Below are 56052 nucleotides of genomic sequence, written 5' to 3' on the forward strand. Positions count from 1 at the left end.
GCGCGGGGGGTCCGCCCGCCGCGGTTCGGGTGCCGGTTCGGGTGCGGGCCGCGCGGGGGGGGGCGGGGGGGGCCTGGGGGCGGGGGGCGGGGGGGGCCGCGGCCGTGGCCGCGATCGTCCAGCGGAGTCTGTACCTGGTGCGCCTCATTGCGCCTCCTGGAAGTGGGGTTACCCACGGTTTTTACTGGCCGGTACGTGCAATGGGAATAGCCGGAACAAGACAAGTGCTCAACTTTGTATGGAGGTTGACGACATGACCGACACCAGCGGCGGCACAGCCGATACCAGCGGCGACAAGACCGGCGACTACCGGATCGAGCACGACTCGATGGGCGAGGTGCGCGTCCCCCGGCACGCCAAGTGGCGGGCGCAGACCCAGCGGGCGGTGGAGAACTTCCCCATCTCGGGGCAACGGCTCGAACGGGCCCATATCGAGGCGCTCGCCCGGATCAAGTCCGCCGCCGCCAAGGTCAACGCCGAGCTCGGGGTCGTCGACCAGGACCTCGCCACGGCCATCCAGGAGGCGGCGGCCGAGGTCGCCGAGGGCCGCTGGGACGAGCACTTCCCGGTCGACGTCTTCCAGACCGGCTCGGGCACCTCGTCCAACATGAACACCAACGAGGTCATCGCCACCCTCGCCACCGAGCGGCTGAGCGGGCTCCCCGCGGACCGTAGCGTCCACCCCAACGACCATGTGAACGCGTCCCAGTCCTCCAACGACGTCTTCCCCTCCTCGATCCACATCGCCGCAACGGCCGCCGTCACCCGCGATCTGATCCCGGCGCTCGATCACCTGGCCGAATCCCTGGAGCGGAAATCGGCCGAATTCGCGGACGTGGTGAAGTCGGGCCGCACGCATCTGATGGACGCCACGCCGGTGACACTCGGGCAGGAGTTCGGCGGCTACGCGGCCCAGGTCCGGTACGGGATCGAGCGGCTGCGCGCCTCGCTGCCCCGGCTCGCCGAACTCCCCCTCGGCGGTACGGCGGTGGGCACCGGCATCAACACGCCGCCCGGGTTCTCCGCCGCGGTCATCGCCGAGATCGCCGACGCCACCGGTCTGCCGCTCACCGAGGCCCGCGACCACTTCGAGGCGCAGGGCGCCCGGGACGGCCTGGTGGAGACGTCCGGGCAGCTCAGGACCATCGCCGTCGGCCTCACGAAGATCTCCAACGATCTGCGCTGGATGGCGAGCGGCCCGCGCACGGGCCTCGCCGAGATCAACCTCCCCGACCTCCAGCCCGGCTCGTCGATCATGCCGGGCAAGGTGAACCCGGTCGTCCCCGAGGCGGTCCTCATGGTCGCCGCGCAGGTGACCGGCAACGACACCACGGTGGCGGTCGCAGGCGCGGCCGGGAACTTCGAGCTCAACGTCATGCTCCCGGTGATCGCCAAGAACCTGCTGGAGTCCGTACGGCTCCTCGCCAACGCCTCCCGCCTCCTCGCGGACCGGACGGTCGACGGCATCACCGCCAATGTCGAGCGGGCCCGGGAGTACGCCGAGTCCTCGCCGTCCGTCGTCACCCCGCTGAACAAGTACATCGGCTACGAGGAGGCCGCGAAGGTGGCCAAGAAGTCCCTGGCGGAGCGGAGAACGATCCGGCAGGTGGTGCTCGAGTCCGGCTATGTGGAGCGGGGCGACCTCACAGTCGAACAACTCGACGAAGCGCTCGACGTGCTGCGCATGACTCATCCGTGACCTGTACCGCAGCGACGAAGGGGGCCCGCCCCTAAGATCTGCGCATGACAGGATCGGGCGGCCCTCAGCACTGGGCGCCGGGGGAGCACATCCTCTGGCGCTACCGCGGCAACGGATCCGGCGCGGTGCACATCTGCCGGCCGGTGACCGTCGTCCAGGACACCCCCGAGCTGCTCGCCGTCTGGATGGCCCCGGGCACCGAGTGCGTCAAGCCGGTGCTCGCCGACGGAACCCCCGTGCACGAGGAGCCGCTCGCCACCCGGTACACCGCCCCGCGCACCACCGCCCGCGCGCGCTGGTTCGGCACGGGGGTGCTGAAACTGGCGGGACCGGCGGATCCCTGGTCGGTCTGGCTGTTCTGGGATCGCGGCTGGCGCTTTCGCAGCTGGTACGTGAACCTCGAGGAGCCGCGCACCCGGTGGTCCGGAGGCATCGACTCCGAGGACCACTTCCTCGACATCTCTGTCTACCCCGACCGCAGCTGGCTGTGGCGGGACGAGGACGAGTTCGCGCAGGCCCAGCGGGCCGGTCTGATGGACGCGGCGCAGGCCGCGCGGGTGCGGGCGGCGGGCCGCGCCGCGGTCGAGGTGATCGGGGCGTGGGGCGCGCCGTTCTCCGACGGATGGGAGGACTGGCGGCCCGATCCCCGGTGGAGCGTGCCCGAGCTGCCCTCGGACTGGGATCGCACTCCGGCGCACACGGCACCGTGAGACCCTTGATGCGCCCCCGGGGTGCAAACGTAGGATCGTCCTCCGCAAGGCGGTGATCAACCGAACGAGGCGTCAACCACAGAGCACAGCGCAGGACCTGACCGTAAGTCATTCTGAGGGGGAGAGCAGTGCCGGACGTGTGCCCGGGTGTGCCGACCCCTGTCGTAGCCGCTGCTCGCGGGGCATGCACATCCACCGCGTGCCAGGGGTTTATCCCCGGTGAAGGCGCGGCATCGGCGAGAAGAGCGAGTGCATCGCACCACCGGCCCGGACGGACGGAATCCCACGCGTGACGGAGCATCCCACCTCCCACGAAGGCCGGCAGCCGCTGGCTGCCCGGTCGCACGAGCGCACCCGCCCCCGCCAGGAAGCGGCCGAGGCCCCTGTGCCCGCGCAGCCCGGCGCGGCCGGTCACCGGCCAGGCGCCGCGGACGGTCGCTCCGGCGACGCCGCGGGCTCGGGCCGCTCCGGTACGGGAGCCCCCGTGCCCGGTCAGGGGACGCCGCCCACGTCGGCCCCCGCCGGCGGCACACCGGCCGGGCATGGCGGCACGACGCCCGGCCATGGGGCCGCGCCGGCCGGTTCGGCGGGCGAATCGGCAGCGCATGGCGGCGGATCGGCCGGACACGGCGGCGGTTCCGCCGCGCAAGGAGCCGGGCAGGCCGGTGCCCCTGCCGCAGCGATGGCCGTGAACGTCGCCCCGGGAGCGGCGGCACCGCAGGATGTGCTGGCGGCGCGGCGCGAGGGCGACCGGCTGCGGTTCGTGGGCGCGGCGACCCGACGCATCGCGCGCGGGATAGACCTCGACGAGATCGTGCTCGGTCTGTGCCGGGCGACCGTGCCGACCTTCTCCGACGCGATCCTGGTCTATCTGCGCGACCCGCTTCCGGTGGGCGACGAGCGGCCGGTGGCGCCGTTCGTGCTGCGGCTGCGCCGCACCGACCGGCTCCGTTTAGCGGAGGTGGAGGGCGAGGAGCTGGCGCTCGTCCCCGACCCCGACCCGACCCCGGCCGCCGAGCTGTGCGAGGTCCGCTCCGGCGGTGCGCTCGCCGAGGTGCTGCGCGGGGTGCGCCCGGTCTTCGGCGACTCCGCCGCCGCCCGCGCCGCGCTGCCCGAACTGCTCGGGCCCGAGCACGTGCTGCCCGGTGGGCACCGGGCGATCCTCGCCCCGCTGCGGGGCCGCCGCCGGGTGATCGGCGCCGCGGTCTTCCTGCGCCGGCCCGAGCGGCCCGGCTTCGAGCCCAATGATCTCCTGGTCGCGGCGCAGCTGGCGACCCACACCGCACTCGGCATCGACAAGGCCGTGCTGTACGGCCGCGAGGCGTACATCGCCGACGAGCTCCAGCGCACGATGCTTCCGGACTCGCTGCCGCAGCCGACCGGTGTCCGGCTCGCCTCCCGCTATCTGCCGGCCGCCGAGACGGCCCGGGTCGGCGGTGACTGGTACGACGCGATCCCGCTGCCCGGCAGCCGGGTGGCGCTGGTCGTCGGCGACGTCATGGGCCACTCCATGACCTCCGCGGCGATCATGGGCCAGCTGCGGACGACGGCGCAGACCCTGGCCGGGCTCGACCTGCCGCCGCAGGAGGTGCTGCACCACCTGGACGAGCAGGCCCAGCGGCTCGGTCAGGACCGGATGGCGACCTGCATGTACGCGGTGTACGACCCGGTCTCGCACCGGATCACCATCGCCAACGCCGGCCATCCGCCGCCGATACTGCTCCACCTCGGCGGCCGCGCGGAGGTCCTGCGCGTACCGCCGGGGGCGCCGATCGGCGTGGGCGGGGTCGACTTCGAGGCGGTGGAGCTGGACGCCCCGGCGGGCGCCACGCTGCTGCTCTACACCGACGGCCTGGTGGAGTCCCGGCTGAGGGACGTGTGGACCGGGATAGAGCAGCTGCGGGAGCGCCTCGCGGCGACCGCCCAGCTGACCGGTCCGGACCACTCGCCGCCCCTCGAAGCCCTCTGCGACGACGTCCTCGACATGCTCGGCCCGGGCGACCGGGACGACGACATCGCGCTGCTCGCGGCCCGGTTCGACGGGATCGCTCCCAGTGACGTGGCGTACTGGTTCCTGGAACCGGAGGACGCGGCCCCGGGGCGCGCCCGGCGGCTCGCGCGGAGGGCGCTGGCCCGCTGGGACCTGGAGGAGCTGTCGGACTCGGTCGAGCTGCTGATCAGCGAGGTCGTGACGAACGCCGTGCGGTACGCGGAGCGGCCGGTGACCCTGCGGCTGCTGAAGACCGACGTCCTGCGCTGCGAGGTCGGCGACGACTCCCCGCAGCTGCCGCGGCAGCGGCGGGCGCGGGACACCGACGAGGGCGGGCGCGGTCTGTTCCTGGTGAACCGGCTGGCCCGGCGGTGGGGGGCGACGCGGCTCTCGGGCGGCAAGGTGGTCTGGTTCGAGCTGTCCACGCGGACGTAGGGCCGTACCCCCTCCACCCGTTCGCGGGCCGCGGAACCGTACGGCTCGATCACGGCGAAGGCCGGACCCTCAAGGGGTCCGGCCTTCGTCATGTCACCGTTCGGGGCGCTCGTCGCCGCCGAAGTCCGGCGGTTCGATCGTCGGACCGGTCGGGTCCGTCGTCCCGGTCGGCGGGGGCGGCACCGTGATCGTGTCCGTAGGCAGCGGCGGCGTGGTCGCCGTCGAGGTCGGCGGCGGCGTCGGGTCCGGGGAGCCGGTGGTGGGCGGCGGGGTCGACGTCGGGGCCTCGGTGGACTGGGTCGGCGTCGGGTTCGGCTCCTGGACCGCGGAGTCGTCGGTCTCCAGGTCGAAGCGGGCGTCCGAGCCGCCGCCGAGGGCGGCGGTGGTGTAGTCGCCCCAGATCTGGGCCGGGGTCCTGCCGCCGTTGGCGCGGCCCTTGTTGATCGTGTCGGTGAGGGTGACCTGGTTGCCCTTGGGGTCCTCGCCGAAGAGGCCGACGGCCGTGACCAGTTCGGGGGTGTAGCCGACGAACCAGGCGGAGCGGTTGTTCTCCGACGTACCCGTCTTGCCCGCCGCGGCGTAGTCGCCGGCCGCCCGGGTGCCGGAGCCGCTGGTGACGACGCCGGTCATGGCCTTGGTGACGGTGTCGGCGGTCTCGCGGCTGACGACCTGGTCGCCGATGGCCTTCACGGGATCGACCTTGCGGTCCTTGTGCTCGGCGGACTTCACGATGGTCGGGGTGACCTTCACACCGTGGTTGTCGAGCGTCGCGTAGGCGCCGGCCATGTCCCAGGTGGAGGCGCCCATGGTGCCGAGCGACATCGCGGGGCTCTCGCCGAAGTCCGGGCCGTCCTTCAGACCGAGGTCGAGGGCGGTCCTCTTCACGTGCCCCGGGCCGACGTCCACGATCATCTGGGCGAAGACCGAGTTGATCGAGCTGTTGGTGGCCTTCTGGACGGTGACGGGGCCGTAGTTCCTGTCGTCCTCGTTCTCCGGGGCGAAGGCGATGTCGCTGCCCACGACCGGTGTCTGGCTGTCGCCGTTGTAGATCGTGCCGAGGCCGATCTTCCGCTCGTCCTGGGTCGTGGCGTCGTTCTCGAGCGCGGAGGCGAGCACGATCGGCTTGAAGGTCGAGGCCGGCTGGTAGTCGCGGCGGGTGGCGTTCGACGTCCAGTGCTCGGTGGCGCCGATGCCGCCGTAGAGGGCGACGACCTTGCCGGTCTTCGGGTCGACGGAGGTGGCGCCGGCCTGGACGGTGGCGTCCTTCTTGTCGCCCTTGCGGTCGAGCTTCTCCTCCAGCTGCTGGTCGACCGCGGCGACGAGGGCCTTCTGCTTCTTCTCGTCGATGTTGAGCGTGATGGTCCAGCCGCCGGCCTTGATGTCCTCGGCGCTGATGCCCTGCCGGATCAACTCCTGGTTCGCGGCCTCGACGAGGTAGCCGCGCTGGCCCTCCATGCCGGGGGCGGCCTTCTCCTTCTGCGGGACGGGGAACTTCAGCGTGGCGCGCTCCGTCGCGTCGAGCCAGCCCTCCTCGACCATGTTGTCGAGGGTGTAGTTCCAGCGCTCCTCGACGAGCTTGCGGCCGGTCGGGCTGGCGGCGGTCCAGTCGTACTGGTTGGGGGCCTGGAGCAGCGAGGCGAGGTAGGCGCCCTGGGCGACGTTGAGCTTGGAGGCGTCGACGCCGTAGTACGACTGCGCCGCGGCCTGGATGCCGTAGGCGCTGCGGCCGTAGAAGCTCGTGTTCATGTACCCGGCGAGGATCTCGGGCTTCCCCATGCGCTGGTCGACCTTGAGCGCGATGACCATTTCCTTGAGCTTGCGCGTCGCGGTCTGGTCCTGGCTCAGGTAGAAGTTCTTGACGTACTGCTGGGTGATGGTCGAGCCACCCTGCTTGCCCTTGCCGGTGATCGTGGACCAGGCGGCGCGGGTGGTGCCCTTGATGTCGACGCCGTTGTCCTTGTAGAAGGACTTGTTCTCCGCGGCGACGAAGGCGTTCTGGACCGGTACCGGGATCTTCTCCAGGCCCACGATCTCGCGGTTGATCTCGCCGGTCCGGGCGAGGATCTTGCCGTCGGCGTACTTGTAGACGTTGCTCTGCATGGTCGCCTGGGCGTTGGCGATCGGCACCGGGACCATCAGGTAGACCGCGTAGAAGGCGCCCATCACGAGGAGGCAGCCGACGAAGAACGTGCCCAGGATCTTCTTCCAGGTGAAGAGTCGGCGTATCCGCCCGCCCTTCTTCCCCTGGCTTTTGTCCGCTCGGCCCATGTGCTTCGTCGCTCCGCTCGTCGTGGTCGCGGGTGTGGTGCCCGCGCCGGATCAGCTCAGCAAGCTAACACCGCTGATGCTGACAAAGTGCAATCGATCCGGTCTTTTCCGGACGTGACAATCAGCACCCGTCCCCGCTGGAACCGACGCTCCTGGGGCCGGGATGGTTGTGCGACGCCGCTCACATCACCCGTTATCGCTGGTCACATGGCCCGATTTCACCGTTCACGACGGCTATACATCGTGGGTATACACCGGGTGTAGAGTGACGGCATGTCAATCGGACACACCCTTCTCGGGCTCCTGGAGTCCGGTCCGCGCCATGGCTACGACCTCAAGCGCGCCTTCGACGAGAAATTCGGCCACGACCGGCCGCTGCACTACGGGCAGGTCTACTCGACGATGTCCCGGCTGCTGAAGAACGGCCTGGTCGAGGTCGACGGCATCGAGGCCGGCGGCGGCCCCGAGCGGAAGCGGTACGCCATCACCGAGGCCGGCGTCACCGATGTCGAGCAGTGGCTGCGGCGCCCCGAGAAGCCGGAGCCGTACCTCCAGTCCACGCTCTACACCAAGGTCGTCCTCGCGCTGCTCACCGGACGCGGGGCCGCCGAGCTGCTCGACGTCCAGCGCGCGGAGCATCTGCGGCTGATGCGCGAGCTGACCCGGCGCAAGAAGGACGGCGACCTCGCCGACCAGCTGATCTGCGACCACGCCCTCTTCCACCTCGAAGCCGATCTGCGCTGGCTGGAACTGACCGCCGCCCGGCTCGACCGGCTCGCCGAGGAGATCCGCCGATGACCGCCGGCCCCCTGCTCCGGGCGAGCGGACTGGACAAGGCGTACGGACCGACCCCGGCGCTCTCGGGCGCCGAGTTCGCCATCCGGGTCGGCGAGGTCGTCGCCGTGATGGGCCCCTCGGGCTCCGGGAAGTCCACCCTGCTGCACTGTCTCGCCGGGATCGTCCGGCCCGACGCCGGCACCATCACCTACGACGGGCGCGAGCTGAGCACGATGTCGGACGGCGAGCGCAGCGCCCTGCGCCGTTCCGACTTCGGCTTCGTCTTCCAGTTCGGACAGCTGGTGCCGGAGCTGACCTGCGTCGAGAACGTCGCCCTTCCACTGCGTTTGAACGGCGAGCGGCGCAAGAGCGCCGAACAGCGGGCGCGGGACTGGCTCTCGCGTCTGGAGGTCGACGACATCGCCGCCAAGCGGCCCGGTGAGATATCCGGCGGCCAGGGCCAGCGGGTCGCGGTCGCCCGCGCGCTCGTCAGCGCCCCGCGGGTGCTCTTCGCCGACGAACCCACCGGCGCGCTCGACTCCCTCAACGGCGAGCGGGTGATGGAGCTGCTCACGGACGCGGCCCGGGACACCGGCGCCGCCGTCGTCCTCGTCACCCACGAGGCCCGGGTCGCCGCCTACTCCGACCGCGAGGTCATCGTCCGCGACGGCGCCGTCCGGGACACGGAGTGGGCGGTATGAGACTCCGTACCTGGGCCCGCGACCTGACGCTCGGCGCGCGGTTCGCGGTCACCGGAGGCCGTCAGGGCTGGGTCCGTACGGTCCTGACCGCCGCCGGCATCGGGTTCGGCGTCGCCCTGCTGCTCGGGGCCGCCTCGCTGCCCGACATGCTCTTCCAGCGGGAGGTGCGCGAGGCGACCCGCACCGTCGACGGCAGCGAGCAGGAGACCGGCCCCCGCCCCGACACCTTTCTCCACCTCGGACAGACCACGCTCTACCGGGGCGACGCCGTCACCGGTCTCCTTCTGCGTCCCGAGGGCACCGAGACCCCTCTCCCGCCCGGCGCGGCGAAGCTGCCCGCGAACGGCGAGATGCTGGTCTCCCCCGCGCTCCGCGAGCTGCTCGACTCCCCCGACGGCGCCCTCCTCAAGGAACGGCTCCCCTACAGGGTCGCCGGGACGATCGGCGACGCCGGACTCATCGGCCCGGCCGAGCTGCGCTACATCGCCCAGGTCGACTTCCTCACCACCGACAACTACGACGGGCGCGGATCGCGCTACGGCTGGTCGGTGCCCGCGGAACCCTTCAACGCGTTCCTGATCCTCCTCGTCCTCGTCGCCTCCGTCGTCCTGCTGCTCCCGGTGCTCGTGTTCGTCGCGACCGCCGTCCGCTTCGGCGGCGAACAGCGCGACCGGCGGCTCGCCGCGCTCCGCCTCGTCGGCGCCGACACCGCGACGACCCGGCGGATCGCGGCCGGCGAGTCCCTCGCGGGCGCGCTCCTCGGACTCGCGGTCGGTGTCGGACTCTTCGCGGTGGCCCGCCGGTTCGCCGGTACGGTCACCATCTGGGACGTCAACGCCTTCCCGTCCGACGTCGTGCCGATGCCCGCCCTCGCCGCGCTCGTCCTCGTCGTGGTGCCGGTCGCCTCGGTCGTCGTCACGCTCTTCGCGCTGCGCGGCGTGGCGATCGAGCCGCTCGGCGTCGTCCGGTCCGCCACACCGCGCCGCCGCCGGCTGTGGTGGCGGGTGCTGCTCCTGGCGGCCGGCGTGGCCCTGCTCGTCCCGCTGTTCGGAACGGTGGAGGTGAACCAGACCGCCATCGACACCGTGGGGATCGGAGCCGGCGTCACCCTCGCCCTGATCGGCCTCACCACCCTGCTGCCGTGGCTCGTCGAGGCCGGCGTGAAGCGGCTGCACAGGGGGCCGGTGTCCTGGCAACTGGCCGTCCGCAGGCTCCAGCTGAGCAGCGGAACGGCGGCCCGCGCCGTCAGCGGCATCGTCGTCGCCGCGGCCGGTGCGATCGCGCTCCAGATGCTCTTCCAGGCGATGGAGAACGACTTCACCGAGTCCACGGGCGAGGACTCCACGCGGGCCCAGCTCGTGGCCGAGACCGAGGCGACGAGCGGCGACGAGGCCCGGGAGATGATCACCCGCTTCACGAAGACCCGGGGCGTCAGCGGAGTCTCCGGCACGATCACGTCGTACACGTGGCGGCCGGGCGCCCTGAAGGAACGTGAGGAGTTCTCCCCGCTCACCTCGATCAAGGTCGGCGACTGCGCCTCCCTCCGCGAATTCGCGAAGCTGCCCTCCTGCACGGACGGCGACGTCTTCATCGCCCTCGCGCACGGCGCCCAGGGAGCGCCGCCCGACAGCTGGGTCACGGAGACCGCGAAGCCGGGCAGGACGGTCGTCCTGCGGGACCCGGAGGAGCACAAGGGCACGCTCCCCCAGTGGCGGATCCCCACCACCACCCGGATCGTGGACTCCCGCCCCGACCCGACGGGGATGTACGAGTTCGGGATCCTCGCCACCCCGTCGGCGATCGACGCGGCCCGGCTCGACGATCCCGCCGCGCTCGCCATGGTCCGGCTCGACCCGGCCGTGCCGGACGCCGCCGAGTACGTACGGAACACGGCGGTGGCCCTCGACCCGACCTCGTGGGTCCGCACGCTGAAGAACACCGAGCGGAACGCGCAGTTCGCCAGCGTCCGCACCGGCATCCTCGTCGGCTCGACCCTCACGATGCTCCTCGTGGCGGCCTCGCTGCTGGTGACCACGCTCGAACAGCTCAGGGACCGCAAGCGGCTGCTGTCCTCGCTGGTCGCCTTCGGCACCCGGCGCACCACGCTGAGCTGGTCGGTGCTGTGGCAGACGGCGGTGCCGATCGTGCTCGGTCTCGTCCTCGCCGTGGCGGGCGGGCTCGGTCTCGGTGTCGTCCTGCTGAAGATGACGGGGCAACAGGTCCTGGACTGGTGGGTGTTCCTGCCCGTCACCGGGATCGGGGTCGCGCTGATCGCGGCCGTGACGCTGCTGAGCATGCCGGTGCTGTGGCGGCTGATGCGCGCGGACGGGCTGAGAACGGAATAGCCCGTCGAGCGTATGTATGACGTGTGGGCGCGGGTTCCTGAAGCCGGGGGGTCTCAGGAACCCGGGCCCACCACCCGTACCGGAAGGCGCTTCAGCGCGCCCCGCAGTGCCTCGGCCAGCTCCTCGAACTCGGCCTGCCGGGCGGCGCCCGTCCGCATGGCGAGGGCGACCTGCCGCGAGGGCGCGGGCTCGGCGAAGGAACCGGTGAACAGGGCCGTGTTGCGGGCGGTCTCGACCCTGACGGCCGTGCGCGGCAGCAGCGTGACACCGAGGCCGCCCGCCACCAGTTGGACCAGGGTGGAGAGCCCGGCCGCGGTCGTGGTGACCGGTGCTCCCTCGGTCCGGCCGGCCTCGCGGCAGATGTCGAGGGCCTGGTCGCGCAGACAGTGCCCCTCGTCCAGAAGCAGCAGGTTGAGCTCCTTCAGCGCCGCGCGCGGTATGTCCTCGCGGCCCGCCAGCGGATGACCCTCCGGGGCGACGAGCACGAAGTCCTCGTCGAAGAGGGGGAGTTCGCTCACTCCGGGGACCCCGAGCGGCACGGCGAGCAGCAGCAGGTCGAGCCGCCCGGCCGCGAGCCCCTCCAGGAGCGAGGAGGTCTGCTCCTCGTGGACCTGGAGGTCGAGCTCCGGGTAGCGCCGGTGGACCAGGCTCAGGACGGTGGGCAGCAGATACGGGGCGACGGTCGGGATCACGCCGAGCCGCAGCACCCCGGTGAACGGGGCCTGTGCCGCCTCCGCCTCCTCCATCAGCTCCGCCACGGCGTCCAGGACGGCCTTCGCCCGCACCGCGAGCCGCTCGCCGGCGGGCGAGAGCAGCACCCGGCGCGTCGTACGCTCGAGGAGCTGGACACCGAGTGCCTCTTCGAGAGCCGAAACCGCGCCCGAGAGCGCCGGCTGGCTCATGCCGATCGCCGCGGCGGCATCACGGAAGTGCAGCTGCTCGGCGACCGCCACGAACGCTCTGAGCTGGGAAAGACTGGGCTGCTTGCCACGCATCGGGCCGGCGTACGGGCTGTACGGAGATCCCACTGATAACCACCTTCGATCAACACGAGGCAGTCTAGCTATTTCACTGATCAATGCACTCCGTGCCAGGATGAGCCCACGTCCAACCCCCCTCGGAAGGCCCCAAAAGGGACTTCCTTCTGTGCAAGGAGAGCGCGTGCTCACTGTCGGTGACCAGTTCCCCACCTACGACCTGACCGCCTGCGTGTCGCTGGAGAGCGGCAAGGAGTTCGAGCAGATCGACCACAAGTCCTACGAGGGCAAGTGGCGTGTGGTGTTCTTCTGGCCCAAGGACTTCACTTTCGTCTGCCCGACCGAGATCGCCGCTTTCGGCAAGCTGAACGACGAGTTCGCGGACCGTGACGCCCAGATCCTCGGCGTCTCCGGCGACTCCGAGTTCGTGCACCACGCCTGGCGCAAGGACCACGCCGACCTGCGTGACCTGCCCTTCCCGATGCTCGCCGACTCCAAGCACGAGCTGATGAGCGACTGCGGTGTCGAGGGCGAGGACGGCTTCGCCCAGCGCGCCGTCTTCATCGTGGACCCGAACAACGAGATCCAGTTCACGATGGTGACCGCCGGCTCCGTGGGCCGTAACCCCAAGGAGGTCCTGCGGGTCCTGGACGCCCTGCAGACCGACGAGCTGTGCCCCTGCAACTGGAACAAGGGCGAGGGCACCCTCGACGCGGCCGCGCTCCTGTCGGGCGAGTGATCTGACATGGCTCTCGACGAACTGAAGTCCGCCATACCGGACTTCGCCAAGGACCTGAAGCTGAACCTCGGTTCGGTGATCGGCAACAGCGAGCTCCCGCAGCAGCAGCTCTGGGGCACGGTCCTGGCCTGCGCGATCGCCTCGCGATCGCCGAAGGTCCTGGCCGAGCTGGAGCCGGAGGCCAAGGCCAACCTCAAGCCCGAGGCGTACACGGCGGCCAAGTCCGCCGCCGCGATCATGGCGATGAACAACGTCTTCTACCGGACCCGGCACCTGCTGTCGGACCCGGAGTACGGGACGCTGCGCGCCGGTCTGCGGATGAACGTCATCGGGAACCCGGGCGTCGAGAAGGTCGACTTCGAGCTGTGGTCGCTGGCGGTCTCCGCGATCAACGGCTGCGGCCAGTGCCTGGACTCGCACGAGCAGGTCCTGCGCAAGGCCGGTGTCGACCGCGAGACGATCCAGGAGGCCGTCAAGATCGCCTCGGTGATCCAGGCGGTCGGCGTGACGCTGGACGCGGAAGCGCTCATCGCCGAGTGAGGCGTGTGACGTGACGAGAAGGGCCCCTGGGTACGAACCCCGGGGCCCTTCTCCGTCCCCGTCACTTCTTGAGCGCGGCCATCAGCGCCCGTGCGTCCTCGGCGAGGAAGTCCCCGATGCCCGACAGATCGGCGGAGGGCATCCGCCGCTCCATGGACTGCCCCGTCGCCGGATCCACCTCGTACTCCCCGATCGCCATGAGTTCGATCTTCACCTCTGCCTGGCCGTCCAGGACGTGGAGCCAGGCACCGGTGGAGGGTCCCTTCGGGGGCCTGTCCACCCATAGGAACGCCGTCTCACCCACCCCGGCGACCCGCTCGACGTCGTCCTCGTAGCCGGAGTCCTCGATCCGGGCCTCGAACTCCGGTCCCGGGTCGGTCTCCTTGTGCAGCGAGTAGGTGATCGCCACGTCGTAGCCGCTCTGGTTGCCCAGCGTCGCGTTGCACCGGGCGATGTCCAGCGCGGGATGATCCGTGGTCAGGCCGTTGGCGTCGGCCGACTTCTTGCCGAGGGCCGTGGACAGCGCCTTCAGCTCCGCCTGCTCGCAGAGGTTCGCGGTGGTCCGGTATCCGCCCAGGTCCGGTCCCCCGCCCTGGGTCCGCTCGTACGCGTAGAGTCCGCCGGCCCACAGCGCCGAGGCCACCACCACGCCGCCGAGCGCCCACAGCCAGGGGCGGCGAGGGCGCGGCGGGCGCCGATCCGGCTCGATCCGTACGGTCTCCGCCACCGGGAACTCCGTCCCGCCGGCCAGCTCCGGTTCGGAGATCACGCGTCGCTCCGCTCCGCCGAACCGGGCGCCGGGGTCGGCGCCACCTCGAACGCCGTCGCTCCGTGCGGACCGGGTGTGCTGAGCATGGCCTGTTCCTGACTGTACGCGCGGAGATATCCGACCACGGTGTTGGTGACCGCGACGAGCGGCACGGCCACCACCGCGCCGCCGATACCGGCGGTCAGACCGCCGGCCGCGACCGCGAGGACGACGGCGAGCGGGTGGACCCGGACCGCGCGGCCCAGGATGAACGGCTGGAGCACATGGCCCTCGATCTGCTGCACGGCGAGGACCACGACGAGGACCATCAGGGCGGTGAACACCCCGTTGGTGACCAGGGCGACCACGACCGCGAGGGCGCCGGAGATGACGGCGCCGACCAGCGGGATGAAGGCGAAGAGGAAGATGAACACGGCCAGCGGGACGGCCATCGGGACGTCGAGGAAGTAGAGCCCGAGGCCGATGAAGACCGCGTCGATCAGGGCGACGAGCACCGTGCCCCGTACGTAGGCGGTCAGCGTCCGCCAGGCCCGGGGCCCCGCGCCCGCGACGCCGGGGCGGGCCTGCGCGGGCACCAGCTTCAGCGTCCACTGCCAGACCTTCTTGCCGTCGTACAGCAGGAAGAGCGTGGAGAACATCGCGAGCAGGATGCCGGTCAGCGCCTCGACGACGACGGTGACGCCCTGGAGTCCGGCGGAGGTGATCTGCTCGGTGTTGGCGCCGACGGTGTCGCTGAGGTTCTTGGCGATGTCGTTGATCTGCTTCTCGGTGACGTGGAAGGGACTGTCGAGCAGCCACTGCTTGAGCTCTTCGATGCCGTCCCTGACCCGGTCGGACAGGTTGTCGATGTTGTCCATGACCTGCCAGACCACGAACCAGCCGACCAAGCCCATGATCACGAAGCCGGAGACGGCGGTGACGGCCGTGGCAAGACCGCGCGGCAGCCCTGCCTGGCGCAGCCACTTCACCGTGGGCTGGAGCAGCGCGGTGACGAGCAGCGCGGCGACGAAGGCGAGGACGACCAGTTGGACGGAGCTGATCACCTTCATCAGCACCCAGACCGTGCCGGCGAGTACGAGCAGCCGCCAGCCGGCCTCGGCGGCGACCCTCATGCCCCACGGGATCGCGGCGACCGGGTCGGGCCGTGCGGCGACGGCGGGGGCGTAGGCCGGAGGGGCGGGTACGGAGACGGCGGTGCTGCCGGTCCACGGCGCACGTCGCCCGGGCCACCGCGCGGACTCGAACGCGGCCTTGGGGTGCGGGGCTCCGTCGGACGCCTCTTCGGCCGGTTCCGCGACGGGTCGGGTGCCGGGTGCGGTGGTCGCCTCGGCGCCGGGCTGCTGCACGGATGCGGGTGCGGACTCGGGCGCACTGCCCGCGTCGCCGCCGGGCGCGGGCGTCGCCCCGTCGCCCGGTGTGCCCGATTCGCCGGTTCCGTCCGGCTGTTCGGCATGCGCCCGGCGCTCGTCCAGGCGGTCGCCCATACGACTCAGGCCGTCGCCAAGCCGGTTCAGCCACCGTGGCAGTCTCGACATGATCTTCCCTCTTCCCCCCGCTCACTCCCCCCGGGAGCCGTGGACCAGAAACCTACACGCATGGAGCCCCCCACCGTAGGACGGTGAGGGGCTCCACAAGGTTGAGCTCGCCGGTCTAGTACCAGCGGTTGGCCTGCCAGAAGTTCCACGCGCCGCAGGGGCTGTCGTAGCGGTTGTTCATGTAGTTCAGGCCCCACTTGATCTGGGTGGCCGGGTTCGTCTGCCAGTCGGCGCCGGCCGACGACATCTTCGAACCCGGGAGGGCCTGGACGAGACCGTAGGCGCCCGAGGACGGGTTGGTCGCGCGGTAGTTCCAGCCGGACTCGTGGTCCACGATGTTGCTGAAGCACTGGAACTGCGAGGCCGGGATCATCTGCCGGGCGATGGCCTTGACCTCGGCGATGGAGTAGGAGCCCTGGGCGGAGAAGCTCGAAGCGTCACGGACCGAGGAGCGTTCGGCGCGCGCTTCGGCCTCCTTGCGCTCCTTCTCCGCCTTGTCGGCGGCCTTCTTCTTCGCTTCGGCGTCCTTGGCGGCCTGGATGCGGGCCGCTTCCTCCGCGGACTTCTTCAGGGCCGAGTCGGCCGCAGCGGCCTGGACGTCGGCCTGCTCCGAGAGCGAGGAGACCTGTACCTGGGCCTGCTCGCCCGCGGGGATGTCCGCGAGCAGCGTGGTGTCGGCCGCGGTGGCCTCGAAGTTGTCGTCCGAGGGCTGGGTGCTGCCCGAGGCAACACCCACGACGGCGCCGACGGTGGTGACCGCAGTGGCCGAAGCCACCGCGAATCCCCGGACCGAGATCCGGCTCACACGGTTTCCTTCCAGCATCGCCCACGCAGGTGACCAAGCGGGCGAAATCGTGCCCCTTGCGCTGGTCTCCGACGTACTGGGTCACAGAAGACACGGGCCCGTGGTGCTGTGGGCGGCATACGGCGAACGGTTGTTGAGTTGTGTGGTGCAGCACCTTTGAGGGTGCACGTGTGCCGTATGCGGGGCCTGACGGAAGCAAGACTCTGCCGGACGGCGACGCCGCAAGGCAATTCTGCGTTGCGTGTGAAAGCTCACACCTCGTAAGTCACAGGGGTTTTGGCTGATTCGGCGGACAGCACGACGCCGCCCGGCTAAGCTCCTGCGCTTTGCCGGGCGGCGCCAACTCCCGTACGGGTACGGGACGGTGCGAAACGGGTCAGATCTGGCCGTCCTCCAGCATCTCGGTCACGAGCGCGGCAATCTGCGAGCGCTCGGAGCGGGTCAGCGTCACGTGGGCGAAGAGCGGATGACCCTTCAGCTTCTCGACCACGGCGACCACTCCGTCGTACCGGCCGACCCGGAGGTTGTCGCGCTGCGCGACGTCATGGGTCAGCACTACACGGGAGTTCGCCCCAATACGGGACAGAACGGTCAGCAGGACGTTCCGCTCCAGGGACTGGGCCTCGTCCACGATGACGAACGCGTCGTGGAGGGAGCGACCCCGGATGTGGGTGAGCGGCAGAACTTCCAGCATCCCGCGGCCCAGCACCTCCTCGATGACCTCACGGCTCGCCACCGCCGAGAGCGTGTCGAAGACCGCCTGCGCCCAGGGGCTCATCTTCTCGGCCTCGCTGCCCGGCAGATAGCCGAGCTCCTGGCCGCCGACCGCGTACAGCGGACGGAACACCATCACCTTCTGGTGCTGCCGGCGCTCCAGGACCGCCTCCAGGCCCGCGCAGAGCGCCAGCGCGGACTTGCCCGTGCCGGCCCGGCCGCCCATCGAGATGATGCCGACGTCCGGGTCGAGGAGCAGATCGAGCGCGATCCGCTGCTCGGCGCTGCGGCCGCGGATGCCGAACGCCTCGCGGTCGCCCCGCACCAGCCGGACGTTGCCCTCCGCCGTGATCCGGCCGAGCGCCTTGCCCCGCTCGGACTGCAGGACCAGACCCGTGTGCACCGGCAGCTCGGCGGCCTCCGGGACGTACAGCGTGTCCTGGTCGTAGAGGATGTCCACCTGGTCGGCGGAGAGGGCCAGTTCGGACATTCCGGTCCAACCGGAGTCCGTGATGGCGAGCTCCGCGCGGTACTCCTCCGCGAGGAGACCGACCGAGGACGCCTTGATGCGCAGCGGCAGGTCCTTGGAGACGACCGTGACGTCGTACCCCTCGGCCTGGAGGTTCCGCGCGACCGCGAGGATCCGTGAGTCGTTGTCCCCCAACCGGTAGCCGGCCGGGAGCACGCCGGGGTCGGAATGGTTCAGCTCGACACGCAGGGTGCCTCCCAGGTCCCCGATGGGGAGCGGGGAGTCCAGGCGCCCGTACCTGACCCGGAAGTCGTCCAGGAGGCGCAGGGCCGCCCGGGCGAAGTAGCCGAGCTCGGGGTGGTGCCGCTTGGCCTCCAACTCGGTGACCACGACGATCGGGAGCACGACCTCGTGCTCGTCGAAGCGGGACACGGCGTTGGGGTCGGCCAGCAGGACGCTGGTGTCGAGAACATAGGTGCGCCTGTCGGACAAGCGGCGCTTAGTGCTGGTCACCACGGAAGGACAGACCCCCTTTGACGACCCTTGTGAGGTCGGGGCGCGACGGAAGCGGTGTCGCTGCGGGATGGGACCGGGCTCTGGCCACGATGCGCGGGCCGAGCTCCGGCCCTCCGCTCCGTCCGTACATGTCCTGCACGGTCGTCCTGGTGCAACGGGCCTCCCGGGTGGCGGTCTCCGTGCCGCTCACTCTGGAAGGGGTATGCCCTCGAACACCCGCCGCCATGCCATGGCATATGACGACGTGTTCATGAACGTCAGGTGACCCGCCCCGCGGCGGACTCCCGGCCTCTGTCGGTGCCGTGTCCGCCGGCTTCCGTCAGGTGCCGTAGCGGCGGTGCCGGGCCGCGTAGTCGCGCAGCGCGCGCAGGAAGTCGACCTTGCGGAAGGCCGGCCAGTGGACCTCGCAGAAGTAGTACTCCGAGTGGGCGCTCTGCCACAGCATGAATCCGGACAGACGCTGTTCACCACTCGTACGGATCACCAGGTCCGGGTCGGGCTGACCGCGCGTGTAGAGGTGCTCGGAGATGTGCTCGACGTCGACGATCTCCGCGAGCTCCTCGAAGCTCGTCCCCTTGTCCGCGTGCTCCAGGAGCAGCGAGCGGACCGCGTCCGCGATCTCCTGGCGGCCGCCGTAGCCCACGGCGACGTTGACGAGTATCCCCGTGTTGTCGTGGGTGGACTGCTCGGCTTCCTTCAGTACGGACTGGGTGCGGGCGGGCAGCAGGTCGAGCGTGCCCACGTGGTGCACCCGCCAGCGGCCGTCGGAGGCCAGGGCGCGCACCGCGTCCTCGATGATCGCGAGCAGCGGGACGAGCTGGGCCTCGGGCCGGTTCAGGTTGTCCGTGGAGAGCATCCAGAGCGTCACGACCTCGACGTCGGTCTCGGCACACCAGCCGAGCAGCTCCTGGATCTTGTCGGCGCCGGCCTTGTGACCCTGCTCGGGGGTACCTCCGGAGGCCTTGGCCCAGCGCCGGTTGCCGTCGAGGATCACGCCGATGTGCTTGGGCACCTGGGCATGGTCGAGGCGGCCTTCCACCCGGCGTGCGTAGAGCCCGTACACCAGGTCGCGCAGGTTCACTGTTCTTAACCCCTCCATGCCGCGGCGGTCCCCGAAGCCGCCACATTACTGCGCACGGGTCAAAGGCACCCAGCCCGGGACTGTCACAAGTCCGTGATAAGCAGAGATACGTGACTGATTCCTCCCTGTACCGCGCCTCCGCGGACCGCTACGAGCACATGGAGTACCGCCGCACCGGACGCAGCGGGCTCAAGCTGCCCGCCGTCTCCCTCGGCCTGTGGCACAACTTCGGCGACGACCGCGCGCTCGACTCGCAGCGCGCGATCCTGCGCCGCGCCTTCGATCTCGGTGTGACCCACTTCGACCTGGCGAACAACTACGGTCCGCCGCCCGGCTCGGCCGAGCTGAACTTCGGCAAGATCTTCGCCCAGGACTTCGCGTCCTACCGGGACGAGCTGATCGTCTCGACGAAGGCCGGCTATCTGATGCACCCCGGCCCGTACGGCGAGTGGGGCTCCCGCAAGTACCTGATGTCCTCGCTCGACGCCTCGCTGAAGCGGATGGGCCTCGACTACGTCGACATCTTCTACTCGCACCGCTTCGACCCGCACACCCCGCTGGAGGAGACGATGGGGGCGCTCGCCTCCGCCGTCCAGCAGGGCAAGGCGCTGTACGTGGGTGTCTCCTCCTACAACAGCGAGCAGACCGCCGAGGCCGCGCGGATCCTCAAGGAGATGGGTGTCCCGGCGCTCATCCACCAGCCGTCGTACTCGATGATCAACCGCTGGACCGAGGAGGACGCCCTCCTGGACACGCTGGAGGCGGCCGGCATGGGCTGCATCTCCTTCGTGCCGCTGGCGCAGGGGCTGCTCACCAACAAGTACCTGAAGGGCATCCCGGAGGGTTCGCGGGCCACGCAGGGCAAGTCCCTCGACCCGAACCTGCTCTCCGACGAGGTGCTGCGGCGGTTGCACGGCCTGGCCGCCATCGCCGAGCACCGCGGGCAGTCGCTGGCGCAGCTGGCGCTGTCGTGGGTGCTGCGCGACGAGCGGATGACCTCCGCGCTGATCGGCGCGTCCAGCGTCGCGCAGCTGGAGGAGAACGTGGCCGCGCTGGCCGGGCCGCCGCTGACGGAGGAGGAGCTGAAGGAGATCGACTCCTTCGCCGTGGACACCGAGGGCACCAACATCTGGGCCGGACGGAACTGACCGCGTCAGGGTCCGGAGGGCTTGGCGTCCGGGGAGGGGCCTGGCTCCTGGTCCTGAGTCCCGGCCTTGGGTCCCGGGTCCTGGGTCCCGGCCCTTGGGTCCCGGCCCTGGGTCCCCGCCCTGGGTCCCGGGTCCTGGGAACGAAAAACGGGCCGGTCCGTGGGGGGGATACGGACCGGCCCGAGGGGGGGTTTCCACCATAACCCTTCATGGGCCGTGCTGCGTGCCAAGCGGCACGGATGGATTCTCCCGGAATTGCCGGAGACCAGGCGGGACAAGGGTCGTGAGGCCCGTTGGCGGGTTTGCGCCCCGGCGTGGCGGCGGGTCCCGTACCTCCCAAGAGGGACCCCTGGGAAGAGGCCCCCGGTTGACGGCGGGCACCTCCGGCACAGGTCAGACGGCCGGACACGGCTCGGGCGGCCGGAGCCGGCTCAGGCGGCCTGCTCCGCCTTACGGGCGAGGATCTCGGTCATGAAGCGCTCGCCCCACTCCCCCAGCGGCAGCAGCGCCGTGTTCAGCGCCTCGCCGAATTCCGTCAGGGAGTACTCCACCCGGGGCGGGACCTCCGGGTAGATCTCCCGATGGACGACTCCGTCCGCCTCCAGCTCGCGCAGCTGCTGGATCAGCACCTTCTCGCTGACACCGGTGAGCTGCCGCCTGAGCTCCCCCAGACGCGTCGCGCCGTGTGCGTGCAGCGCCCACAGGATCAGCGGCTTCCACTTGCCGCCGACGACGTCGACGGCCGCGTCGAGCCCGCAGCCGTACGTGGTCTTCCCCTTGGCCATCGCCAACTCCTCGATTCGTCCCGACTGTTCGGTCAAGGCGGACAGGCTCCGACCTATTCCGGCCCTACCGTCGAACCATGACCACTACCCCACCACAGGTCGGCTGGGCCCAGGCAGATGCCCGAAGGATCCACCGGCAGTTCCTGGACGAACCGACCGACGCCCCGCCGGCGGCCGTGGCCGCCGCGATGCTCGGGGCGCATGCCCAGGTCCTCTCGGCCGCCGAGCTGTCCCTGGCGCTGCGTACGGCGGAGGCGACGCGGGCGGAGGTGCGTGCGGCGCTGAGGGAGGACCGCACGCTGGTCAAGACGTACGGCCCGCGCGGCACCGTGCACCTGCTGCCGGCCGGCGACCTGGCGCTGTGGACGGGGGCGCTCTCCGCGGTCCCGTGGACGCGCGCGTTGCCCGAGGGGCTGCGGTTGACGGAGGCGCAGACCGAGGAGGTCATCGCGGCGATCGGGGACGCGCTGACGGGCACGGAGCTGACCGTGGACGAGCTGACGGACGCGATCGTGGCGCGCACGGGGCCCTGGGCGGGCGACCGGGTGATGGAGGCCTTCCAGGACAAGTGGCCCCGCTGGCGCCAGGTGACCCATCTGGCCGGCTGGCGCGGGGTCCTCGCCTTCGGGGCGGACCGGGGCCGGAAGGTCACGTACACGAACCCCGGGGCACGCCCCATGGAGGGCCCGAAGGCGCTGCGCGCGCTGGTGGAGCGCTATCTGTACGCGTACGGCCCCGCGACCCCGAAGCACTTCGCGCGGTGGCTGGCGGCGCCGGCCGGCTGGGCGGGCGAGCTGTTCGCCGCGATGGCCGGGGAGGGAAGGATCGAGGAGGTCTCCTTCGAGGATGAGCCGGCGTGGGTCGTCGCCGGGGACACGGAGTTCCCGGACGCGCCCGCGGACGGGGTGCGGCTGCTGCCGTACTTCGACGCGTTCTCGATCGCCTCGCAGCCGAGGGAACGCCTCTTCCCGGGGAAGGCGTACGAGCGGGCACTGGCGGGCGGGCAGGCAGGGAACTACCCGGTGCTCCTGGTGGACGGGGTCGTCGCCGGGGTGTGGCACCAGCGGCGCTCCGGAAAGCGGATCGCGGTGACGGTGGAGCCACTGAAGCGGCTGAGCGCGACGCGACTGCGCGAGCTGGAGGCACAGACCGCCCGGGTCGGGGCGGTCCTGGAGGGCACGGCGGAACTGACGGTGGGCCCGGTGGAGGTGGGGCCGCACGCGTGAGGGTCACGCGCGCGTGAGGGTGAGGCGGGGGCGAGCGGGAGGCGAGGGCGGGTGGCACGCGCGCGTGACGCGAGGACATGCAGCACGCGCGCCTGAGGCGGGGGCCGGTGGCATGCGCGCGTGAGGCGGGGGCGGTGGCACGCGCGCGTGAGGCGGGGGCGGGTGGCACGCGCGGTTGTCGCGAGGACGTGCAGCACGCGCGCGTGAGGCGGGGGCCGGTGGCACGCGCGCGTGAGGCGGGGGGCGGGGTGCGCGTCCCCGCCCACTGGAGCCACCCGAGCCGCGGCGTCATACCCGACGGCGCAGGAGCGTCACCCCGTCCCCCTCCGCCACCAGCTCGTACCCGTACACCTGACGCGCCAGCCTCAGCTCCGACTCCTGTACGTCGAGCCGGTACGGCCACTGCCCCTGCCGGAACAGCCAGCCCTCCGGCGCCTCCCGGTCGTGGACGATCCACTCCGCGGTGGGCTGCGGAAGGAAGCTCAAGGGGGACTTCGGCGCCTTCTCCTCCACGGGGTACGTCGGGAAGATCACGACCGAGCAGCGCGACGTGAGCTGCGGCACCAGCCGGTTGGAGGCCGCCACGGTCGCCCCGTCGGGGATCCGCGCCAGCAGCGCGCGGGCGGTCTCGACGTGCGGGTCGGCGCGCCAGGTCGCCACCGCCGCCACCTGCGCGAGCGGGAAGGACGGCAGCAGGACCACCGTCACCGCGAGGACGGTGAGGAGCGAGGCCCGCAGCTGACGGACCCGGAGCGGATACGGCTCACGGCGCCACACGGACAGCGCGTCGATGAGAGCGGCGAAGACGACCGGCATCAGGATCGCGCTGTAGTGGTACGCCGTGCCCCAGTGGGAGCTGTTCTCGGAGAGCATCCGCCAGGCGAGCGTCGGGACGGCGATCAGCGCGAGCGGTGAACGCAGGGCGAGCAGCGCGGACGGGGCGAAGATCAGGACCAGGGTCACCGCCTTGACCTCGGGCTGCAGCGCGTCGATCGGCAGCAGGGCGAGGGTGGCGAGCAGGGAGCCGTCGGTGTCGGGCAGGTTGCCGCCGTAGAAGTACTCCCCGGCGGGGTTCACGGCGGGCAGCAGCACCTTGACCGCGAGGACCGAGCCGAGCAGCCCGCCCACCGCGGTCACGGCGCCGAGCCGGCGCAGGCCCTTGACGGCGACGTACACGCCGATGGCGGCCACGGTGAGCCCGAGGTCCTCCTTGACGAACAGCAGCGGTACGGCCCAGGCGACCGCGACGCCCCAGCGCTGTCGGCCGAGCGCTTCGAGGGAGAACGCCAGCAGGGGTACGGCGAAGGCGACCTCGTGGAAGTCGAAGGCGGCGGCGGAGGCGATGCCCCAGCTCAGCCCGTATCCGGCGGCGACCGCATGGGCGGCCCAGGTGCCGAGCACCCGCTGGGCCCAGCGCGCGAGCGGCACGACGGCGAGGGCGAGCAGGGCTGACTGGGCGACGAGCAGACACGTCGCGGAGGGCCAGATCCGGTAGAGCGGCGCGAGGACGGCGAGGAGGGGGTGGAAGTGGTCGCCGAGGAGGTTGAAGTCCTCGCCGCGCAACGGGACGACCGGGGCGCGGACTTCGGAGTAGGCGCGCACGGCCTGCTCGAAGATGCCGAGGTCGTAGCCGGTGGTGCGCAGGAGGAAGTGGCGGCGCAGGGCGACGGTCGCGTACAGGAGACACAGGCCGACGGCCCAGGCCCAGGGCAGGAGGGACGACTTGCGGAGCGAGGGGGCGGCGGGCCGGTCGGAGACAGGTGGGGCCTTGACTGTCGGTTCGGACGAATCACCTGGCAGGTCCGGCGTATCGCCGGTCTTTGTCCACATATATGCGGATGCTAGGGCGTCGCGACGAACGCTCCCATGAGCACGCCGAACAGCGCGCCGCCGATCATGAACGGCCCGAAGGGGATCGCCGACTTGCGGCTCCCGCGCCGCGCGAGGACGAGGCCGAGCCCGTACAGCGAGCCGAGCAGGAACCCCGAGAAGGCTCCGACGAAGAGGATGCCCCAGCCGTACCAGCCGAGGGCGGAGCCGAGCGAGAGGGCGAGCTTGACGTCGCCGAAGCCCATGCCGTTCGGGTGGATCAGGTGCAGCACCTGGTAGCCGCCGCCCAGGGCGACTCCGCCGAGCAGCGCGTGGAGCCAGGAGCCGGCCTCGTACGGCAGGAGTTCGACGCCGAGGAGGAGCAGGGGTGTGGCGGCGGCGAGCGGGAGCGTGAGCTGGTCGGGCAGTCGGTGGACGCGGACGTCGACGGTCGAGAGGAGTACGGCGAAGGGCGCGTAGAGGAGCCAGACGGCCAGTTCGGGGCGGGGGCCGGTGACGGCGGCGAGGGCGGCGCAGGCGAGGGCGGTGAGGAGGGAGGGCGTAAGGGGGGAGGCGAGGCGCGGCGCCGAGGGCTGGGGGCCGGGGTGCACCGTACGCTCCGCGCTTGCCGTACGGACCGTACGGGCGCCGGGCGTAACGTCCGCGCAGGCGGCGCAGTCCGGGCCGCCGAGCCAGCCGCGCGCGGGGCCGACCAGGGCGTGCCCCGCCTGGCAGCTGTCCCGCCACCGCTCCTCCGGCTCGACCGACAGCCGGTACGCGGCGCGCGGCACGAGCAGTCCGGCTGCGGCGCCCCACAGGGCGGCGACGACGATCAGCATGGCGTACACGCGCGGCACCCTACCCAGCCGGGCCGCTACCGTCTCCCCTATGGGGAGACCGGGGAAATGGCGTGACGGAGCGGGGAGTCTGCTCGTGGGGCGTGACTCGCTCCCGCTGGAGATCGCGGCGTCCTACCGGGCGCGGCGCCGAGGCCTGCTCGGCAGGGACGGGATCGGGGGTGCCCTGCTCATCACCCCGACGAACAGCGTGCATACCTTCGGTATGCGCTTCGCGATCGACGTGGCCTACCTGGACCGTTCGTTCACCGTCCTGGACGTGGTCACGATGACGCCGGGGCGGCTCGGCATGATCCGGCCGCGTGGCCGGCACGTGCTGGAGGCGGAGGGCGGCGCGATGGCGGACTGGGGTGTGCGGCCGGGCGTACGGGTCACGGTGGTCCCGAGCCGAGGAGAGTGAAGGCTCCGTACGCACCCGACGCGAGCGCGAGCCCGGCGAGGACGAGGATCCGGTTGCGTACCCGGAGCCGTACGAGCGCCACCGCGGCCGGCAGCAGCAGACCGAACGCGGGCATCATCAGCCGCGGCCGGGAGCCGAAGTACGCGGCGCCGACGAGCGAGACGACCACGACGGCGATCGTGTACACGAGCAGCGGCAGCGGCTGCTTCTGCCGTACGCACAGGACCACCAGCCATCCGAGCAGACCGAGCGCCGCGCAGAGCCCGAGGGCGGCGAGCGGCGGCAGCCCCCAGATGAAGCGGGCGAGCGCCACCCCGCCGTCGATGGAGTTGCCCCAGGCGGCCTGGACGTCGAAGTAGGCGGTGGGGCTGCCCTGCCGCACCCCGACGTAGACGATGTACGCGAGCCAGCCCAGGGGGGCGATCAGCACGCCGGCCGCCATGCTCCCCCTGGGCCTGGCGGCCCGGGAGATGCCCCCAGCCGTCAGCTTCCGTTCGCGGACGACGGTGACGATCGCGGTGATCCCGAGGGCGGCGATGAGCGCGGCGGCGGTCGGCCGGGTCAGCCCGGCGAGCACGCAGAGCGCACCGGCCAGGATCCAGCGGTCGCGCAGCACGGCAAAAATCGACCAGGCGGCGAGGGCGGTGAAGAGCGTCTCCGTGTACGCCATCGACTGCACGAACGCGGTCGGGTAGACGCCCCAGAGGACGGCGAGGACGACACCGGCCTGCCGGCCCGCCGCATGGCTGCCGACGGCGTAGATCCCCCAGGCGGCGGCGAGCGAGGCGGCCCAGGAGACGAGCAGTCCGGCGGTGGCGGCGTCGACGGGCAGGACGGTGGACAGGGCCCGTTCGAGGGCGGGGAAGAGGGGGAAGAAGGCGAGGTCGGAGTGGACGCTCCCGTTGGGGAGGGTGACCTGGTAGCCGTATCCGTTCTCCGCGATGCGGACGTACCAGACGGCGTCCCAGCGACCCGTCAGCCGGTGCAGCCCGTCCTTGCCGACCACGGCGGCGGCGACGGCGAGGACCGCGAGGCCGATGACGCGGGTGGCGGCGTAGCCGCCGAGGGCGGCGGCGAGGGATTCGGGGGGACGGGGTCGGTCTGGGGACATGCGCTCGATTATGTCGGCAGCACGTGCGGGGCCCGTCGGCAGGACGGAGAGGGGGGCTGACACCACCCCTCCCCTTCTCATCCCCCGGGCCGGATCCGCCCGAAGCGCGCGGCCATGACGGGACCGAGCTGGAGGACGATGGCGTGGCCGGGCTCGTCGGGGTAGGGCAGGTCGTTGAGGAACGAGGTGACGATCACCTCGTCGATGCCGAGGACCCCGCGCCCGCTCTGCTCCTCCAGGAAGTCGAGGGTGCGGCGCCAGTCGGCCGTGCCCGGGGCCTCTCCGAGGAAGGAGCGCACGGTGTCCTGGACGACGTCCCAGAAGAAGACGTGGGGCAGCACACCGCCCTGGTTGAAGACATGGGCGTCGAAGGTGTCCCGGAATTCGGGGATGTGGTTCACGAGGTCGCTGACCAGTTGCACGCTCGGCGTCGTCGTCATCAGCAGTCCACTCCGGAGGAGTCCTGGTGCCCGTTTCGACCAGGATGGGGCATGAGGGCGGGAGTTATCCACAGGGGGTGCGAACTGTCGGGCGTCCGTGGATCGTTGGAGCCATGCACGACTTGGCGAGACTGGCCCGCGGCGGGGTGCTCCTGACCGCGTGGGCGTACGCGGCGGGCTGGCCGGGGAGCGGCCGACTGGGGAGGCGACTGCGCCATGAGGGGTGGCAGCGGATCTGTCGGGGCGCGTGGGCGGTCCCGGGGAAGGAGGTGGATTGGAAGGTCAGGGCGAGGGCGGTCCAGCTGCTGCGTCCGGAGCTGGTGTGCAGCCACGGCACGGCGGCGGTGCTGCACCGGGTGGAGGTTCTGGACGCGACGCGGGAAGTGGGGAAGGTACTGGAATTCACGGCGAGCCGAGGGGGCGGCGGCGCATCCGCCCGGCCGGACCTGCGGGTCCACAGGACGGGCGGCCTCACCGAAGGGGACTTGTGCGTCCGGGCGGGCCTGCGGGTGACGAGCCCGGCGCGGACGGTCGGCGACCTGATGCGGAGCTGCGGCACGCGCGAGGGGGCGGTGGTCGCGGCGGACTCGGCGCTGTCGCGCCGTACGGTCCGGGGGATGCGGCGTGAGCCGATCGTCCACCACGAGGCCCTCGTGGCCGAACTGACCGCACGCCACCCAGGGGCGCCCCGGGCCCGCCGCTGGCTCCCTCTGACGAACGCGGCCTCGGGCTCCCCGGCGGAGACGATCGCCCGTCTCCACATGCACGACGCCGGCCTCCACCCCGATTGCCAACCCCTCCTCCGCTCCCGCTCGGGCCGCACCCTCCGCCCGGACTTCCTCTTCCGGGAGGCGGGCCTGGCCATCGAGATCGAGGGCTACGCCTTCCACGGCACGCGCCAGGCCCACGCCCGCGACATCCACCGCTTCAATGAACTCACCGACTGCCCGGCGATCCACAGAGTCCTCCGCTTCACGGCAACGGACGTCTTCCACCACCCGACCCACATGATCACAACGATCCGAACGGCGTTGGGGTACCTGGGGTGACGTGTGCGGCGGCGGGGTGAGCGGTGGCCCCTCCCCGCACGCGGTCTCAGCCGCCCGTCGTCCGCGGGAAGGAGATCTCCACGCGGCGGTTCTTGGTGCGGCCCTCCTCCGTGCTGTTGTCGGCGATGGGGTAGTCCTCGCTGTACCCGCGGATGTCGAAGGTCTTCCCCGGGTCGAGGTTCTTCGCCAGCTCCTGCTGCACGGCGTCCGCGCGCTGCTTGGAGAGCTTGAGGCCGTGCTCGTACGTGCCGAGGTTGTCGGTGAAGCCGAAGACGCGGACCTTGCTGGAGTTCTGCTTGTTGATCTCCACGGCGATGGCGGCGATCCGGGCGGTCGCGGCGGGGCCGAGCTTGGCGCTGTCCTTGCCGAAGAGGACCTCGGCCTGGAGGGCGAAGGTGACGTCGACGTTGGTGTCCTCGCGACGCTGCTCGCCGCCTTCCTCTTCGACGACCTGCTTGATGTCGAGGATCTTGGCGGGGGCGAGGGTGGCGCCGTCGGGAAGCATGAGCTCGGGCGAGTTCGCGTCGATCGCGGGCGGCGGGGAGCCGCTGGAGGTGGAGTTGGGGGGATCGTCGGCGAGGGCGGGGGTGGCGGTGGCGAGGAGGAGGACTGCGGTGAGGACGGCGATGCGGCTCGATGTCGTCATGGCGGCCTCAGGAGAGTTTGATGGTGCCGGGGCGGAAGGTGGGCAGCTGGAGCGTCACCTCGGCGGTGTTGGCTGGCGGGGCGGGGAACTGCATGAAGACGTTCGTGGAACGGCCTGCTCCGAGGTTCGACAGACCGGTCGTGGTCAGTGGCCTGCCGTCTGTGTCTCGCAGGACGTAGTAGCGCTTCTTCCCCAGCGAATCGACGAGGGTCGCGCCACCCAGCGAAGTACCGTGCTTGACGATCTCCGTCTCGTCACCCGCGAGCTGAGCCGGGATGATCCGAGTCGCGTCAGAGGTGTTGGCCAGCTTTCCACTGACGGTCAGAAACCCTCCGACGTCACGCTTCGCCGACTCGACAGTGAACTCCAGCCCCTCTTGTCCCTTGAGGACGGCCAGGACTTCGGTGGGCTCCTGAGTCTGAACCCCTTCGCCGCCTTCAGGTGCCTTCGAGGACTGGGACGCGGAAGGCTTCGCTTGCGACGGCGCTTCGTCGCTGCCACAGCCGCCGACGCCAAGGGCCAGTCCGGCCGCGATGACGATCGCGACCATCCCTCTACGCGGCTTCGTCGCGCACCGAACGCTCATGAGTCGGAATTCCTCTGCTTGTCAATCAGCCAGTCGGACAATGAAGAGATCGGCAACGCCCGGAAGGCTCGGCCGGTCCGGATCGATATCCCAGGCCTCACCGTCGCACGAAAGACCGAGGATCGGCTTGGGCTTCTCTTCCTCGGTCTCGCCAGGGTCCGGTTCAGCCGGCTCCGTCGGTGTGGGCTCCGGCTCAGGAGCGTCGAAGGTGCAGCGTGGTTCGATCACGGCTGTCGCCGACGCGAATGCATGCTGCTCATCCGTGCCGGGGATCACCGAACCCCCGACGGTGCTCAGCGTGCGGACGTCCACACGAAATCCCTCTTCGCCCAGGGGTAGACGGCGACATCCCTCACCCCAGAGCTCCGCGTCGTTCTTCGCCGCGAACGAGGCCGCCCGCTGACACGCGGCAAGCTCGCCGTAGTCCTGCCCGGTAAGGAAGTCATCCCATTGCGTGGGATCGAGGATGACCTTCAGCCATCCATCTCTGAGTTGCTCCCGTGCATCCTGTGCCGCGGCCAGTGCGGCAGCGTCAGCCGCAGTTTGGGCCCCGTTCCGGGTCGCAGCGGCTTGTCCCACCGCGAAGTATGCGAACGCAAGGAGGAGCAGGCCTGCCACCACCGTGATGTAGACGGGAAAGGCCTGCCCACGGTCGTCAGGGCGACGACCAGTCACTCGCCTCCGCCACCGCCGGTGAGACTGGCGATCTTCGTGCTGATCGCGTTCTTGATGTCCTGGCCGATACTCGTGCCCGAGATCGCGATCACGATCGCCACCACCACCACGATGATCCCCAGGTACTCGACCGCCGTCTGCCCCCGGTCCTCCGACCTTCCGCGGATCCAGCCGCCGAAGCGTACCTTCGCCTTCGTCACGGCCCTCAGCATGACGTCGCTCATCGTGGTCCCCTCCGGATTCGAACGTCCCCGTGCCGATGCCGATCTCGGCCCGCGCACGGTACGCCCCCACCCCCTCCTCCCCACAGGGCCCGTGGGCCCAAACCCGGGCCCACATCACGAGGTCCTCCCCGTGCCGAGCGTGCCGAGCGCGCCGAGCGTGCCCCGCGCGCCCGGCGTGCCCCGCGTGCCCAGCCACCCCGCTATCGCCTCGCTGCGGGTCCTCGCGTGGAGCTTGGCGAAGATGCGGTTGATGTGGTTCTTGACCGTCTTCTCGCTGATGAAGCAGGTGTCCGCGATCTGTCGATTGCTGAGGCCCGACGCGATCAGGTCCATCACCTCCCCCTCCCTCACGCTCAGTCCATACCGTGCCACATTCCGTTGCACCTGCGAAGGGCTTGCGTCAGATCTCAATGAAGTCGAGACACTTGGCCGCGTCCCACCGTGTGCAGTCGCACCTCGCACCACCCCCAGCACCGCGTTCGCCGCCGTCGGGGTGAAGTGGGCCCTGCCCGCCGAGACGTCGTGGACCGCTGTTCGGAGTGCCTCCGGGGTGAACTCGCCGTGGACCAGATAGCCGCCCGCGCCCAGTCTCAGCGCCTCCCTGACGATCTCGTGCTCCCCGCTGTACGTCAGCATCAGCACCGGTGCCAGGCGGGCCAGGTGCGGGAGGGCCGTCAAGCCGTCGATCACCGGCATGCGGACGTCCAGCAGGACCACGTCCGGGCGGTGGTACTCCGCCAGGGTCACCGCCGTGCGGCCGTCGGGGGCCTCCGCGACGACCCGGAAGGCCGCGTCGGTGTCCAGCAGGGTCCGCAGGCCCGCCCGTACCACCGGGTTGTCGTCCGCGACGAGCACCGTGACCGTCATCGCGCGACCCCCTCGACCGGGAGTTCCAGGCGGACCTCCGTGCCGCGGACCACGCTTCCCCTGCCGATCCTGATGCGCGCCCCCACCCCGGCCGCCCTCTCCACCATGCCGACCAGGCCGAAGTGGCCCGTCCTGCGCAGGTCGTCCAGGGTCGTGCCCGGCGGCAGGCCGCGGCCGTCGTCGCACACGCTGATCCGGAGCAGGCCCGCGACGACACCGGCCGAGACGTCCACGCGGGTGGGCGCCGCATGGCGGCCCGCGTTCTCCATCGCCTCCGAGGCGATCGTCAAGAGCTGCCGTGCCACCGCGTACGGAACGGGTGGCACCGACCCCGGGGCGACCCCCTTGTAGTGGGTCTCGATGCCCGAGCGGCGGGCGAAGTCCCGCACGCGGAGCGACAGTTCCGACGAGAGGTCGATCTGCTCCCCCAAGCCGTACGACTGTCTCCGCAGGTCCGCCAGCAGCTCGCGCGACTCCGCCGCCGCCCTCCGTGCCGAGCGCGCCACGACGAGCGCCTGCTGTCGCTGGTCCGGCGCCTCCGCCAGGCCGTCCGCCGCCAGCGCGAGCCCGTGCAGGGTCTTGGCCACCGAGTCGTGCATGTCGCGGGCGAGCCTGGCCCGTTCCTCCTCCACCGCCTGGGCGGCGGCCAGGCGCGTGCGGGCCTCCGTCAGGGCCCGGGTCGCGGCGCCGAAGCGGAGCAGTAGGTTCCGGAGGGTGACGCCCAGCGCGCCCGTGATCACGCACAGGCCGGGGAGCAGCGCCGCGTCCCCCACACCGCCCACCTCGCCCACCTCCGCGGCGTGGACCGCCAGCAGGATCAGCGACTGGAGGCAGGCGAAGAAGGCCGCCCCGCGCCAGCTGTAGGCGAGGCCCGCGAGCAGCGGGGTGCAGACGCTGACGTATCCGAGCGTGCTCTGCGGGCCCGCCGTGACCAGGAGCAGCGAGCCGAAGAGGGTGTCCGCGGCGAGCAGCGCGGGGTGCCGGAGGAGCAGCGGGCCGAACCGTTCCCAGTCCCGGAACATCACGTACGAGCCCATGAAGGTGACCAGCACGGCCGCTCCCACCAGCCAGGCCGCCACACCGGGTGCCGCTCCCATCAGGGCCGTCGGGCTCGCCAGGGCGATCATCGCCAGCCGGAAGCCGAAGACCTGGCGGCACATCGCCTGGAGGGCGTTCACCTCGATCGAGACCGACACGGCCACGGGTACCGACACGGCTCTCACTCCCCCGTGATCGAGCCGAAGTTCGTGCCCGTCCCCAGGAAGAGCCCCGCGCCCAGCAGGATCATCGTCGCGGGGACCATCAGCGTCGTGATCACCATCGTCGCCTTGGGGACCGCCTTCGCCGCCTTCCGCCGGGCGTTCTGGGCGTCCGTACGTCGCATGTCGTTGGCGATCTGGATGAGCGTGTCGACGATCGGCGCGCCGAGCTCCTCGCCCTGCTGGAGCGCCGTGACGAACTGGGCGACCTGCTCGGAGTCGTTGCGGCGCCGCAGCTCGTCGAAGGCCTGCCGGCGGCTGACGCCCATGTCCATCTGGCGCAGGGTGATGCGAAGTTCGTCCGCCCAGGGGCCTTCGTACTTGTCGGCCACCCGGTCGAGCGCCTGCCGGAATCCGAGCCCGGCCGACACCACCACCGCCAGTACGTCGAGGAAGTCCGGCAGTGTCCGCTCGATCTGGTCCTTGCGGATGCGGATCGCGGACCAGATGCCGACCTCGGTCCAGAAGACGGCGAAGGCGAAGAGCAGGAGGGCGACCAGGACATCGCCGTTGGAGAGCATCACCAGGCCGCCGAGGCCCCCCAGGAATCCGTAGACCGCGCGCCGGGCTCCGTATCTGTCTATGGTCAGGCCGCCGGGGTTGCCCGCCAGGTCGATCCTGCGCCGTACGGCGTTGACCCGCTTCGGGCCCATCGCGCGCAGTACGGCGGCCGAGTAGCGCATTCCCAGCCGGTCCACGACGGAGTCGACCGCTCCGGTACGGGTGGAGCCGACTTCCAGGGCGAGCTGGAGGTCGCCGGGGAGTTTGGCGTCCGCGCGGTAGAGGCGGATGCCGTAGAAGATCCCGGCGACCGAGAGGGCGGCGGCCAGGGCGAGCAGAAGGTCCATGTCCAGCCCCTCAGACGTCGATCTTCGAGAAGCGGCGGATGACGACGAAGCCGACGACGTACAGCGCGAAGGCGGCGACGACTGCGAACTGGCCGAGGCCGGAGCCGGTCATCCGGTCCAGGGCGCCGGGCTGCATGTTGTCGATGAGCAGCAGCGAGCCGATGCCGATGACCGGGACCGCGTACGCCGTCATGCTGACCTGCGACAGCTGGGTACGGACCTCCCGCCGGGTCTCCTTGCGCTCCTCCAGCGTCTCGGTGAGGTTGCGCAGCGAGGCGACGACCGTGCCGCCGGCCTTGTTGGCGAGGACGAGGGTGGTGACGAGGACGACGAGTTCGCGGGAGGGGAGGCGTTCGGCGAGTTCACCGAGGGCGTCGTCGACGGAGGTGCCGACCGCGAGCTGCTGGGCGACCTTCTCCAGTTCGTCGCCCGCGGGCGCTTCCAGTTCGTCGGCGGCCATGCTGAGCGCCATCCGCAGGGCGAGCCCCGCCTGGGTGGCGTTGGCGAGGATCCGCGACAGCTCCGGCAGCTGGTTGATGAACTTCTCGATGCGCTTCTGCCGCTGCCAGTTGAGGAAGCCCATGGCGACCCACACGCCGAGGAAGCCGCAGATGGGACCGAAGAACGGGGAGAGCACGGACTGTCCCGCGATCCACAGGGCGGCCACGGTCACGGACATGGCGACGACGAACTCGCCGGGTGTCAGGTCGAGGCCGGTGGCGGAGATCCGCAGTTCCAGCTTCCGGCCGAAAGCGGTCCGGCGGACGCGTCGGTCGATGCCCCGGAAGCGGCGCCTGCGGCGGCCGCCTCCCTCCGGTTCGCCGGTCTGGGTGAGCCGGGCGACCAGGGCTGCGCGCTGGGCGGCGCCGCTCGCGTACAGGTGGATGCCGAGCACGGCGAGGACGCAGCAGAGCAGCGCGACGCCGGTCACCAGCCAGGTGAGTGGGTTCATCTCCGTCCCCTCCTACTTCGCTTCTCGGGTCGCGAGCTGCGCGTCGGACGCGGCGACGCCGAAGGCCTGCGGGATCGGCTGGCCCGCCAGGTACAGCCGGTCGGCGACGCGTCGCGGCAGCGGGTGGTACTCGTACGCGCCGTACACCCGTCCGTCGGCCGCGAGCGGCTGGGCGCGGAAGCGGCAGACGGTGGCGAGGGTGAAGCGTTCGCGGCCGTTCGAGGCCAGGATGGCTATCTCGGTGATGCGGCGGGTGCCGTCGGCGTGCCGGGTCAGCTGGACGAGGACGTCGACGGCGCTGTTGATCTGGTCGCGGAGCGCCTCGAAGGGAACCTTGACCTCGGACATCGAGGCCAGCGTCTGGAGCCGCATCAGGGCGTCCTCGGCCGAGTTGGCGTGGACGGTGGCGAGCGAGCCGTCGTGTCCGGTGGACATCGCCTGGAGCATGTCGAGGGTCTCGCCGCCGCGGACCTCGCCGACGATGATGCGGTCGGGGCGCATCCGCAGGGAGTTGCGGACGAGGTCGCGGATGGTGACCTGGCCGCGGCCCTCGATGTTCGGGGGCCTGCTTTCGAGGCGGATGACGTGGGACTGCTGGAGCTGGAGTTCGGCGGAGTCCTCGATGGTGATGACCCGTTCGCCCTCGGGGATCAGTCCGGAGAGCGCGTTGAGGAGGGTGGTCTTTCCCGTGCCGGTCGCGCCGGACACGATCACGTTGAACTTCGCCTGGACGAGTCCCGCGAGCAGGAACAGCATCTGTTCGTCGAGCGAGCCGAGGCCGATCATCTCGCGCAGGGTGTACGCGCGGGGGAAGCGGCGGATGGTCAGGGTGGCCCCGGTGAGGGAGAGCGGGGGGATGATCACGTTGACGCGCTCGCCGGACGGCAGCCGGGCGTCGACCATCGGATTGGACTCGTCGACGCGTCGGTTGACGGTGGACACGATGCGTTCGATGGTCTGCATCAGCTGCTCGTGGGAGGCGAAGCGGAGCGGCAGCAGTTCGACCCGGCCGGCCCGCTCGATGAAGATCTGGTCGGGTCCGTTGACCATGATCTCGGTGATGGAGGCGTCTTCGAGGAGGGGTTCGAGGACGCCGAGGCCGAGCGCCTCGTCGACGACGCGGCGGATGAGCTGGGCGCGTTCGACGGTGGAGAGGACGGGGCCCTCGCGGCTGATGATGTGCCCGAGGACGCGTTCGAGGCGGGCCCGTCGCTCGGCGGCGGCGAGGGCCGACATCTCGGTGAGGTCGATCTCCTCCAGGAGCTTGGCGCGGAAGGACGCGACGAGATGACCGTCCTCGCGGCCTCCGGGGCCGTTCTCCTCGGGGGCGCTGATGCGGGCCCGCAGGCTCATGACTCGTCCTCCTCGGGCAGCGGCAGGGTGGCGCTCTTGCGGACCTCGCCGAAGTCCCAGAAGGGGACGACGGACGGGATCCGTACGGTGACGGTCGCGACGGCCTCGTCGCCGCCGGCGTCGACGTCGACTCCCGCGCGTTCGGCGATCCAGTCGCTCATCGCCGCCCTGCCCGCCGCCCCGGGGGCGAGCGTCGTGTCGTCGTGGGTGGCGGCCCGGGCGGCGGCGCGTGCTCCGGTGCCCGCCTGCTGGGCGGCGTACGCGGCGAGTCCGAGCTGGATCCCGGCGAGGGCGACGAGCAGCAGGATGGGGAGGAACCCCAGGTATTCGACGGCCACCTGGCCCCGGTCGCGTGTCTTCCTCATGGCCGGCCCTCGTCTTCCTTCACGGCTCCGGCCTCACCGGTCACGGTGAAGGGGAAGCTGATCGCACCGGGGAAGAGCACGGGCACCTTGAGCCGTACCGTCGCGGTCACCATGTCCCCGGAGCCGGACGGGGCACAGGAGACCGAGGCGCCCGAGGCCCACGCCCCGTCCAGGTGGCGCGTCCCCGCCGCCTGGCAGTCGCCGTCGACGGCCCCGGCGCGCACCGCCTCGTCGGCCGCGTTGCCGGCGAGGGTGAAGGTGTAGCCGACCAGGACGCACTGCCAGAGCAGAACGAGCGTGAGCAGGATGAGCGGCACCATCCCGAGGAACTCGACGGCCACCTGCCCCTTGTCGCGCATCGACGCGTCCCGGTACGCCGGCATGGCTCAGCGACCTTTCCCGCGGCGGCGCAGCCCCAGCGATCCCCGGTCGTCCCCGCGCGTGAGGGCGAGCTGCTTCCCCGAACCCGGCCCGATCGATGCACGCTGTGAGGCGACCCCCGGTGTGCCGACGAGGCCCAGCTCGCCGGCGAGCGACCAGAGGGCCTGCTTCACGCTCGACCGGGCGTCGAGCTCGTGCATCCGACCCGCGTCGACGACGCCCTGGAGCTCCTTGAAGTTGGCGGGCACCACCACGCCCGCCATCCGGGTCCCGGTGATCTTCTGGATGAGGGCGGGCTGGATCTCGGTGGAGCGCGTGTACCGGTTCACCAGTACGGTGCTCTCCTCCGCCTTGCGGATCTGGAGCCGGTCCCACATCCGTACGGTCCGCTTCGCGGCGCGTACCGCGACCACGTCGGGGGTGGTGACCAGGAGCGCCGCGTCGGCCATCTCGACGGCGACGGCGCCCGCGCCGGTCAGATGGGTCCCGCAGTCGACGACCACGACGTCGTAGCGGGAGCGCAGCGCGCCGACGATCTTGCGGGCGGCGCGGTCGGGGACGTCCTCGCCACGTTCGCCCTCGCCGGGGGCGAGGAGCAGGGCGATGCCCGTCTCGTGGGTGTAGACGGCGTCCTGGAGGACGCGGGGCGAGATGTCGTCGACGGCCGCGAGGTCGGCGACCGAGCGGCGGAACTGGACGTCGAGGTACGAGGCGATGTCGCCGCCCTGGAGGTCCATGTCGACGAGGGCCACGTTCCGGCCGGAGGCCCGGGAGGCGAGGGCGAGTTGGACGGCGGTGACGGTGGTTCCGACGCCGCCCTTGGCGCCGCTGACGGTGACGACGGTGCCGCCGGGTCCGGTGAGGACGTCGGCGCCGCTGCCGAGGTGCCGGCGGACGCCGACGGACCACTGGGCGGCGGCCTGGACGCGGCTGGCGAGCTCCTCGTAGCCGAGGGGGAGGGTGACCAGGCCGCGGGCGCCGGAGTCCATGGCGGCCGAGAAGAGGACGGGGCTGGCGTCGGCGGTGATGAGGACGACACCGACGGCGGGGAAGCGCAGCGCGACCTCGCGGATCAGTTCCAGGGCCGGGACCGGGCCGATCCGCTCGTGGACGACGACGACCTCGGGCAGCTCGTCGAGGGACTCGGCGGCCAGCCGGGCGAGGGTGTCGACGAGGTGGGTGGAGTCGGCGACGGGGGCGGCGGGTTCGGCGTCGGGGAGCTGGCTGAGCAGCGTGATGACGGCCCGGGCCGCGTCGGGGTCGGCGACGGCCGGCAGGATCCTGGTGGTCATGACCGGCCTCACTTGTCCTTGTCGAGCGTGTAGGTGCGGTCGCGCGGGTCGACGGTGGGTTCGCCGCCGGGTGCGACGAGGGCGAGGCGTACGTGCTGGGCGAAGGACTCGGCGTAGGCGACGCGCTGGGTGTCGAGGGTGGAGAGCGCGAAGGTGATCGGGACGGCCTCGGTGGCGCGGCTGCCCCGGTTCTCGGCGTCGCCGATGGGGGTGAGCTTGCCGACGTCCAGGACGCGGGCGTTGGCGACGATCATCTTGGACTGGGCGGGCTGCCCGCCCTTCTCGCCGTCGAAGGTGGCGTAGATGTTGACGGTGGCGCCCGCGGTGATCTTGCCGGCGACCCCCGTGGCGGCGTCGATCATGATGGCGATCTCCTGCTGGCCGGGCTGGAGCGCCGGACGTTTGACGATCATGTCGGACTGGAGCAGGGAGCCGGCCTGGAGGGTGGTGACGGCGATCTTGCCCTCGATCTGGGCGAGGTCGGTGACGGCGTTGTCCGAGAGCCAGCGCTCGGGCATCGAGATCTCTTCGAACTGCCCGGCGTTCAGCGGGGTGTAGGGCGCCACGTCCTTCCTGACCTGGTACGCCTTCACCTCGGGTCCGACCTTGGAGTTGACGTCACCGATCACCGAGAGGACACCGGCGAAGGCGCCCAGGGCGCACAGGACGGACAGCAGAAGAAGCAGGACGCCACGGCGCTGGCGGGAATTCATGGCCGTACAACCTCGATCGGTTCCGTGTGACTCAGCGGACAGGGGAAGTGAGCGCCCGGGGTTCGGCCGAGGCGTCGGGCGGCACGGTGGCGGGCAGGGGGGCGGAGCAGAATCCGCAGCGGTCGCCGATGAGTTCCATCCGGCACCAGTGGCAGGTCTCGCGGCGTACGGAGGAGACCAGGTGGTGAAGGACCGCGATGTCGGGGAGGTGGGCCGCGAACTCGACCAGCCGGCCGGTGCCCCACCAGCGCGGCGATTCGGCGGGCAGCGGCGCTTCCTGGACGCCCTGGACCTGCCAGCGGGGTGCGAGGGTGCCGGTGGGCCAGTCGGTCTGGAGTTGTCCGCGGGCCAGGAGGAGCTGGGTGGCGAACTCGGGTCCGGCGGGCGGCTCGGCGCCCGGCGTGATGCGGACGAGTTGCGGTACGGGCCCGGCGAGGACGGCGAACTGAGCGCCAGGCATCCACCCCTTGAGGTGGGACTTGAGGCTGACCGGTACGCGGTCGAGCTTGGCGACGGAGCCGAGGACGGCCCCCGCGTAGATGTAGTGGGCGAGCAGCCGGGCGGCGGAGGCGACGACACCGGGGCTGAAGTCGCAGGCGGACAGCTGCCGTAGCTGTCGGGCGAGGACGGCGGTGCCGAGCGGCGGCAGATCGGTCTTGACCAGGGCGATCCGGTCGCTCTCCAGGAGGGACCGTACGGCGTGCAGCCGCTGCTCGGTGGCGGTCGGTACGGAGGTGGGGCAGACCACGATCACATGGCCGTACCGGTCGAGGAGCAGTTGGAGGTCGGCTACGGCGGAGGCGAGGGGCTGGGTCCCCGGTGCCGGAAGGACGGCGGCGGTGGGTGTCTGCTGGTCGGTCGGTGGCAGCACCAGATCGGCACTGGTGACCGCGATCGCTGTCGGCACGTCGGGCTCCCCGTCCCCATGTCCCCATGACTCACTGCGTTCACTGCGTTACTGCACAGCGCGGTGCTTCTGCACCTTATCCACGGACCGTGGGCTGGTGAACACACAATCCGCCAAGCGCCAGTAGTTTTCTGGGCCCGCACGGCCCTTGCGCTGGGCCCGGACCTGGGCCTGGACACGGCCGGCGGTGGGCCCCAGGACCCACCCGCGGGCCCCGCTCCCCAACCGCCGTCCCTTCCAGAGGTCTTGACAACTCGATTGGTCTGGACCAGCTTGTTCCCTCAGCGGTGGCCACCGTTCCGACCCTCCACACCCCCAACTCCCCCTCCGGAGGCAGCAAGTGGACCGCACCACCACACGCTCCCGCAGATGGATCGGCGGCGCCCTGGCGCTGGCCGTCGGTTCCGGGCTCGTCCTCGTCGGCGGCGCCGGCACCGCCCAGGCCGCGGACGTCAACGTGGCCAAGAACGCGGGCTTCGAGTCCGGTACCGCCAACTGGACCTGTACGGCGGGCAGCGGCTCCGCGGTCTCCTCGCCCGTACGGACGGGAGCCGGCGCCCTCAAGGCGACCCCGGCCGGCCAGGACAACGCCCGGTGCAGCCAGGTCGTCACCGTCAAGCCCAACTCGACGTACACCCTGAGCGCCTGGGTGCAGGGCGGGTACACCTACCTCGGCGCGAGCGGCACCGGGACCACGGACGTCTCCACCTGGACCCCCGACAGCTCCTCCTGGAAGCAGCTGAGCACCAGCTTCACCACCGGCGCGAACACCACCTCGGTGACCGTCTACACCCACGGCTGGTACGGACAGGCCGCCTACCACGTCGACGACGTCTCCGTCTTCGGCCCCGACGGGGGCGGCGGCACCGACCCCGACCCGGTCGTCCCGTCGACCCCGGCGGGCCTCGCCGCGGGCACGGTCACCTCGTCCTCGGTCGCGCTGAGCTGGAACGCGGTCTCGGGCGCCACCGGCTACAAGGTGTACAGGGACGGCGCGCCGACCCAGACCGTCTCCGGCACCTCGGCCACCGTGACGGGCCTCGCCGCCGACACGACGTACCAGTTCCAGGTCTCCGCGACCAACGCGGCGGGTGAGTCGGCCAAGTCCACCGCCGTCTCGGCCCGGACCGGCACCACCAACCCGGGCCCCGGTCCGTCCGTGCCCAAGCACGCCCTGACCGGCTACTGGCAGAACTTCAACAACGGCGCGACGGTCCAGAAGCTGCGGGACGTCCAGGCGCAGTACGACATCATCGCCGTCTCCTTCGCCGACTCGACCACCACGCCCGGCCAGATCGTCTTCAACCTGGACCCGGCCGTCGGCTACGCCTCCGTCGCCGACTTCAAGGCGGACGTCGCCGCGAAGAAGGCGGCCGGCAAGTCGGTCATCATCTCCGTCGGCGGCGAGAAGGGGAACGTCACCATCAACAGCGACGCCTCCGCGACCGCCTTCGCGGACAGCGCGTACGCCCTGATGCAGGAGTACGGCTTCAACGGGGTCGACATCGACCTGGAGCACGGCATCAACTCCACGTACCTGACCAAGGCGCTGCGCCAGCTCTCCGCCAAGGCCGGTTCGTCGATGGTCCTGACGATGGCCCCGCAGACCATCGACATGCAGAACACGGGCACCGAGTACTTCAAGACCGCGCTCGCCGTGAAGGACATCCTGACCGTGGTCAACATGCAGTACTACAACAGCGGTTCGATGCTCGGCTGCGACGGCAAGGTGTACAGCCAGGGCTCGGTGGACTTCCTCACCGCGCTCGCCTGCATCCAGCTCCAGGGCGGCCTCGACGCCTCCCAGGTCGGGCTCGGCGTGCCGGCCTCGACCCGTGGCGCGGGCAGCGGCTACGTCGACCCGTCGATCGTGAAGAACGCGCTGGACTGCCTGGCCCGCGGCACCAACTGCGGCTCCTTCAAGCCCTCGCAGACCTGGCCCAACCTGCGCGGCGCGATGACCTGGTCGACCAACTGGGACGCGACGGCCGGCAACGCCTGGTCCAACGCGGTCGGACCGCACGTCCACAACCTCCCGTAGTACGAGATCGCTCCACGAACAGCGCCGCCGCTCCCCCGGCGGCGCTGTTCGCGTGTTCACCCCGCGAGATAGCGGTCGAGTACGAGGCGAGCTGCGCGACCCACTGCGTCACGAGGGCGGCGCGGCCGTTGACCTCGCAGTGGTAGGAGCTGCCGTCCATGCGGGCGGCGGCGACCTCGGCCCGGAAGCGCTCGCGGAAGACGGGATCGGCGGCGAGTTCCGGCCGCGCGACCTTCACGGCGACCGCCCGTCCGCCGCGCGAGCGCGCCAGATACACGGTGCCCATACCGCCTTCGCCTAGTTTGTGTTCGACCTCGTACGTACCGATCAGCGTCCCCACGCCGACAGTATGGCCGAAGTACCTGCTTGACCAGTGCATGTCAGAGCCTCACGATATGCCCGGACACCCGCACCACTCTGTCGCACACCCCCACACTCCCCACCCAGGAGACAGCATGCGACTTCGAACCCGCGGAAGAAGGTCCGCCACTCTCGCGGCCCTTCTGGCGCTCGCCCTCGCGGCGCCCCTCTCCGCAGGCGCCTATCAGGCCGGAGCCGACGCGGAACCGACCGCCGCCACCGAGGAAGTGATCCGCCAGTACGAGATCCACGGCCCGTCCACCGTCGCCGAACGCACCGAGCTCGCCGCGACCGGCGTCTCGATCGACGAGGCGGACGACCACAGCGTCGTCGTCAGCGCCAACTCCGCCCAGCTGCGCAAGCTCCGCGCACTCGGCCACCGCCCCGAGGCGCTGCCGGCCCCGCCCGACCGCTCGGTCAAGGGCATGGCGGTCGAACCCTTCGACTTCCCGTCCGCCGACTCCAGGTACCACAACTTCGCCGAAATGAACGCGGAGATCGACCAGCGTCTCGCCCAGTACCCGAACATCATGAACAAGCGGGTCATCGGCAAGACGTACCAGGGCCGGGACATCGTCGCCATCAAGATCAGCGACAACGTCGGCACGGACGAGGCCGAGCCCGAGGTCCTCTTCACCCACCACCAGCACGCCCGCGAGCACCTGACCGTCGAGATGGCGCTCTACCTGCTGCGCGAGCTGGGGGCGGGCTACGGCACGGACTCCCGGATCACCAACGTGGTCAACAGCCGCGAGATCTGGATCGTGCCGGACCTCAACCCCGACGGCGGCGAGTACGACATCGCCTCCGGCTCCTACCGCAGCTGGCGCAAGAACCGGCAGCCGAACTCCGGCTCCAGCTACGTCGGCACGGACATGAACCGCAACTGGGACTACAAGTGGGGCTGCTGCGGCGGCTCCTCGGGCAGCAAGAGCTCCGAGACGTACCGGGGCACGGCCCCCGAGTCGGCGCCCGAGGTGAAGGTCGTCGCGGACTTCGTCCGCTCCCGTGTGGTGGGCGGCAAGCAGCAGATCAGGGCTGCGATCGACTTCCACACGTACAGCGAGCTGGTGCTCTGGCCCTTCGGCTGGACCACCGCGAACACCGCGCCGGGCATGACCCAGGACGACCGTGACGCGTTCGCGGCCGTCGGCCAGAAGATGGGCGCGAGCAACGGCTACACGGCCGAGCAGTCGAGCGACCTCTACATCACGGACGGGTCGATCGACGACTACCTCTGGGGCTCGCAGCGGATCTTCGGATACACCTTCGAGATGTATCCGGCCTCGTCCTGGAACGGCGGCTTCTATCCGCCCGACGAGGTGATCGAGCGCGAGACGAGCCGCAACAAGGACGCCGTCCTCCAGCTCCTGGAGAACGCGGACTGCATGTACCGCTCGATCGGCAAGGCCTCGCAGTACTGCACCGCCTGACGCACGGACAGGGGCGCCCCGGGTTCTCCGGGGCGCCCCTCGCCGCGCCGAGACCCGTCAGACCACCAGGCTCAGCGCCGCGGCGACCGCGAATCCGGCGAGCGAGAGCACCGATTCCAGGACGGTCCAGGACTTCAGGGTGTCGCGCTCCGAGATGCCGAAGTACTTGGAGACGATCCAGAAGCCGCCGTCGTTGACGTGCGAGGCGAAGATCGAGCCGGCCGAGATCGCCATGATGACCAGGGCGAGGAACGCCTGCGAGTGGTCGCCGCCCTCGACCAGGGGCAGGACGATGCCGGCCGTGGTGACGATGGCGACGGTCGCCGAGCCCTGGGCGACCCGCAGGACGAGCGAGATCAGGTAGGCGAGGACGATCACCGGCAGGCCGACGTCGTTGAAGGTGTCGGAGAGCGCCTGGGCGACTCCGCTCGCCTTGAGGATCGCGCCGAAGACACCGCCGGCGCCGACCACGAGCAGGATGTTGCCGACCGGCTTCAGCGAGGACGTGGACACCTGCTCCAGGGACTTGCGGGACCAGCCGCGCCGGATGCCGAGCAGGTAGTACGCGAGGAACAGCGCGATCGTCAGGGCGACGAACGGGTTGCCGAAGAACTCGATCACCGAGCGGGTGGTCGACTCGTCCAGGGCGATGGAGGAGAACGTCGCGGCGAGGATGAGGACCAGCGGCGTACCGATGATGAGGAGCACGGTGGCGAGGGAGACGGGCGCCTCGGAGGCACCGCCCTTGCGCTCGGCGGCGACCTGCGCCTTGGCGTCCTCCGCGGCCTCGACCATGTCCTGCGGGACCTCGACGAAGATGCGCTTGCCGATCCAGGAGGCGTAGGCCCAGGCGGCGAGGACGGCGGGGATGCCGACGACGATGCCCATGAGGATGACCCAGCCGAGCGAGACGTGCAGCAGTCCGGCGGCGGCGACGGGGCCGGGGTGCGGCGGCAGGAAGGCATGGGTCATGGAGAGACCCGCGAGGAGCGGCATGCAGTAGAGCAGGATCGACTTGCCGGAGCGCTTGGCGGCCGCGTAGACGATCGGCGCGAGGACGAAGATGCCGACGTCGAAGAAGACCGGGATGCCGAAGATCAGTCCGGTCAGGCCCATCGCGAGCGGCGCCCGCTTCTCGCCGAAGAGGCCGAGGAGCCGGGAGGACAACACCTCGGCGCCGCCGGAGACTTCGAGGATCGCGCCGAGCATGGTGCCGAGGCCGATGATGATCGCGACATGGCCCAGGATGCCGCCCATGCCGGTCTCGATGACGGAGGTGGCGGCGGACTTCTGGACCGTGCCGAAGAGTTCGGTGACGGAGAGACCCGCGGCGAGGCCGACGCTGATCGAGACGGCGAGCAGCGCGACGAAGGGCTGCAGCCTGACCTTGATGATCAGGACGAGGAGGAGGGCGATACCGAGGGCGGCGACGGTGAGCAGTCCGGCGGTGCCCGGTATGAGGAGGAGCAGTCCTCCGGTGTGAGGTGGGGTCTCGGCGGCGGGGGGTGCGGCGGCGAGCAGCAAGGGGGACCTCGTTTTTGGGTAGGGGGGAGCGCGGCACGGCGTCCCGGGGCGGACGCCGTGCCGTGGAGCGGCGGTTTCAGAAGGATCAGTCCGGGTCAGCCGAGGACCGCGAGGGCGTCGATCTCGATCAGGAGACCCTTGGGGAGGCCGACGTAGACCGTCGTACGGGCCGAGGCGGGCGCCTTCAGGCCCTGCTCCTCGAAGTACGCGTTGTAGATCTCGTTCATCTCGGCGAAGTGGTCGACGTCGGTGAGGTAGACGCGCATCATCATCACGTCGTCCCAGCTCGCGCCGCCCTCCTCCAGGATCGCCTTGACGTTGGCGAAGGTCTGGAGGGTCTGCTCGCGCAGCGTCGGGCCGGCCGGGGTGGGCGCCTGGCCCTCGACGGCGGGGAGGAAGCCGACCTGGCCGGCGACCTGGAGGATGTTGCCCTTCTTGACGCCGTGCGAGAACTTCGCGGGCGGGGCGGTGTGGGTCGCGGGGGTGAGGGCGATCTTCTCGGTCATGTCCGGTCCTTGGTAGGGGGGTTGCCTGAGTAGTCCCGGCTGATGGCGTCGGCGGTGCGGCGCACCAGCGGGAGCAGGGTGAGGAGTTCCTCGGCGGTCACGACCACATTGGGCGCCGAGACCGACATGGCGGCGACGACGCGGCCGTCGGCGCCGCGGATGGGGGCACCGATGCAGTTGATGGACTCCTCGTGGCCACCGAGGTCGGTGGCCCAGCCCTGTTCGCGTACGGTGGCCAGCTCCTTGAGGAAAGCGGCCGCGTTGGGGATCGAACGGGGCGTGTACATGGGGTAGTCGAGCTTGGCGGCGATGGCCCGCCGCTCGGGCTCGGAGAGGTCGGCGAGCAGCAGCTTGGCGACGGCGGCGACGGTGATCGCGACGGGCTTTCCGATGCGGGAGTACATCCGGACCGGGTAGCGGCTCTCGACCTTGTCGATGTAGAGGACCTCGCCCTCCTCGTGGACCGCGAGGTGGACGGTGTGCCCGATCTGCTCGTTGAGCGCGGTGAGGTGGGGGTGCGCGATCTCGCGGATGTCGAGGTTCTCGACGGCTTCCTGGGCGAGCGCGAAGAGGCGGGCACCGAGGCGGTAGCGCTGGTCCTGCTGGCGGTAGACGAGCCCGTGCTCGTGCAGGGTGCGCAGCAGCCGGAGCGCGGTGGACTTGTGCACCCCGAGCCGGTCGGCGACCTGCCCGAGGTCGGCGGGTCCCTGGGCGAGCAGCGGCAGGATGCTCAGCGCTCGGTCGACGGTCTGGCTCATGGCGTACGTACCTCCTGGTCCTCCCCCGTCCAGCCGGGGCCGAGGTGAAGTCTCCCCCAGCCCTCGTCGTCGAGGGCGACGAGCCGGTCGGCGTGTGCGGTACGGGCAGGGGCGCCCAGATCGCCGGGGACGGTGAGCGCGGCGGCGGCCATGAGGTGCCCGTGCCTGATCCGGGCGGTGGCGTCGAGCCCGCGGAGGGTGGCGGAGAGGAACCCTGCGGCGAAGGCGTCACCGGCACCGACGGGGGCGACGACGTCGACGGTGGGGGCGGGGACGGTGGTGACGAGGTCCGGTCCGGGGGAGGACTCTGCCCCGGCACGGCGCTCGAACACGACCGCGCCCGCCGCACCCCGCTTCACCACGAGAAGCCCCGGCTCCGGCAGCGCGGCGCGCACAGCGGCCGCCCCGCGCACCCCCCACGCCTCCTCCGCCTCGTCCTCGCCCACGAACACCACATCCCCGCCCCGCGCCAGTTCGAGGAGCACCCGCCCGCCGACCGGCGCGTCCGACCACAGTCCCGCCCGGAAGTTCACGTCGAACGAGACCAGCGGCCGGCCCGCCCGCGGCGCGGTCAGCGAACGCATCAGCGCCAGGCAGTCGTCCGACAGCGCCGCGGTGATCCCGGACAGGTGCAGGACCCGCCCGTCGGCGACGGAGTCGTACGGCACGGTCGTCGGCGACATCGCCGACGCCGCCGACCCGGCCCGGTAGTACGCGACCTCGTGCCCGGCGGTCGCCCGGTCCGTGGCGGTGCGGAAGTAGATGCCCGTCGGCCGCTCGGCGTCCCGCCCGACCGCCGACACGTCGACCCCGTACGCCCCGATCGCCTCCACCAGGTGGTCGCCGAAGCCGTCCGCGCCGACCCGGCCGACCCACTTCGCCCGGTGCCCCGCCGCGGCCAGCGCGCATGCCACGTTGGACTCGGCGCCGCCGATGGTGCGGGCGAAGGAGGGAGCGTCGGCGAGGCGGCCCGGCCGGGAGGGCAGAAAGGTGACCATGGACTCGCCGAGGCAGACGACGTCCACGGGCGGCGCGTCCACGGGCGGGGCTCCGGTCACGTGCGGACTCCTCGTCGATCATGCGGGTCCGTTGACCCGGCGTTGGCCCGGATGTTAGACAGCATCAAGCGATATGCGCAATGACTGTTGCACACCATGCAACGACCTCGACGAGGAGGACCCATGCCCGCCGACCGGCCCACCCCACAGCTGGCCAACGAGCGTGTCGACCACCGCTTCAAGGCCCTGCCCCCGGACGCCGAGGGCCTGACCGTCGGCGAGCTGGCCGCGCAGCGCCGCAACCTCTTCACGGGCGGCTTCACCACCCCCGTCCTCGCCCTGTCCGCCGAGTCCGTCGAGCACAACCTCCGCCTCCTGGAGACCTACGCCGAGCGCCACGGCCTCGCCTTCGCCCCGCACGGCAAGACCTCGATGGCCCCACAGCTCTTCGACCGCCAGCTGGAGCACGGCGCCTGGGGCATCACCGCCGCCGTCCCGCACCAGGCCCGCGTCTACCGTGCCCACGGCATCGCCCGGATCTTCCTCGCCAACGAACTCGTCGACGCCCCCGCCCTGCGCTGGCTGGCCTCCGAACTCGACGCGGACCCCGACTTCCGCTTCGTCTGTTACGTCGACTCCGTGCGCGGGGTCGAACTGATGGACGCGGCGCTCACCGAGGCCGGCGCCCGCCGCCCCGTGGACGTCGTCGTCGAGCTCGGCGCCGGCGAGGGAGCCCGTACCGGAGCCCGTACCGAGGCCGACTGCACCGCCGTGGCCGACGCCGTCGCCGCGACCACGACCCTGCGTCTGGTCGGCGTCGCCGGCTACGAGGGCGAGGTCCCGCAGGCCACGCCCGAGCGGGTGCACGACTGGCTGAACCGCCTCGTCTCCCTCGCCGCCGACCTCGACAAGGCGGGCCGGTTCTCCCCCGAGATCGAGGAGATCGTCGTCAGCGCGGGCGGCAGCGCCTGGTTCGACGCGGTCGCCGACGTCTTCGCCGGGATCCCCGAACTCTCCCTCCCCGTGCTGAAGCTGCTGCGCTCCGGCGCGTACGTCTCGCACGACGACGGCCACTACCGGCACCTCACCCCCTTCAACCGGGTCCCGGAGGAGGGCGCGCTGCATTCCGCCTTCCGGCTCTGGGCACAGGTCGTCTCCCGTCCGACGCCCGAGCAGGCGTTCACCAACGCGGGCAAGCGCGACGCCGCGTACGACCTGGACCTGCCCGAGGCGCAGGTGGTCCGCGACGCCCGTACGGGCACGGTCCGCACCGCCGAGGGCATCGCGGTCACGGGTCTGTCCGACCAGCACGGCTGGGTACGTACGGAGCGGGGCGCCGAGCTGGAGGTCGGCGACTGGCTGGGCATGGGCCTGTCCCACCCGTGCACGTCCTTCGACAAGTGGCAGCTCATCCCGCTGGTCGAGGCGGACGGCACGGTCGTCGACTACATCCGTACCTTCTTCTAGAGGAGCCGGTCACCATGGACCTCGTCATCCGCGACGTGGACGTCATCGACGGCTCCGGCGGGGACTCGTACCGCGCCGACGTCGCCGTCGACGGCGGCCGGATCGCCGCCATCGTCAAGGAGGCCGCGGCGGCGGGCTGTCAGCGCCCCACCGCCCGCCGCGTCCTGGACGCCGAGGGCCTCGCCCTGTCCCCCGGCTTCATCGACATGCATGCCCACAGCGACCTCGCGCTGCTCCGCGACCCGGAGCACACCGCGAAGGCCGCACAGGGTGTGACCCTCGAAGTCCTGGGCCAGGACGGGCTGTCGTACGCGCCGGTCGACGACCGCACGCTCGCGGAGGTCCGCCGGGCGATCACCGGCTGGAACGGCGACGGCTCCGACATCGACTTCGACTGGCGCACGGTCGGCGAGTACCTGGACCGCCTCGACCGCGGTATCGCGGTGAACGCGGCGTATCTGGTCCCCCAGGGCACGGTGCGGATGTACGCGGTCGGCTGGGACGACCGCCCGGCGACCGAGGCCGAGCTGGACCGGATGCGACAGCTCGTCGCGGAGGGCATGGAGCAGGGCGCGGTGGGCATGTCCTCGGGGCTGACGTACACCCCGGGCATGTACGCGCCCGATTCCGAACTCACGGAACTCTGCAAGGTCGTGGCGGGGTACGGCGGCTACTACTGCCCGCACCACCGCTCGTACGGCGCCGGTGCGCTCCAGGCGTACGAGGAGATGGTGGCCCTCACGCGGGACGCGGGCTGCGCGCTGCATCTCGCGCACGCGACGATGAACTTCGGCGTGAACAAGGGCAAGGCGCCGGACCTCCTGTCCCTCCTCGACCAGGCCCTCGCCGGCGGCTCCGACATCACCCTCGACACCTACCCGTACACGCCCGGCTGCACGACCCTCGTGGCGATGCTGCCCAGCTGGGCGAGCGAGGGCGGCCCGGAGGCGATCCTTGCGCGGCTCCAGGACCCGGAGACCTCGGAACGGATCCGCCACCACCTGGAAGAGATCGGCTCGGACGGCTGCCACGGCGTGCCGATCGAGTGGGACACGATCGAGATCTCGGGCGTGAGCGACCCGGGTCTCGTGTCCTGCGTGGGCAGGACGATCGCCCGGTCCGCCGAGATGCGCGGCGAGGCCCCGTGGGTCACGGCCCGGCGCCTGCTGATCGACGACAGGCTGGGATCGACGATCCTCCAGCACGTCGGCCACGAGGAGAACGTCCGCACGATCATGCGCCACCGGGTCCACACCGGCGGCTCGGACGGCATCCTCCAGGGCCTCAAGCCGCACCCGCGGGCGTACGGGACGTTCCCGGAGTACCTGGGGAAGTACGTACGCGAGGAGGGCGTGCTCTCCCTGGAGGAGTGCGTGGCCCACCTGACCTCCCGCCCGGCGGCCCGCCTCCGCCTCCCGGACCGTGGCCTGATCCGCGAGGGCTACGTGGCGGACATGGTCCTCTTCGACCCGAGGACGGTGGCGGCGGGCTCGACGTACGCGGCTCCCCGCACCTTCCCGGTGGGCATCCCGCACGTCCTGATCGACGGAAAGTTCGTGATCGAGGACGGCAGGCGCACGGACGTGCTTGCCGGCCGCGCCGTCAGGAGGCGACGGTGACGTGACGGGCTCACCGGAATCGGCCGCTCACCGGCCGATTCCGCTGAGCCCGACGGCGAGTGCGGCGGGCAGCAGGGCCCCGATCGCCTGGAGCAGCACGGTACGGCCTCCCTCCCGCACGTCGGCCGCTCCGAGGTGCCCTGCCGGGAACGCTATCGAGCGGCCACCCGTCGTACGCCCGTCCCTTCGCCGTCCGAGCGGGTCATTGCCGGGTCGTCGGCCTCCCGCTCGCCGTCTACGACGGCCTGGCGGCCCGGTCGGCGTGGGCCGTCCGGGGTGCCGGGACCGACGGCGCGATCCCTCCGGCGGGCCGTGCCCACGACTCCCGCCGCGCCCACACGAGTCCCAGGGCGAGCACCACGCCGGCCGCCACGAACCCGTACCACGGTGTGTGTCCCGACGGCGCCGTCTCGTACACGAGCGCCGCCGAGAAGACGGCGAGCAGCTGCCCCGCCCGTGCGTCCCACGCCACCGCCGCGACGACGGCCGTCCCCCACAGCAGGTACCACGGCTGCACCATCGGCGACAGCGCCACCAGCGCCACCAGCGAAAGCCCCAGCCCCAGCACCGGATCGATTCGCCCCTTCCACGCCCGCCACGCGAGCGCCAGGATGATCACCACGGCCGCGAGAAGCCCGAGCTTCTGCACCACGCCCTTCACCGGATCGGGGTCGTCCGCGAGCAGCAGCCCGAGCCCCAGCCCCACGTCGCTGGTCACCGACAGTGCGGTGTGGATGGCGCCGGCGACGCCCTGCGTACGCACCCATCCGAACCCGGTTCCGGCCACCACCGTGGCCCCCGCGGCGACCGCCCCCGCCACCAGCCCCGGCAGCACGAGCCCCTTCACCAGGCCCACCGCACCCCGTGCGCCACCGTCCCGCCGCGCGACCATCACGCCGATGAAGAGCAGCGCGACCGCAGCGGGCGACTTGATCATCATCGCGAGCCCGACGAGCACGCAGCCGAGCACCCATCGCCCCCGCTTCGCGAGCACGACGCCGCTGAGCATGAGCCCGACCATGAGCCCGTCGTTGTGCATCCCGCCGACGACGTGGATGAGCAGCAGCGGATTGAGCGCGGCCAGCCACAGCGCTCCGCTGCCACCCCCCAGCCCCCGCACGGCCCAGACGATCAGCGCGAGCGCGCCGAGAGCGATCAGCCGCATCCCGAGGACGGCGGGGACGATCTCCCCACCCGTCACCTTCACCACGGCCTGCGCGAGGACGAGGAAGACCGGTCCGTACGGAGCGGGGGTGTCGGTCCAGTGCCCGCCGACGCTCGCCGCCGCGTCCGCCCCGAGGTCGCCGGGGCCGAGGACCGACGGCCCGCCCCCGTACACGTCGTGCCCCTCCAGGACCATGGCGCCCTGCGCGATGTAGCTGTAGACGTCGGCGCTGTAGAGCGGCGGCGCGAGCACCAGCGGCGCGGTCCACCACGCCAGCGTGCCGAGCACCCCCTCCCGCGCGTCCCGCACCCCACGCGCCAGCAGCACCCCGTACCGCAACCACACCGCGACGAGGAGCGTCAGCCCCAGGTACCCGAGGAGCGCGCCGGCCAGGGTCGCCGCGGACCCCCGGGCCGCCCACCACCCCCACGGCTCACGCGCCGGCAGCGTCCCGGCCGTGTAGCCGCCCACCGCGACGGCGAGCGCCCCGAAAGCACCGAGCCACCGGCATCCGGAGGCACTCCACAGGCCGCTCCACCGCGACACGACCGCCTGCCTCACTGCGTCCGCTTCTGTTGCCCGGGGGCGGAGCCCGACTTCCCGGGCTTGCCACTCGTGGAACCAGCGGGCGAACCGCCGGAAGTACCGTCCGTCGCGGTGGCCGACGCGGTCGCCGTACCGGAGGCACTCGGACGGGCCTCGGCCGACGCGGACGAGGAGGCGGACCCGGACGGCTTCGACGCGGACGGTGCCGGTGTGCCGGTGGCACCGGCCTCCGCGCCGTCCCCCGACGGGTCGGCCTGGATCAGCGCGGGCAACCCCGGACGCCCGTCGTCCCCCGTCGGGGTCCCGCCGGTCTGCCCGGAGCGGAACGCGCCGGAGACGACCGCGACCAGCACTCCGAGGGCGACGACACCGCCCCCGGCCAGCAGCCGGCCCGCCCAGGGGGCCCGCCGCGCCGTGGCATGACGGCGGCGGCGCCCGGGGGCGCCTGCGGCACGGTCGTCCTGGTGGCTCATGGCCGCGAATTCTACGGAGCGGCCGCGCGCCCGAGCGCACGGGTCACGTTCCCGGACCCTCGCGCCCCGCCCGCCTGAAGCGCCCCGCCCCGCCCGACGTGTCCCAAAACACGAGGCGCCCCGCTCCGGCCCGCCGTAAGCTCTCGACATGCAGGTGATCCAGTCCACGAAGCTCGCCAACGTCTGTTACGAAATCCGGGGCCCGGTGCTCGAAGAGGCGATGCGGCTGGAGGCTGCGGGTCATCGCATCCTCAAGCTCAACACCGGCAACCCGGCCGCCTTCGGCTTCGAGTGCCCGCCGGCGATCCTCGAGGACGTCCTGCGCAACCTCGCCGACGCCCACGGCTACGGCGACGCGAAGGGCCTGCTCTCCGCCCGCCGCGCGGTGATGAGCCACTACGAGACCAAGGGCATTCCGCTCTCCGTCGAGGACATCTACCTCGGCAACGGCGTCTCCGAGCTGATCCAGATGTCGATGCAGGCGCTGCTCGACGACGGCGACGAGGTCCTCGTCCCCGCCCCGGACTATCCGCTGTGGACCGCCTCGGTCTCCCTCGCGGGCGGTACGGCCGTGCACTACCGCTGCGACGAGCAGGCGGACTGGATGCCGGACCTCGCCGACATCGAGCGGAAGATCACCGACCGCACCAAGGCGATCGTGATCATCAACCCGAACAACCCCACGGGCGCCGTCTACGACGACGAGATGCTCCGTTCCCTCACCGAGATCGCCCGCCGCCACAACCTGGTCATCTGTTCCGACGAGATCTACGACAAGATCCTCTACGACGGCACCACGCACACCCCCACCGCTGCCATCGCCCCCGACCTGCTCGTCCTCACGTTCAACGGGATGAGCAAGAACTACCGGGTCGCCGGCTTCCGCTCCGGCTGGCTGGCGGTCTGCGGCCCCAAGGCCCACGCCACCTCGTACATCGAGGGGCTGACGATCCTCGCCAACATGCGGCTGTGCGCCAACATGCCCGCGCAGCACGCGGTGGCCGCCGCCCTGCAGGGCCGGCAGTCGATCGAGGACCTGGTCCTGCCCGGCGGCCGGCTGCTGGAGCAGCGCGACACGGCGTACGAGCTGCTCACGCAGATCCCGGGCGTGACCTGTGTGAAGCCGAAGGGCGCCCTGTACCTCTTCCCGCGGCTCGACCCGAACGTCTACAAGATCAAGGACGACCGGCAGATGGTCCTCGATCTGCTGCGGACCGAGAAGATCATGGTGGTGCACGGCACCGGCTTCAACTGGCACGAGCCGGACCACTTCCGCATCGTCACGCTCCCCACGGCCACGGACCTGGCGGACGCCGTGACCAAGATCGGCCGCTTCCTGGACGGCTACAGCCAGCCGTAGCCCACCCACACCGGACCGCACTCAACTTTAGATCGAATCTAAGCTAGGATGGCCGCAGAGCTACTGCAGGAGGCCGTCCCATGTACGAACCGATCCGCACGAAGTCGGTCCACCGGATGGCCGACGACGACCAGAACGCGTACCCGCACCGCTCCCGCGAAGAAGAGCTGGACATCCAGCTCGCCGGACATCTCGCCGCACTGCTCGCCGTCACGGACGAGCTGGGCGACACGGCGGCCGGTGAGCTCATCGCCCGGCAGGTGGCGCGGCTGCGCGGCGCGCCGCCGGCCCGTCACGCGGGGCTGAGCGGCTCGAACACCCGGTCGCTGCACCGACGCGCCCACGCCCTCGCGGGCCGAGCCCTGGTCGTCGCCGCCTCCCGGGCCGACACGGCCGTCGCGATCCTCGCCGCCGAGCGCATGGACGCGCACACCGCGGCGCTGACCTCCCCCGAGCTGGTCAGCGCCCCCTGACGGCCCCGGGCCGCGTGCCGGGGAGGCGCGCGACCCGGGTGCCACCCAGTACCGCGGCCACGGAGCCATGCCCGCCGGGCGGCGCACCGCCACCCCCTGCGCGGACGCGATCGCGGTACACGGCGCTCCGGTTCGGTACCGGGATCGGGCCTTCACCCGCCGTCCACCCAACTCCCCCTGGAATGTGGGCTTCCGCGAGCAACCTGCACCTGTGAGACGCATTCTGGGAATCGTCCTGGCCGTCCTGCTCCTCGGCGGCGTGGCCGTCGCCCTCGTGGCAGGCGGCGACAAGGACAAGAGCACGGCAACGAAGACCGTGCGAGGAGTCATCGGATCGGAGAAGGCGGAGTTCTTCGCCGATCCCAAGGTGGTGAAGGCCCTGGCCGACAAGGGCTTCACCGTGAAGGCGGAGACCTCCGGGTCCTGGGACATGGAGCAACTGCCGCTCGACGGCTACGACTTCGCGTTCCCTTCGTCCAAGGCGCCGGCCGACGAGCTGCGGGCCAGGACGAAGGTGAAGGGCGCCGTGCTGCGCCCCTTCTACTCACCGCTCGTCGTCGTCGCCCACAGCTCCGCCGCCAAGGTCCTCGCCGACAACGGCCTGGTCACCCTGGCCGCCGGAGGCCGCACCGGCACCCTGCGCATGGGCCCCTACCTGGAGGCCGCGAAGGCCGACCGGACCTGGCAGCAGCTCAAGGGCGCGGCCGGACACCCGGAGCTGAGCGGCACGGTCTTCATCACGTCCACCGACCCGGTCGCCTCCAACTCCGGCGCGCTCTACCTCGCCGCGGCGAGCTATGTCGCCGACGGCGGCAAGGTCGCGGGCGACAAGGCCGCGGTGGACCGCACGGCGCCGCTGCTGCGCAAGCTGATCCAGGTGCAGGGCGCCCAGCAGTCCGGCTCGGACGCCCCGTTCCGCGACTTCATCAGCGGTGTCGGCAACCAGCTGGTGCTCGTGTACGAGTCCCAGGTCGCCTCCCCGCTCCTCGCCGCGCAGGACCTGGGAGACCTGGTGGTGCTGTACCCCGACACCACGGTGATCAGCGACCACACGGTCGTACCGCTCAGCGAGGACGGCCGGGCGCTCGGCGAACTGCTCACCTCCGACAAGGAGTTGCGCGAGCTCGCGGTGGGCCACGGCTTCCGCCCGCAAGGCGCCGCCGCCGAGTTCACGGCCGCGACCGCCACCCTCAAGGACCGCCTCAACCAGACCATGACCGGAGTCCGCCAGGCGCCCGTGCCCACCAGCGAGGTGCTGCACGAGATGGCGCGGCGGGCCCGAAACCAGGGGGACCCCGCATGACCACGCCCGAAGCCCCGTTGATCCTCACCCCGCCGGAGCCGGTCGCCCCGGTCCGTGCCGAACAGGCCTCCGGCCTCGTCCCGCTCGACGAGTCCGTCCGCACGGAGATGACCCGCAGGGCGGTCGAGTACGTCGGCTCGCTCGCCGGGCTCGACACCCGCTCGCCCGAGTTCGCGGGACGCATCGGGGAGATCGCCGCGCTCGGGGCCGGCGAGATGCGCAGCGCCGCGGCGCAGTCGAACCGGATGCTCGACCGTACGGTCCGCTCGCTGGCCGACGGCGGCGGCGACGCCCAGTCGCGGGTCGGCTCCTCGCTCGTGGAGCTGCGCCGCACGGTCGAGGACCTCGACCCGCGCGACACCCCCGGCAAGGGGGCCCGGCGGCTGCTGTCCAAGCTGCCGGGTGGCAACAAGCTGCGCGACCACGTCGCCAAGTACGCCTCCTCCCAAGGCACGCTGAACCGGATCGTGGGGTCGCTGCGCGGCGGCCAGGACGAGCTGCGCCGCGACAACGCGGCGCTGCAGACCGAGCGGGCCAGGCTCTGGGAGACCATGGGCAAGCTCCAGGAGTACGCGATCCTCACCGAGGCCCTGGACGCGGCCGTGGAGGAGCGCATCGCGCTGAAGGCGGACCCGTCGGCGGCGGACGCGCTCCGCTCCGACGTCCTCTTCCCGGTCCGCCAGAAGCACCAGGACCTGCTGACCCAACTCGCCGTCTGCGCTCAGGGATACCTGGCGATGGACGTCGTCCGCCGCAACAACGACGAGCTGATCAAGGGCGTCGACCGGGCGGCGACGACGACGGTCTCGGCGCTGCGGATCGCGGTGATGCTCTCCTCCGCGCTGGAGAACCAGCGCAAGGTGGTCGAGCAGGTCAATGTGCTGCGCTCGACGACCGAGGACCTGATCCGCGGCAACGCGGAGATGCTGGCGACCCAGAGCGGCGAGATCCAGCGCATCGCGGCGGACCCGGCGGTCGGCGCGGAGACGCTGCGGACGGCGTTCCAGCAGATCTACCGGACGCTCGACGCGATCGACACGTACAAGGTCCAGGCGACGGAGTC

General features: G+C 71.3%; 52 protein-coding genes and 1 pseudogene (1 of these 53 running past the window's edge). 20 read left to right on the forward strand and 33 right to left on the reverse strand.

What is annotated here, in order from left to right; genetic code table 11:
* Nucleotides 1-253: 253 nt before the first annotated feature.
* The 3 genes from ACFVZW_RS11135 to ACFVZW_RS11145 all read left to right on the forward strand — a co-directional run bounded on the left by ACFVZW_RS11135 (nt 254) and on the right by ACFVZW_RS11145 (nt 4834).
* Nucleotides 254-1699: a class II fumarate hydratase gene (locus ACFVZW_RS11135; RefSeq protein ID WP_384519628.1), complete on the forward strand. Its 1446-nt coding sequence runs from the start codon at nt 254-256 to the stop codon at nt 1697-1699.
* A gap of 44 nt (nt 1700-1743) precedes the next feature.
* Nucleotides 1744-2409: a DUF402 domain-containing protein gene (locus ACFVZW_RS11140; protein WP_384519630.1), complete on the forward strand. Its 666-nt coding sequence runs from the start codon at nt 1744-1746 to the stop codon at nt 2407-2409.
* A 289-nt stretch (nt 2410-2698) separates the two neighbouring features.
* Nucleotides 2699-4834, forward strand: coding sequence for a SpoIIE family protein phosphatase (locus ACFVZW_RS11145; RefSeq protein WP_384519631.1), 2136 nt, complete (start codon nt 2699-2701; stop codon nt 4832-4834).
* 93 nt (nt 4835-4927) lie between these two features.
* Here ACFVZW_RS11145 and ACFVZW_RS11150 read toward each other — a convergent pair whose 3' ends face one another.
* A complete protein-coding gene (locus ACFVZW_RS11150) occupies nt 4928-7102 on the reverse strand; it encodes a transglycosylase domain-containing protein (protein WP_384519633.1) in 2175 nt (724 codons plus the stop codon).
* Between the two features lie 273 nt (nt 7103-7375).
* On the opposite strand from ACFVZW_RS11150, the gene ACFVZW_RS11155 reads away from it, so the two are divergent.
* Genes ACFVZW_RS11155 through ACFVZW_RS11165 form a run of 3 tightly spaced genes read left to right on the forward strand, consistent with a single transcriptional unit; the run spans nt 7376 to nt 10925 of the window.
* Nucleotides 7376-7900, forward strand: a complete 525-nt coding sequence (locus ACFVZW_RS11155; protein ID WP_329116555.1) for a PadR family transcriptional regulator — start codon at nt 7376-7378, stop codon at nt 7898-7900.
* Nucleotides 7897-8580 (forward strand): ABC transporter ATP-binding protein, encoded by a 684-nt coding sequence (locus tag ACFVZW_RS11160; RefSeq protein WP_384519635.1) that lies wholly within the window; start codon nt 7897-7899, stop codon nt 8578-8580. The genes ACFVZW_RS11155 and ACFVZW_RS11160 overlap by 4 nt, the downstream gene beginning before the upstream one ends.
* A complete protein-coding gene (locus tag ACFVZW_RS11165) occupies nt 8577-10925 on the forward strand; it encodes an FtsX-like permease family protein (protein WP_384519637.1) in 2349 nt (782 codons plus the stop codon). Before ACFVZW_RS11160 ends, ACFVZW_RS11165 begins: the two co-directional genes overlap by 4 nt.
* Nucleotides 10926-10978: 53 nt before the next feature.
* Here the strand turns inward: ACFVZW_RS11165 and ACFVZW_RS11170 are convergent, their stop codons facing one another.
* Nucleotides 10979-11920 (reverse strand): hydrogen peroxide-inducible genes activator, encoded by a 942-nt coding sequence (locus ACFVZW_RS11170; RefSeq protein ID WP_384519829.1) that lies wholly within the window; start codon nt 11918-11920, stop codon nt 10979-10981.
* Nucleotides 11921-12086: 166 nt separating this feature from the next.
* Between ACFVZW_RS11170 and ACFVZW_RS11175 the strand changes: the two genes are divergently transcribed.
* Complete coding sequence (locus ACFVZW_RS11175) at nt 12087-12641, forward strand: peroxiredoxin (protein ID WP_383559163.1); 555 nt, start codon at nt 12087-12089, stop codon at nt 12639-12641.
* A gap of 6 nt (nt 12642-12647) precedes the next feature.
* Nucleotides 12648-13181 carry an alkyl hydroperoxide reductase gene (locus ACFVZW_RS11180; RefSeq protein WP_329116564.1) on the forward strand — a complete coding sequence of 178 codons (534 nt, stop codon included), beginning with the start codon at nt 12648-12650 and terminating at the stop codon, nt 13179-13181.
* 61 nt (nt 13182-13242) lie between these two features.
* On the opposite strand, the gene ACFVZW_RS11185 is transcribed toward ACFVZW_RS11180, so the two are convergent.
* The 5 genes from ACFVZW_RS11185 to ACFVZW_RS11205 form a co-directional block, all read right to left on the reverse strand.
* Nucleotides 13243-13950, reverse strand: a complete 708-nt coding sequence (locus ACFVZW_RS11185; RefSeq protein WP_384519639.1) for a hypothetical protein — start codon at nt 13948-13950, stop codon at nt 13243-13245.
* Nucleotides 13947-15485 (reverse strand): AI-2E family transporter, encoded by a 1539-nt coding sequence (locus ACFVZW_RS11190; protein WP_384519641.1) that lies wholly within the window; start codon nt 15483-15485, stop codon nt 13947-13949. Before ACFVZW_RS11190 ends, ACFVZW_RS11185 begins: the two co-directional genes overlap by 4 nt.
* Before the next feature lie 115 nt (nt 15486-15600).
* Nucleotides 15601-16290 carry a transglycosylase SLT domain-containing protein gene (locus ACFVZW_RS11195; RefSeq protein ID WP_384519643.1) on the reverse strand — a complete coding sequence of 230 codons (690 nt, stop codon included), beginning with the start codon at nt 16288-16290 and terminating at the stop codon, nt 15601-15603.
* A 376-nt stretch (nt 16291-16666) separates the two neighbouring features.
* Nucleotides 16667-17989 carry a PhoH family protein gene (locus tag ACFVZW_RS11200; RefSeq protein WP_376439674.1) on the reverse strand — a complete coding sequence of 441 codons (1323 nt, stop codon included), beginning with the start codon at nt 17987-17989 and terminating at the stop codon, nt 16667-16669.
* Nucleotides 17990-18308: 319 nt separating this feature from the next.
* Nucleotides 18309-19070 carry an isoprenyl transferase gene (locus ACFVZW_RS11205; protein WP_383559173.1) on the reverse strand — a complete coding sequence of 254 codons (762 nt, stop codon included), beginning with the start codon at nt 19068-19070 and terminating at the stop codon, nt 18309-18311.
* A 110-nt stretch (nt 19071-19180) separates the two neighbouring features.
* On the opposite strand from ACFVZW_RS11205, the gene mgrA reads away from it, so the two are divergent.
* Nucleotides 19181-20218, forward strand: coding sequence for an L-glyceraldehyde 3-phosphate reductase (gene mgrA / locus ACFVZW_RS11210; protein ID WP_384519645.1), 1038 nt, complete (start codon nt 19181-19183; stop codon nt 20216-20218).
* Nucleotides 20219-20649: 431 nt separating this feature from the next.
* On the opposite strand, the gene ACFVZW_RS11215 is transcribed toward mgrA, so the two are convergent.
* Complete coding sequence (locus ACFVZW_RS11215) at nt 20650-21003, reverse strand: winged helix-turn-helix transcriptional regulator (protein ID WP_384519646.1); 354 nt, start codon at nt 21001-21003, stop codon at nt 20650-20652.
* 77 nt (nt 21004-21080) lie between these two features.
* On the opposite strand from ACFVZW_RS11215, the gene ACFVZW_RS11220 reads away from it, so the two are divergent.
* Entirely contained in the window at nt 21081-22229 is a 1149-nt protein-coding gene (locus ACFVZW_RS11220; protein ID WP_384519648.1) for a winged helix DNA-binding domain-containing protein, read from the forward strand.
* A 288-nt stretch (nt 22230-22517) separates the two neighbouring features.
* Here ACFVZW_RS11220 and ACFVZW_RS11225 read toward each other — a convergent pair whose 3' ends face one another.
* Nucleotides 22518-24059 (reverse strand): DUF2079 domain-containing protein, encoded by a 1542-nt coding sequence (locus ACFVZW_RS11225; RefSeq protein ID WP_384519650.1) that lies wholly within the window; start codon nt 24057-24059, stop codon nt 22518-22520.
* An 11-nt stretch (nt 24060-24070) separates the two neighbouring features.
* Entirely contained in the window at nt 24071-24886 is an 816-nt protein-coding gene (locus tag ACFVZW_RS11230) for a prepilin peptidase (protein WP_384519651.1), read from the reverse strand.
* A gap of 40 nt (nt 24887-24926) precedes the next feature.
* On the opposite strand from ACFVZW_RS11230, the gene ACFVZW_RS11235 reads away from it, so the two are divergent.
* Complete coding sequence (locus tag ACFVZW_RS11235; RefSeq protein WP_384519653.1) at nt 24927-25295, forward strand: DUF192 domain-containing protein; 369 nt, start codon at nt 24927-24929, stop codon at nt 25293-25295.
* Here the strand turns inward: ACFVZW_RS11235 and ACFVZW_RS11240 are convergent.
* Together ACFVZW_RS11240 and ACFVZW_RS11245 are read right to left on the reverse strand one after the other, a co-directional pair.
* The gene (locus ACFVZW_RS11240) at nt 25267-26406 is read right to left on the reverse strand and encodes a hypothetical protein (protein ID WP_384519655.1); all 1140 of its coding nucleotides are present in this window, start codon (nt 26404-26406) and stop codon (nt 25267-25269) included. The two genes, ACFVZW_RS11235 and ACFVZW_RS11240, sit on opposite strands and share 29 nt — an antisense overlap.
* A 77-nt stretch (nt 26407-26483) precedes the next feature.
* On the reverse strand, nt 26484-26846 hold the full coding sequence (locus ACFVZW_RS11245) for a hypothetical protein (protein ID WP_384519656.1): 363 nt from the start codon (nt 26844-26846) through the stop codon (nt 26484-26486).
* Nucleotides 26847-26959: 113 nt separating this feature from the next.
* On the opposite strand from ACFVZW_RS11245, the gene ACFVZW_RS11250 reads away from it, so the two are divergent.
* Complete coding sequence (locus tag ACFVZW_RS11250; protein WP_384519658.1) at nt 26960-27895, forward strand: hypothetical protein; 936 nt, start codon at nt 26960-26962, stop codon at nt 27893-27895.
* Nucleotides 27896-27941: 46 nt separating this feature from the next.
* Here the strand turns inward: ACFVZW_RS11250 and ACFVZW_RS11255 are convergent, their stop codons facing one another.
* The 14 genes from ACFVZW_RS11255 to ACFVZW_RS11320 form a co-directional block, all read right to left on the reverse strand.
* Entirely contained in the window at nt 27942-28541 is a 600-nt protein-coding gene (locus ACFVZW_RS11255; RefSeq protein ID WP_384519659.1) for an OmpA family protein, read from the reverse strand.
* 7 nt (nt 28542-28548) lie between these two features.
* The gene (locus tag ACFVZW_RS11260) at nt 28549-29091 is read right to left on the reverse strand and encodes a hypothetical protein (protein WP_384519661.1); all 543 of its coding nucleotides are present in this window, start codon (nt 29089-29091) and stop codon (nt 28549-28551) included.
* 57 nt (nt 29092-29148) lie between these two features.
* Nucleotides 29149-29802, reverse strand: coding sequence for a pilus assembly protein TadG-related protein (locus tag ACFVZW_RS11265; RefSeq protein ID WP_384519662.1), 654 nt, complete (start codon nt 29800-29802; stop codon nt 29149-29151).
* Nucleotides 29799-30026: a Flp family type IVb pilin gene (locus ACFVZW_RS11270; RefSeq protein WP_384519664.1), complete on the reverse strand. Its 228-nt coding sequence runs from the start codon at nt 30024-30026 to the stop codon at nt 29799-29801. Before ACFVZW_RS11270 ends, ACFVZW_RS11265 begins: the two co-directional genes overlap by 4 nt.
* A gap of 114 nt (nt 30027-30140) precedes the next feature.
* Nucleotides 30141-30893 carry a response regulator gene (locus ACFVZW_RS11275; RefSeq protein WP_384519666.1) on the reverse strand — a complete coding sequence of 251 codons (753 nt, stop codon included), beginning with the start codon at nt 30891-30893 and terminating at the stop codon, nt 30141-30143.
* Complete coding sequence (locus ACFVZW_RS11280) at nt 30890-32053, reverse strand: sensor histidine kinase (RefSeq protein ID WP_384519831.1); 1164 nt, start codon at nt 32051-32053, stop codon at nt 30890-30892. The genes ACFVZW_RS11275 and ACFVZW_RS11280 overlap by 4 nt, the downstream gene beginning before the upstream one ends.
* A gap of 59 nt (nt 32054-32112) precedes the next feature.
* Nucleotides 32113-33000, reverse strand: a complete 888-nt coding sequence (locus ACFVZW_RS11285; RefSeq protein ID WP_384519668.1) for a DUF5936 domain-containing protein — start codon at nt 32998-33000, stop codon at nt 32113-32115.
* A gap of 10 nt (nt 33001-33010) precedes the next feature.
* Nucleotides 33011-33952, reverse strand: a complete 942-nt coding sequence (locus ACFVZW_RS11290; RefSeq protein WP_384519669.1) for a type II secretion system F family protein — start codon at nt 33950-33952, stop codon at nt 33011-33013.
* Between the two features lie 12 nt (nt 33953-33964).
* Complete coding sequence (locus ACFVZW_RS11295; protein WP_384519671.1) at nt 33965-35305, reverse strand: CpaF family protein; 1341 nt, start codon at nt 35303-35305, stop codon at nt 33965-33967.
* Nucleotides 35302-35670: a TadE family protein gene (locus ACFVZW_RS11300; protein ID WP_384519673.1), complete on the reverse strand. Its 369-nt coding sequence runs from the start codon at nt 35668-35670 to the stop codon at nt 35302-35304. Before ACFVZW_RS11300 ends, ACFVZW_RS11295 begins: the two co-directional genes overlap by 4 nt.
* Nucleotides 35667-36053 (reverse strand): TadE/TadG family type IV pilus assembly protein, encoded by a 387-nt coding sequence (locus tag ACFVZW_RS11305; RefSeq protein WP_384519674.1) that lies wholly within the window; start codon nt 36051-36053, stop codon nt 35667-35669. The genes ACFVZW_RS11300 and ACFVZW_RS11305 overlap by 4 nt, the downstream gene beginning before the upstream one ends.
* Before the next feature lie 3 nt (nt 36054-36056).
* Nucleotides 36057-37343, reverse strand: coding sequence for a CpaE family protein (locus ACFVZW_RS11310; protein ID WP_384519675.1), 1287 nt, complete (start codon nt 37341-37343; stop codon nt 36057-36059).
* Between the two features lie 8 nt (nt 37344-37351).
* The gene (cpaB, locus tag ACFVZW_RS11315) at nt 37352-38056 is read right to left on the reverse strand and encodes a Flp pilus assembly protein CpaB (RefSeq protein ID WP_384519677.1); all 705 of its coding nucleotides are present in this window, start codon (nt 38054-38056) and stop codon (nt 37352-37354) included.
* 31 nt (nt 38057-38087) lie between these two features.
* Complete coding sequence (locus ACFVZW_RS11320) at nt 38088-38963, reverse strand: hypothetical protein (protein WP_384519679.1); 876 nt, start codon at nt 38961-38963, stop codon at nt 38088-38090.
* A gap of 340 nt (nt 38964-39303) precedes the next feature.
* Here ACFVZW_RS11320 and ACFVZW_RS11325 point away from each other — a divergent pair, with 340 nt between their 5' ends.
* Nucleotides 39304-41004 carry a chitinase gene (locus ACFVZW_RS11325; RefSeq protein ID WP_384519681.1) on the forward strand — a complete coding sequence of 567 codons (1701 nt, stop codon included), beginning with the start codon at nt 39304-39306 and terminating at the stop codon, nt 41002-41004.
* A 130-nt stretch (nt 41005-41134) separates the two neighbouring features.
* Here ACFVZW_RS11325 and ACFVZW_RS11330 read toward each other — a convergent pair.
* Nucleotides 41135-41290 (reverse strand): annotated as a pseudogene (locus tag ACFVZW_RS11330) (serine/threonine protein kinase); the annotation flags it as partial.
* Between the two features lie 169 nt (nt 41291-41459).
* Here ACFVZW_RS11330 and ACFVZW_RS11335 point away from each other — a divergent pair.
* Complete coding sequence (locus ACFVZW_RS11335; RefSeq protein ID WP_384519683.1) at nt 41460-42797, forward strand: M14 family metallopeptidase; 1338 nt, start codon at nt 41460-41462, stop codon at nt 42795-42797.
* Between the two features lie 57 nt (nt 42798-42854).
* On the opposite strand, the gene ACFVZW_RS11340 is transcribed toward ACFVZW_RS11335, so the two are convergent.
* The 4 genes from ACFVZW_RS11340 to ACFVZW_RS11355 form a co-directional block, all read right to left on the reverse strand.
* Nucleotides 42855-44321, reverse strand: coding sequence for a GntP family permease (locus ACFVZW_RS11340; protein ID WP_384519685.1), 1467 nt, complete (start codon nt 44319-44321; stop codon nt 42855-42857).
* A gap of 95 nt (nt 44322-44416) precedes the next feature.
* Nucleotides 44417-44827: a RidA family protein gene (locus ACFVZW_RS11345; protein WP_361854879.1), complete on the reverse strand. Its 411-nt coding sequence runs from the start codon at nt 44825-44827 to the stop codon at nt 44417-44419.
* Nucleotides 44824-45585: an IclR family transcriptional regulator gene (locus tag ACFVZW_RS11350; RefSeq protein WP_384519687.1), complete on the reverse strand. Its 762-nt coding sequence runs from the start codon at nt 45583-45585 to the stop codon at nt 44824-44826. Before ACFVZW_RS11350 ends, ACFVZW_RS11345 begins: the two co-directional genes overlap by 4 nt.
* Complete coding sequence (locus ACFVZW_RS11355) at nt 45582-46643, reverse strand: sugar kinase (protein WP_384519689.1); 1062 nt, start codon at nt 46641-46643, stop codon at nt 45582-45584. Before ACFVZW_RS11355 ends, ACFVZW_RS11350 begins: the two co-directional genes overlap by 4 nt.
* A gap of 123 nt (nt 46644-46766) precedes the next feature.
* Between ACFVZW_RS11355 and ACFVZW_RS11360 the strand changes: the two genes are divergently transcribed.
* Nucleotides 46767-48050: an alanine racemase gene (locus ACFVZW_RS11360; protein ID WP_384519691.1), complete on the forward strand. Its 1284-nt coding sequence runs from the start codon at nt 46767-46769 to the stop codon at nt 48048-48050.
* 14 nt (nt 48051-48064) lie between these two features.
* Entirely contained in the window at nt 48065-49669 is a 1605-nt protein-coding gene (locus ACFVZW_RS11365; RefSeq protein ID WP_384519693.1) for an amidohydrolase family protein, read from the forward strand.
* Between the two features lie 235 nt (nt 49670-49904).
* Here the strand turns inward: ACFVZW_RS11365 and mptB are convergent, their stop codons facing one another.
* Both mptB and ACFVZW_RS11375 read right to left on the reverse strand, forming a co-directional pair.
* Nucleotides 49905-51362 (reverse strand): polyprenol phosphomannose-dependent alpha 1,6 mannosyltransferase MptB, encoded by a 1458-nt coding sequence (gene mptB, locus ACFVZW_RS11370; protein ID WP_384519833.1) that lies wholly within the window; start codon nt 51360-51362, stop codon nt 49905-49907.
* A 29-nt stretch (nt 51363-51391) separates the two neighbouring features.
* Nucleotides 51392-51853 (reverse strand): hypothetical protein, encoded by a 462-nt coding sequence (locus tag ACFVZW_RS11375; protein WP_384519695.1) that lies wholly within the window; start codon nt 51851-51853, stop codon nt 51392-51394.
* Nucleotides 51854-52001: 148 nt separating this feature from the next.
* Here ACFVZW_RS11375 and ACFVZW_RS11380 point away from each other — a divergent pair, with 148 nt between their 5' ends.
* From ACFVZW_RS11380 to ACFVZW_RS11395, 4 genes are all read left to right on the forward strand, one after another.
* A complete protein-coding gene (locus ACFVZW_RS11380; protein ID WP_384519697.1) occupies nt 52002-53213 on the forward strand; it encodes a pyridoxal phosphate-dependent aminotransferase in 1212 nt (403 codons plus the stop codon).
* An 80-nt stretch (nt 53214-53293) separates the two neighbouring features.
* On the forward strand, nt 53294-53686 hold the full coding sequence (locus tag ACFVZW_RS11385; protein ID WP_384519699.1) for a hypothetical protein: 393 nt from the start codon (nt 53294-53296) through the stop codon (nt 53684-53686).
* Between the two features lie 184 nt (nt 53687-53870).
* The gene (locus ACFVZW_RS11390; protein ID WP_384519701.1) at nt 53871-54989 is read left to right on the forward strand and encodes a hypothetical protein; all 1119 of its coding nucleotides are present in this window, start codon (nt 53871-53873) and stop codon (nt 54987-54989) included.
* A protein-coding gene (locus tag ACFVZW_RS11395) for a toxic anion resistance protein (protein WP_384519703.1) crosses the window boundary here: on the forward strand, nt 54986-56052 show its 5' portion. It continues 103 nt past the right edge of the window; the window shows 1067 of its 1170 coding nt (coding positions 1-1067); its start codon is at nt 54986-54988; its stop codon lies beyond the right edge, outside the window. The genes ACFVZW_RS11390 and ACFVZW_RS11395 overlap by 4 nt, the downstream gene beginning before the upstream one ends.

The organism is Streptomyces sp. NPDC059567, assembly GCF_042735655.1.
Classification (GTDB): Bacteria; Actinomycetota; Actinomycetes; order Streptomycetales; family Streptomycetaceae; genus Streptomyces.

What these genes read in the sequence shown, in the direction of transcription:
- ACFVZW_RS11215 (WP_384519646.1), bottom strand. Translation starts at nt 21,003, where the DNA reads ATGGCCAAGGGGAAGACCACGTACGGCTGCGGGCTCGACGCGGCCGTC.
- ACFVZW_RS11270 (WP_384519664.1), bottom strand. Translation starts at nt 30,026, where the DNA reads ATGAGCGACGTCATGCTGAGGGCCGTGACGAAGGCGAAGGTACGCTTC.
- ACFVZW_RS11235 (WP_384519653.1), top strand. Translation starts at nt 24,927, where the DNA reads ATGGGGAGACCGGGGAAATGGCGTGACGGAGCGGGGAGTCTGCTCGTG.
- ACFVZW_RS11280 (WP_384519831.1), bottom strand. Translation starts at nt 32,053, where the DNA reads ATGTGCCGCCAGGTCTTCGGCTTCCGGCTGGCGATGATCGCCCTGGCG.
- ACFVZW_RS11245 (WP_384519656.1), bottom strand. Translation starts at nt 26,846, where the DNA reads ATGACGACGACGCCGAGCGTGCAACTGGTCAGCGACCTCGTGAACCAC.
- ACFVZW_RS11250 (WP_384519658.1), top strand. Translation starts at nt 26,960, where the DNA reads ATGCACGACTTGGCGAGACTGGCCCGCGGCGGGGTGCTCCTGACCGCG.
- ACFVZW_RS11135 (WP_384519628.1), top strand. Translation starts at nt 254, where the DNA reads ATGACCGACACCAGCGGCGGCACAGCCGATACCAGCGGCGACAAGACC.
- ACFVZW_RS11225 (WP_384519650.1), bottom strand. Translation starts at nt 24,059, where the DNA reads ATGTGGACAAAGACCGGCGATACGCCGGACCTGCCAGGTGATTCGTCC.
- ACFVZW_RS11160 (WP_384519635.1), top strand. Translation starts at nt 7,897, where the DNA reads ATGACCGCCGGCCCCCTGCTCCGGGCGAGCGGACTGGACAAGGCGTAC.
- ACFVZW_RS11375 (WP_384519695.1), bottom strand. Translation starts at nt 51,853, where the DNA reads ATGAGCCACCAGGACGACCGTGCCGCAGGCGCCCCCGGGCGCCGCCGC.
- ACFVZW_RS11165 (WP_384519637.1), top strand. Translation starts at nt 8,577, where the DNA reads ATGAGACTCCGTACCTGGGCCCGCGACCTGACGCTCGGCGCGCGGTTC.
- ACFVZW_RS11240 (WP_384519655.1), bottom strand. Translation starts at nt 26,406, where the DNA reads ATGTCCCCAGACCGACCCCGTCCCCCCGAATCCCTCGCCGCCGCCCTC.
- ACFVZW_RS11260 (WP_384519661.1), bottom strand. Translation starts at nt 29,091, where the DNA reads ATGGTCGCGATCGTCATCGCGGCCGGACTGGCCCTTGGCGTCGGCGGC.
- ACFVZW_RS11365 (WP_384519693.1), top strand. Translation starts at nt 48,065, where the DNA reads ATGGACCTCGTCATCCGCGACGTGGACGTCATCGACGGCTCCGGCGGG.
- ACFVZW_RS11190 (WP_384519641.1), bottom strand. Translation starts at nt 15,485, where the DNA reads ATGTCGAGACTGCCACGGTGGCTGAACCGGCTTGGCGACGGCCTGAGT.
- ACFVZW_RS11220 (WP_384519648.1), top strand. Translation starts at nt 21,081, where the DNA reads ATGACCACTACCCCACCACAGGTCGGCTGGGCCCAGGCAGATGCCCGA.
- ACFVZW_RS11170 (WP_384519829.1), bottom strand. Translation starts at nt 11,920, where the DNA reads ATGCGTGGCAAGCAGCCCAGTCTTTCCCAGCTCAGAGCGTTCGTGGCG.
- ACFVZW_RS11385 (WP_384519699.1), top strand. Translation starts at nt 53,294, where the DNA reads ATGTACGAACCGATCCGCACGAAGTCGGTCCACCGGATGGCCGACGAC.
- ACFVZW_RS11295 (WP_384519671.1), bottom strand. Translation starts at nt 35,305, where the DNA reads ATGAGCCTGCGGGCCCGCATCAGCGCCCCCGAGGAGAACGGCCCCGGA.
- ACFVZW_RS11290 (WP_384519669.1), bottom strand. Translation starts at nt 33,952, where the DNA reads ATGAACCCACTCACCTGGCTGGTGACCGGCGTCGCGCTGCTCTGCTGC.
- ACFVZW_RS11300 (WP_384519673.1), bottom strand. Translation starts at nt 35,670, where the DNA reads ATGAGGAAGACACGCGACCGGGGCCAGGTGGCCGTCGAATACCTGGGG.
- ACFVZW_RS11360 (WP_384519691.1), top strand. Translation starts at nt 46,767, where the DNA reads ATGCCCGCCGACCGGCCCACCCCACAGCTGGCCAACGAGCGTGTCGAC.
- ACFVZW_RS11150 (WP_384519633.1), bottom strand. Translation starts at nt 7,102, where the DNA reads ATGGGCCGAGCGGACAAAAGCCAGGGGAAGAAGGGCGGGCGGATACGC.
- ACFVZW_RS11255 (WP_384519659.1), bottom strand. Translation starts at nt 28,541, where the DNA reads ATGACGACATCGAGCCGCATCGCCGTCCTCACCGCAGTCCTCCTCCTC.
- ACFVZW_RS11380 (WP_384519697.1), top strand. Translation starts at nt 52,002, where the DNA reads ATGCAGGTGATCCAGTCCACGAAGCTCGCCAACGTCTGTTACGAAATC.
- ACFVZW_RS11285 (WP_384519668.1), bottom strand. Translation starts at nt 33,000, where the DNA reads ATGGACCTTCTGCTCGCCCTGGCCGCCGCCCTCTCGGTCGCCGGGATC.
- ACFVZW_RS11345 (WP_361854879.1), bottom strand. Translation starts at nt 44,827, where the DNA reads ATGACCGAGAAGATCGCCCTCACCCCCGCGACCCACACCGCCCCGCCC.
- ACFVZW_RS11335 (WP_384519683.1), top strand. Translation starts at nt 41,460, where the DNA reads ATGCGACTTCGAACCCGCGGAAGAAGGTCCGCCACTCTCGCGGCCCTT.
- cpaB (WP_384519677.1), bottom strand. Translation starts at nt 38,056, where the DNA reads ATGAATTCCCGCCAGCGCCGTGGCGTCCTGCTTCTTCTGCTGTCCGTC.
- ACFVZW_RS11140 (WP_384519630.1), top strand. Translation starts at nt 1,744, where the DNA reads ATGACAGGATCGGGCGGCCCTCAGCACTGGGCGCCGGGGGAGCACATC.
- ACFVZW_RS11180 (WP_329116564.1), top strand. Translation starts at nt 12,648, where the DNA reads ATGGCTCTCGACGAACTGAAGTCCGCCATACCGGACTTCGCCAAGGAC.
- ACFVZW_RS11275 (WP_384519666.1), bottom strand. Translation starts at nt 30,893, where the DNA reads ATGACGGTCACGGTGCTCGTCGCGGACGACAACCCGGTGGTACGGGCG.
- ACFVZW_RS11305 (WP_384519674.1), bottom strand. Translation starts at nt 36,053, where the DNA reads ATGCCGGCGTACCGGGACGCGTCGATGCGCGACAAGGGGCAGGTGGCC.
- ACFVZW_RS11350 (WP_384519687.1), bottom strand. Translation starts at nt 45,585, where the DNA reads ATGAGCCAGACCGTCGACCGAGCGCTGAGCATCCTGCCGCTGCTCGCC.
- ACFVZW_RS11155 (WP_329116555.1), top strand. Translation starts at nt 7,376, where the DNA reads ATGTCAATCGGACACACCCTTCTCGGGCTCCTGGAGTCCGGTCCGCGC.
- ACFVZW_RS11310 (WP_384519675.1), bottom strand. Translation starts at nt 37,343, where the DNA reads ATGACCACCAGGATCCTGCCGGCCGTCGCCGACCCCGACGCGGCCCGG.